This window comes from Acidipila rosea, from assembly GCF_004339725.1.
Classification (GTDB): domain Bacteria; phylum Acidobacteriota; class Terriglobia; order Terriglobales; family Acidobacteriaceae; genus Acidipila; species Acidipila rosea.
This window is the reverse complement of record NZ_SMGK01000001.1, coordinates 576,715-634,385: the sequence shown is the minus strand read 5'-3', so window position 1 is coordinate 634,385 and position 57,671 is coordinate 576,715. Positions and strand designations below refer to the sequence as shown.

General features: G+C 51.3%; 38 protein-coding genes (2 of these 38 only partly in view). 17 read left to right on the top strand and 21 right to left on the bottom strand.

From position 1 onward, the window contains the following. Positions 1–726 carry the 5' portion of a GTP 3',8-cyclase MoaA gene (gene moaA / locus C7378_RS02645; RefSeq protein WP_424221075.1) on the bottom strand. 330 nt of this gene lie to the left of the window's left edge, so the window shows 726 of its 1,056 coding nt (coding positions 1–726); the start codon lies at positions 724–726; its stop codon lies off the left edge, out of view. Positions 727–921: 195 nt separating this feature from the next. On the opposite strand from moaA, the gene C7378_RS02640 reads away from it, so the two are divergent. Next, positions 922–1,659, top strand: a complete 738-nt coding sequence (locus C7378_RS02640; protein WP_131991408.1) for an SDR family NAD(P)-dependent oxidoreductase — start codon at positions 922–924, stop codon at positions 1,657–1,659. Next, entirely contained in the window at positions 1,656–2,030 is a 375-nt protein-coding gene (locus C7378_RS02635) for a nuclear transport factor 2 family protein (RefSeq protein WP_165876615.1), read from the top strand. Before C7378_RS02640 ends, C7378_RS02635 begins: the two co-directional genes overlap by 4 nt. A gap of 5 nt (positions 2,031–2,035) precedes the next feature. On the opposite strand, the gene C7378_RS02630 is transcribed toward C7378_RS02635, so the two are convergent. Beyond that, positions 2,036–2,971, bottom strand: a complete 936-nt coding sequence (locus tag C7378_RS02630) for a phospholipase C/P1 nuclease family protein (RefSeq protein WP_131991404.1) — start codon at positions 2,969–2,971, stop codon at positions 2,036–2,038. A 110-nt stretch (positions 2,972–3,081) separates the two neighbouring features. Between C7378_RS02630 and C7378_RS02625 the strand changes: the two genes are divergently transcribed. From C7378_RS02625 to C7378_RS18135, 4 genes are all read left to right on the top strand, one after another. Then, positions 3,082–4,143, top strand: a complete 1,062-nt coding sequence (locus C7378_RS02625) for a 1,9-bis(guanidino)-5-aza-nonane synthase (protein WP_131991402.1) — start codon at positions 3,082–3,084, stop codon at positions 4,141–4,143. Positions 4,144–4,746: 603 nt separating this feature from the next. Continuing rightward, complete coding sequence (locus C7378_RS02620) at positions 4,747–7,737, top strand: ATP-binding protein (RefSeq protein WP_341539111.1); 2,991 nt, start codon at positions 4,747–4,749, stop codon at positions 7,735–7,737. 12 nt (positions 7,738–7,749) lie between these two features. Further along, entirely contained in the window at positions 7,750–8,133 is a 384-nt protein-coding gene (locus C7378_RS02615; RefSeq protein WP_131991398.1) for a response regulator, read from the top strand. Continuing rightward, entirely contained in the window at positions 8,115–8,459 is a 345-nt protein-coding gene (locus C7378_RS18135; RefSeq protein WP_131991396.1) for an Hpt domain-containing protein, read from the top strand. The genes C7378_RS02615 and C7378_RS18135 overlap by 19 nt, the downstream gene beginning before the upstream one ends. On the opposite strand, the gene C7378_RS02605 is transcribed toward C7378_RS18135, so the two are convergent. From C7378_RS02605 to C7378_RS02585, 5 genes are all read right to left on the bottom strand, one after another. After that, positions 8,445–9,341 carry a cupin-like domain-containing protein gene (locus tag C7378_RS02605; RefSeq protein ID WP_131991394.1) on the bottom strand — a complete coding sequence of 299 codons (897 nt, stop codon included), beginning with the start codon at positions 9,339–9,341 and terminating at the stop codon, positions 8,445–8,447. The genes C7378_RS18135 and C7378_RS02605 overlap by 15 nt on opposite strands. Before the next feature lie 21 nt (positions 9,342–9,362). Then, positions 9,363–11,198: a non-ribosomal peptide synthetase gene (locus tag C7378_RS02600; protein WP_165876614.1), complete on the bottom strand. Its 1,836-nt coding sequence runs from the start codon at positions 11,196–11,198 to the stop codon at positions 9,363–9,365. A 35-nt stretch (positions 11,199–11,233) separates the two neighbouring features. Next, a complete protein-coding gene (locus tag C7378_RS02595) occupies positions 11,234–12,211 on the bottom strand; it encodes an SDR family oxidoreductase (protein WP_131991390.1) in 978 nt (325 codons plus the stop codon). Between the two features lie 43 nt (positions 12,212–12,254). Then, positions 12,255–13,601, bottom strand: coding sequence for a nucleotide sugar dehydrogenase (locus tag C7378_RS02590; protein ID WP_131991388.1), 1,347 nt, complete (start codon positions 13,599–13,601; stop codon positions 12,255–12,257). 125 nt (positions 13,602–13,726) lie between these two features. Then, positions 13,727–15,097, bottom strand: coding sequence for a glycosyltransferase (locus C7378_RS02585; RefSeq protein ID WP_165876613.1), 1,371 nt, complete (start codon positions 15,095–15,097; stop codon positions 13,727–13,729). A 221-nt stretch (positions 15,098–15,318) separates the two neighbouring features. Here C7378_RS02585 and C7378_RS02580 point away from each other — a divergent pair, with 221 nt between their 5' ends. Continuing rightward, positions 15,319–16,176, top strand: coding sequence for a polysaccharide deacetylase family protein (locus C7378_RS02580; RefSeq protein ID WP_165876612.1), 858 nt, complete (start codon positions 15,319–15,321; stop codon positions 16,174–16,176). On the opposite strand, the gene C7378_RS18130 is transcribed toward C7378_RS02580, so the two are convergent. The 7 genes from C7378_RS18130 to C7378_RS02545 all read right to left on the bottom strand — a co-directional run bounded on the left by C7378_RS18130 (position 16,177) and on the right by C7378_RS02545 (position 25,584). After that, the gene (locus C7378_RS18130) at positions 16,177–17,319 is read right to left on the bottom strand and encodes a glycosyltransferase (protein ID WP_424221166.1); all 1,143 of its coding nucleotides are present in this window, start codon (positions 17,317–17,319) and stop codon (positions 16,177–16,179) included. It lies immediately after the preceding gene. Further along, a complete protein-coding gene (locus C7378_RS02570; protein WP_131991380.1) occupies positions 17,268–18,485 on the bottom strand; it encodes a glycosyltransferase family 2 protein in 1,218 nt (405 codons plus the stop codon). The genes C7378_RS18130 and C7378_RS02570 overlap by 52 nt, the downstream gene beginning before the upstream one ends. 1 nt (position 18,486) lies before the next feature. Beyond that, positions 18,487–19,878 carry a sugar transferase gene (locus tag C7378_RS02565; protein WP_131991378.1) on the bottom strand — a complete coding sequence of 464 codons (1,392 nt, stop codon included), beginning with the start codon at positions 19,876–19,878 and terminating at the stop codon, positions 18,487–18,489. Between the two features lie 10 nt (positions 19,879–19,888). Beyond that, on the bottom strand, positions 19,889–20,767 hold the full coding sequence (locus C7378_RS02560) for a CpsD/CapB family tyrosine-protein kinase (RefSeq protein WP_131991376.1): 879 nt from the start codon (positions 20,765–20,767) through the stop codon (positions 19,889–19,891). Between the two features lie 72 nt (positions 20,768–20,839). After that, positions 20,840–22,294 carry an XrtA system polysaccharide chain length determinant gene (locus tag C7378_RS02555; RefSeq protein WP_131991374.1) on the bottom strand — a complete coding sequence of 485 codons (1,455 nt, stop codon included), beginning with the start codon at positions 22,292–22,294 and terminating at the stop codon, positions 20,840–20,842. Between the two features lie 1,575 nt (positions 22,295–23,869). Continuing rightward, complete coding sequence (locus C7378_RS02550; protein WP_131991372.1) at positions 23,870–24,532, bottom strand: polysaccharide biosynthesis/export family protein; 663 nt, start codon at positions 24,530–24,532, stop codon at positions 23,870–23,872. 5 nt (positions 24,533–24,537) lie between these two features. Further along, complete coding sequence (locus C7378_RS02545) at positions 24,538–25,584, bottom strand: sigma-54 interaction domain-containing protein (protein ID WP_165876610.1); 1,047 nt, start codon at positions 25,582–25,584, stop codon at positions 24,538–24,540. Between the two features lie 792 nt (positions 25,585–26,376). On the opposite strand from C7378_RS02545, the gene C7378_RS02540 reads away from it, so the two are divergent. The 4 genes from C7378_RS02540 to C7378_RS02525 all read left to right on the top strand — a co-directional run bounded on the left by C7378_RS02540 (position 26,377) and on the right by C7378_RS02525 (position 31,900). After that, positions 26,377–27,777, top strand: a complete 1,401-nt coding sequence (locus C7378_RS02540; protein ID WP_165876609.1) for a sigma-54-dependent transcriptional regulator — start codon at positions 26,377–26,379, stop codon at positions 27,775–27,777. Positions 27,778–28,136: 359 nt separating this feature from the next. Next, positions 28,137–29,099 (top strand): XrtA system polysaccharide deacetylase, encoded by a 963-nt coding sequence (locus C7378_RS02535; RefSeq protein WP_165876608.1) that lies wholly within the window; start codon positions 28,137–28,139, stop codon positions 29,097–29,099. 44 nt (positions 29,100–29,143) lie between these two features. Further along, a complete protein-coding gene (locus C7378_RS02530; RefSeq protein ID WP_131991364.1) occupies positions 29,144–30,520 on the top strand; it encodes a phenylacetate--CoA ligase family protein in 1,377 nt (458 codons plus the stop codon). 3 nt (positions 30,521–30,523) lie between these two features. After that, positions 30,524–31,900: a phenylacetate--CoA ligase family protein gene (locus tag C7378_RS02525; RefSeq protein WP_131991362.1), complete on the top strand. Its 1,377-nt coding sequence runs from the start codon at positions 30,524–30,526 to the stop codon at positions 31,898–31,900. Between the two features lie 235 nt (positions 31,901–32,135). On the opposite strand, the gene C7378_RS02520 is transcribed toward C7378_RS02525, so the two are convergent. Continuing rightward, positions 32,136–33,500 carry an O-antigen ligase family protein gene (locus tag C7378_RS02520; protein WP_131991360.1) on the bottom strand — a complete coding sequence of 455 codons (1,365 nt, stop codon included), beginning with the start codon at positions 33,498–33,500 and terminating at the stop codon, positions 32,136–32,138. A gap of 300 nt (positions 33,501–33,800) precedes the next feature. Here C7378_RS02520 and C7378_RS02515 point away from each other — a divergent pair, with 300 nt between their 5' ends. Beyond that, on the top strand, positions 33,801–34,781 hold the full coding sequence (locus tag C7378_RS02515; protein WP_165876607.1) for a glycosyltransferase family 2 protein: 981 nt from the start codon (positions 33,801–33,803) through the stop codon (positions 34,779–34,781). Beyond that, positions 34,778–35,668, top strand: coding sequence for a glycosyltransferase family 2 protein (locus C7378_RS02510; protein ID WP_165876606.1), 891 nt, complete (start codon positions 34,778–34,780; stop codon positions 35,666–35,668). Before C7378_RS02515 ends, C7378_RS02510 begins: the two co-directional genes overlap by 4 nt. Positions 35,669–35,706: 38 nt before the next feature. Here C7378_RS02510 and C7378_RS02505 read toward each other — a convergent pair whose 3' ends face one another. Then, complete coding sequence (locus C7378_RS02505) at positions 35,707–37,269, bottom strand: flippase (protein ID WP_165876605.1); 1,563 nt, start codon at positions 37,267–37,269, stop codon at positions 35,707–35,709. A 218-nt stretch (positions 37,270–37,487) separates the two neighbouring features. On the opposite strand from C7378_RS02505, the gene C7378_RS02500 reads away from it, so the two are divergent. Beyond that, a complete protein-coding gene (locus C7378_RS02500) occupies positions 37,488–38,921 on the top strand; it encodes an alpha/beta hydrolase family protein (RefSeq protein ID WP_131991352.1) in 1,434 nt (477 codons plus the stop codon). A 40-nt stretch (positions 38,922–38,961) separates the two neighbouring features. Here C7378_RS02500 and C7378_RS02495 read toward each other — a convergent pair whose 3' ends face one another. Together C7378_RS02495 and C7378_RS02490 are read right to left on the bottom strand one after the other, a co-directional pair. Then, positions 38,962–41,310, bottom strand: a complete 2,349-nt coding sequence (locus C7378_RS02495; protein ID WP_207901304.1) for an IPT/TIG domain-containing protein — start codon at positions 41,308–41,310, stop codon at positions 38,962–38,964. A 502-nt stretch (positions 41,311–41,812) separates the two neighbouring features. Next, a complete protein-coding gene (locus tag C7378_RS02490; RefSeq protein WP_131991347.1) occupies positions 41,813–43,390 on the bottom strand; it encodes a glycosyltransferase family 39 protein in 1,578 nt (525 codons plus the stop codon). A gap of 202 nt (positions 43,391–43,592) precedes the next feature. Here C7378_RS02490 and C7378_RS02485 point away from each other — a divergent pair, with 202 nt between their 5' ends. Then, positions 43,593–44,294: a 4'-phosphopantetheinyl transferase family protein gene (locus tag C7378_RS02485; protein ID WP_131991345.1), complete on the top strand. Its 702-nt coding sequence runs from the start codon at positions 43,593–43,595 to the stop codon at positions 44,292–44,294. Positions 44,295–44,298: 4 nt separating this feature from the next. Here the strand turns inward: C7378_RS02485 and C7378_RS02480 are convergent, their stop codons facing one another. Then, positions 44,299–46,698, bottom strand: a complete 2,400-nt coding sequence (locus C7378_RS02480; protein ID WP_131991343.1) for a thioesterase domain-containing protein — start codon at positions 46,696–46,698, stop codon at positions 44,299–44,301. A 344-nt stretch (positions 46,699–47,042) separates the two neighbouring features. On the opposite strand from C7378_RS02480, the gene C7378_RS02475 reads away from it, so the two are divergent. Both C7378_RS02475 and C7378_RS02470 read left to right on the top strand, forming a co-directional pair. After that, positions 47,043–55,028, top strand: a complete 7,986-nt coding sequence (locus tag C7378_RS02475; protein WP_424221069.1) for an amino acid adenylation domain-containing protein — start codon at positions 47,043–47,045, stop codon at positions 55,026–55,028. Between the two features lie 5 nt (positions 55,029–55,033). Continuing rightward, positions 55,034–56,386 carry a condensation domain-containing protein gene (locus C7378_RS02470; RefSeq protein ID WP_165876603.1) on the top strand — a complete coding sequence of 451 codons (1,353 nt, stop codon included), beginning with the start codon at positions 55,034–55,036 and terminating at the stop codon, positions 56,384–56,386. 17 nt (positions 56,387–56,403) lie between these two features. Here the strand turns inward: C7378_RS02470 and C7378_RS02465 are convergent, their stop codons facing one another. Both C7378_RS02465 and C7378_RS02460 read right to left on the bottom strand, forming a co-directional pair. Next, a complete protein-coding gene (locus tag C7378_RS02465; RefSeq protein ID WP_131991337.1) occupies positions 56,404–56,964 on the bottom strand; it encodes an LbetaH domain-containing protein in 561 nt (186 codons plus the stop codon). Positions 56,965–57,076: 112 nt separating this feature from the next. Beyond that, positions 57,077–57,671, bottom strand: partial view of an alpha-amylase family glycosyl hydrolase gene (locus C7378_RS02460; RefSeq protein ID WP_243648010.1) — the final stretch only. It continues 2,963 nt past the right edge of the window; 595 of the gene's 3,558 nt are visible here — the last part of the coding sequence; its start codon lies off the right edge, out of view — the gene reads right to left on this strand; its stop codon occupies positions 57,077–57,079.

Genomic DNA, 57,671 nt, shown 5'->3' with positions numbered 1-57,671 from the left:
TGGGCGAAACTCGCCAAGACGCTCCACCACCTCGCGCAGCGGGACAACAGAGGCCGGGGTCCAGGAGCGATCTTCCTCAAGCGGCATAAATTCAATGAAGCGAACGATGACGCCTTCGTCGCGGGAGAAACGGGCGAAGCTGACAATCTGGTCTTCGTTAAAGCCGCGGAGCAAGACACAGTTGACCTTCACCGGCCCCAAACCTGCACGCTGTGCAGCGCGGATGCCAGCTAAAACGTGATGAAAACTGCCGGGGACGCGAGTGATCCGCTCAATTATGTCGGGATCAACAGCGTCCATGCTGACGGTGATGCGATCCAAGCCTGCGTCCTTGAGCGGCTGAGCCAAGGATTCAAGCAGATGGCCATTCGTAGTCAGAGCAAGGTCGAGGGGGACATCGGGCCGGCGCAGTTTCGCTATTTCGCTAACCAGGTCAAGCAGGCCGCGGCGCAACAATGGCTCGCCGCCTGTGAGGCGGATTTTTTCAATTCCTAAAGCCAGGAAGACTTTCACGATACGGAGATAGTCGGCGATGGGCAGCTCTGAATACTGGGCGCCGTCATTGCCTGTACGGCAGTAAACACACTTATAGTTGCAACGGTCTGTGATCGAGACGCGCAGGTCCGTAATGGCGCGGCCATGCTTGTCAATCAGCCGGGACGGAAGGTGTGCGGGTGCGGTCTGGAAAGCAGCGCCCGAGTCGGCAATGGATGCAGGAACCATCATTCAGGTCTATTTCAACTGTATTGGATGCCGAAGATGAAAGGAAGCTCCAAACCGCCCCCGACCGGGGGCAGCAGGCACAGTCAAAGAATGGTGTCCCCTTTCTCTTCAGTGGGTTGCGCGAGCATTTGATGGAGCGAAAGTGCGAGGGATATGAACTTCCGCTCGAAGGTAGAGTAGAGCAATTGAGGTAAATAGATGGCAGAGAACTATGTGATTCTAGGAGCTTATGGCGGAATCGGCAGCGAGTTGGCGCGTCAACTTGCCGCCAGGGGAAGCCGTCTGATGCTGGTGGGGCGGGATAGCGAGCGGCTCGGCGCCCTGGCGAAAGAGCTGGGCGCTGCGTCAACCCTTGCGGATGCAACCCTCAGCAACCAGGTCGAGGCAGCCATCGCGTTAGGCGCGGAGAAGCTGGGCACGCTGCACGGCATTGCGAACTGCTTCGGGTCCCTGCTGCTGAAGCCGGCGCATCTGACGACTGACGATGAACTGGAATCGACGCTGGCGATCAACCTAAAGAGTGCCTTTGCAACCGTCCGAGGGGCAGCGCGGTCGATCAAGCGGGATGCCAGCATTGTGCTTGTTTCAAGCGCGGCGGCACGGCTCGGAATGGCGAGCCACGAAGCGATTGCAGCCGCCAAAGCTGGAATTCAAGGGCTCGCGATAGCCGCTGCAGCCAGCTATGCCAATCGCAACCTTCGATTCAACTGTGTTGCGCCCGGGCTGATAAAGACTCCGCTGACGGAGAAGATCACGGGCAATGAAACGGTGGCCAAGGGTTCACTAAGCATGCATGCCCTGGGACGGTTTGGAGAGCCGGCAGATGTGGCGTCGGCCATTGCATGGCTGCTCGACCCGCGGCAGGGGTGGATGACAGGGCAGGTGATCGGGGTGGACGGTGGCCTGTCAACGGTAAGGTCCAGGAGTGCGGGATGAACACTCATGCTGACGAAGAACTGGTCCGGATGGAAAGGGTACTTTTGCGGCCGGAGATACGGCACGATGAAAGGAGAATGCGGGAACTCCTTGCCGACGAGTTCGTCGAATTCGGATCATCAGGACGGGTATTCAACAAAGCCCAAATTCTCGCAGACCTGGGAGCGGAAGCGGCGGCCGAAGTTATGGCCGACAAATTCCAGGTGCAATGGCTCGCCGAGAGTGCAGCGCTTCTCACCTACCATTCCAGCCGCCGGGAGGAGCCGTCCGGCAAAGTAGATGTTGCTCTTCGGTGCTCGATATGGGTATTGCGGGATACGAGGTGGCAAATCGTCTTCCATCAGGGAACGCGGGCTGCGATTCAGGAGTGAAGCGTTCATCCATGCCAGTCGGGGACGGGCTGTGCACTTTGCTCCCAGGCGGCGTCGATCATATCGCGCAGCATGCTGGCACCCGCAGCAAGCCGCTCTTGAGTAAACTGCCTGGCCTCGGGCGTGCCGGCGCCGTCAAATCCGTGCGCCTTATCCAACTGGTAGACCCGCTCGACAAGCGTTGCCGAGTGGCGCAGATAAGCCAAGTAGTCCGTCCACTCATCGGAAACAGCGTGCTCAGTGGTTAGCAGCGGTTTGACCTGGTTGGGCTTGATATTTGCGCCAACATAGACGCTTTCAAACTGGGAGTGGATTTTATGATCCGTGGTATAGCCGTTCGGGTTTTCCTTTTCCGCCCAGCCGTTGTAATTAACAGTAACGTGCAGGGGCTGCGCTCCGTCCGCCACATAATGGCCTAACCATCCTGAATAGAAAAGGATAGCGGCCTCGACAGGCCTGGTGTCGGCATGCTTTGCGCTGAGTTCGCGATAGTCGCGCATCGCTGATTTGAGACGCTCCCAGACTTCGCTGACGATATAGGGCTGAAAGCCGACCCGTTCCGGGCGAAGCTGGTCAGCCAGATGCGGGTGGGTCAAGCTGGCGGCATAAATCTCCGCAATATAGTCGTAGCGGCGCCGAGGGAGGGGCCCGATGAGGTCTGCCAGTTCAAGATCGATGAAGTGATCCGGAGCCTGTTCGGCGTTCAATTCAGGCTCGGCAGGCGAACGCCAGCGATCTGGCTCAGGCCCGAGATATTCAATCTCATCAATCGCAGCAGGGGTGTGCATAAACGCCGGCAGCGTTGATGCCAGAGATTCAGCAGCCAGCCGGTTGATCATGAGGTGGCCTTCCCTGCCCCAGCCAAAAGACGGTGGAGGAGCGAAGAGCGACAGCATTGCAAGCGCAGCAATCGTACGGCGGGCGGCGGAAAGGTGTCTCATCCCCGCGAGTATACCCGGAAGAGGCATCCAGATTAGTTAAAGATCGGTTATTGAAATTCACATAGATGGCACGGGGAGGCGCCAGTAAGCTTTGATATTCTGTGATAGTTATGCCTACGAAACAGGAACTTCTCAAGCAGCCCATTCAACACATCGACATCAAGCAGCATAACGTCACGGCGCTCGTCGATGCTATGCAGCATATGGCTTACAGCTCGCGGGATCTGGCGCGAGCCGCCTCTATCTATGAGCGAATGCTTCGCGACCAGGAATGCGGAGTTATTCTGTGTCTGGCCGGATCGTTGATCAGCGCTGGACTCAAGCAGGTTTTTATTGATCTGCTCCGTAACAACATGGTCGATGCCGTGGTTTCGACTGGCGCAAACATCGTGGATCAGGATTTCTTTGAAGCACTCGGGTTCAAACACTGGATCGCCGACGAGCTCTACAAGCAGGGCACCGAAGACGCGACCCTTCGCGAACTGATGATCGATCGCATCTACGACACGCTGATCGATGAAGAAGAGCTCCGCATCTGTGATGAAACGACTGAAAAGATAGCCAACGCTCTGGAACCCAGACCCTATAGCTCGCGTGAGTTCATTCGGGCAATGGGCGGCTATCTCGAACAGGAAGGCAAGACCCCGGCAAGGGGCGGGGCCGATTCGATTGTGCTCGCCGCTTATGAGAAGGACATCCCAATCTTCTGTCCTGCATTTAGCGACTGCTCAGCCGGTTTCGGGCTCGTAGCCCATCAGCATGCGCGTCAAGGCAAGCCGAAAGTTTCCATCGACTCAGCAAAAGACTTTTACGAGCTGACCCAGCTCAAGATCGCTAACCCTACTACAGGGTTGCTGATGATCGGCGGCGGTGTACCGAAGAACTTTGCGCAGGATATCGTCGTCGCTGCTGACATCCTGGGCACGGAAGCACCCATGCACAAGTACGCAATCCAGGTAACGGTGGCAGATGTGCGAGACGGAGCTCTTTCTTCAAGCACGTTGAAAGAGGCGAGTTCATGGGGTAAAGTTGACACCACATTTGAACAAATGGTGTACAGCGAAGCCACAATCGCTGTACCGCTGATTGCCGGATATGCCTGGCATAAAGGGGCTTACGCGGACCGCCGGGAGCGGCGGTGGTCACGCCTGCTGGAGCCGGTGACCGCTTGATCCCATCAAACGGCGCTGGGGCTGCCACACAGCCCCAGCCCGGGCGACAGAAGTAGAAACGCGAATTATCCTCTGCAATCAAAAATTCTGCTGGTCAGTGATCCCGGAGCAGGCGTACTATTCGATTTGCAATCTGTAAAAACTGGTTGACTCCCCCCAGCCCCGGAGAGCTGCTGTGGTCTTTTTTGTAGAAATTATCGGCCTCTTTTATCTCGGCGTATTTATATGGTTCTGGTTTGCCTACCGGTCTACACTACGGCGTAGCTCCACAGCTGCCAAACGTTCAGACATCAACTCAAACCTGATCCCTTTTGAACGCGGGGTCGCGATTCGGGTTCGCAATACGCAGCGCGCCGGCTGAGCCCATCCTCAGGAAGTTTCTTCTGCAACTGCATACGAAATCCTGACTCCGCATATCGATCGGGCATGAATCTGGCTAGCGTCTTCAACCGTACTGAAATAAAGCGGTACTAGAAGAAAGAGCTAGATAGCCAGCATCTATGTATCTATACTACCGGTAGCGGTAAGACACTAAAACTATACGCAAGCTTCGTTCTTATTTTTCTCCAGTCGTCAGCGTTGTCAGCTCTTTGGCGACGGAACGTGAACTGGCTACGACACAGGTTGGCTTCTGCAATTATCGCTGCTCTCGCGTTCGGGGGCGGCGTCTCGATTATAGTGTTGCGCCTGTTCCATGCGGGGGTACGAGCATGGCAGCTGGACGCTTTGTTGATAACTGCCGGGGCTTTGATCGCCACCGTTGTTACAGCGCGCTATGAATCCGCAGGCAGTAACATCACCCCCCAGCCAAGCGATCTTGTTCCGGTTGCACCCCAGCCTGAGGGTCATGATGACCCTACACTCAACTATCTCCCCGAGAGCCTCGATAATTCTGCAGAACTAATGGCCATCCTCAGCTTGCGCGGTAAGTATATCCGTGTCAGCTCAACATGGCAGGAGCAGTTTGGGCGAGATGTCCACTCCTTCGAAGAGCTAATCAGTTTCGAATCCGCCTTTCCTCCCGAAGCGCAGGCCGAGGCAGCAGCACTCTTCAGACGGGCAAAAAATAGCCTTGGGGTGGAATGCGGCAGCCTGCAGATGCGGAATAAAGACGGCGAGCTAACTGAATTCGAAGCGAGCCTGAGCTGCATCCGGGGCGCAGGCAACGCTAGCTTCATTCGTTGCACATTCCGCGATGTTACGACTCAGAATCGACGTGCGCGGATGCTCGCATTGCAACTGAAGGCAAGCCAGTTAGTGGTTGAATCTACAGAGGCAACTGAGGCGCTGCTTGCAGTGGCGGAGGCCATGAGCGATGGGCTGGGATGGGACTTCGCTTCGATCTGGACACTGGATGAAGCGGAAGAGACTCTAGGCTTCAGGGGCGCGTGGGTATCTCCGGATTGGCCATGTGAAGAATTTCTCAGAGAAACTGCCAATAGTTCGTTCCGCCGCGGAGACGGATTACCAGGTAAAACCTGGTCTCAAGGCAGCCCAATTTGGACAGGACCAGAAGCCGAGGAGCTTAGCCTGCAAAGGCGCCAAGCAGCCATTGCAAACAGCCTTATGAGCGGATGGGCAATCCCTATCCGGGCCGGCAATAAAGTCATAGCTGTTATGGAGTTCTTCTCGCACCGCAGGATTACCGAGAATCCCGAGATGGTCGCGACAGTAGAGACTATATGTGCATCGCTCGGACAATTTATTGCACGATCCATGCAAGAGTCACGGATTCACGAGTTATACCGTCAGCGCGAAGTGATTCTTAATTCTGTGGCGGATGGAATTCTCTGCGTGGATGGACTAGGCCGGATAGACTTTGCTAACCCAGCAGCCACGCGCATGCTGGGGACAGCAGCGTCCAGGCTGATAGGCCTCCATTTTCATTCATTAATCCACGCTCCTCTAAGCGCAAGCTGCACACGGGAAACCTGCAGCATATTCGATGTTTTAAAACCTCGAAATTCCGCGACGACGAAAGAGACTTTCTATCGGCAGGACGATACATCTTTCACCGTAGAATTCTCTCTTACTCCCCTTATGGAGCATGGCGTAATCACAGGAAGCGTTATCAGTTTTCACGATATCAGTGAGCGGACGGCTCTTGACCAGATGAAGGATGAGTTCGTAGCTACCGTCAGTCACGAGCTTCGGACGCCATTAACTTCGATTCGTGGAGCACTCGGCCTGCTCTCTGCCGGGCTGATAGGCAACGTCAACGAAAAGGCCGCGAATCTATTGCGCATCGCTGTTTTTAACTCTGACCGCCTGGTGCGACTTATCAACGATATTCTTGATCTTGAGAGATTGGAATCAGGCCGTGCTCCCCTTATTCTCCGTGCTGTCTCCTTGAAAGAACTAGTCCAGCAGGCTATCGATGCCCTCACGCCAATGGGCGAGGCGTCACGCATTTCACTTGAAGCACACGCAGCAGCGCTGGAGATCGAAGCCGACCCAGATCGCATCCTCCAAGTAATTACTAACCTAATCAGCAATGCAATTAAGTTTTCCCCTCCAGATTCCATGGTCAAGATCATTGTTGATGCTGTCGCTGGTGGCATCAGATTACGAGTGATTGACTCTGGCCGCGGAATTCCTCCCGATAAACTCGAGACCATCTTTGACAGATTTCAACAGGTAGATGCTTCAGATTCCCGCCAGAAGGGTGGCACAGGGCTCGGGTTGGCAATTAGCCGCGCGCTTATCCACCAACACCACGGACGTATATGGGCAGAATGCAACGCTGAAAAAGGCGCCACATTCACTTTCTTCCTACCTTCCAACGAGACGCATCGGCAATTGAAAGGGGAGGACACGAGGAAAGATAGTGTCCTCATCTGCTCGGCGTCAGCGTCAACAAGAAGAGCTATTGTTGCGGGACTTGAGAATAAGGGACACCAGGCCCTGGAGGCCAGAGATGAACAGCAAGCCATGGCTTTGGCTAACACGGCTAAATTAGGAGCTATCTTCCTTGATCTATCACTTCCGGGACTAAATGGCTGGCAGACCATCCATACATTGAGAAGTGAAGGTGCAACCCATACTGTCCCAATCATCATGGGAAGTCTGCTGCACTCAGTAAAACAACATCACATGGATGATCAGTGGGCGCTAGCACCAATTAATGACCTGTGGAGAACAGAAACCCTGGTACGCGCTCTCAGCAATGATAAGAAAATGGCGAACATCCTCATCGTTGAGGACGACCCAGAAATAAGCAAGATAATTGCCTCTGCACTGAACGGCAGGAATATTCAGGCTACGCTAGTTAAGACCTACCAGGAAGCGGTCAAACTCTGCAGCACTTGGCAGCCAGATCTAACCTTGATCAATATAGCGATGAGAGATGACAAGCTGACTATCTTTCGCTCTTTACCAAGGAAATGCCAATATAGACAGCCGGTTCTTCTCTATTCAACCGCTGATATTTCCGGCCCGGAGCGGGCGCAACTACATCTTCACCCTAGCGACTTTTTCGCAAAGGCCACGCTTCATCCACAGCAAGTAATCTTGTTTGCGTCTTCGCTGCTGCGACTTCAACAGGAGTCGATGCATTTATCTGAGTATCAGGAAGCAACTTCCGCAATTTTATAAGTGTGGAGATGTATGCAAAAGCACATCCTAATCATCGACGACGAAGACGATATACGTGAAGTTGCTGCACTCAGTCTAGAGATGGTGGCAGGGTGGACTGTTAGCAAAGCTAACTCCGGGCCGAGTGGGATTCTTCAGGCACAAGAGGCTCAACCAGACGCAATTTTATTGGATGTAATGATGCCCGGGATGGATGGGCCCTCTACATTTCAAGAATTAAAGAACAATCCAGCTACAGTAGGTATTCCAGTGATCTTGCTGACTGCTAAAGTTCAAGGGCATGAGCAGCGTAGATTTGCCGGGCTGGGATTTAACTCAATCTTACTGAAACCATTTGACCCTCTTAAGCTGTCGCAACAGATTATCGAAGCCCTTGGATGGCAGGATTCAGCATGAGTCACATGCAGCCAAATTTAGAATCACTCCTCGAACAGCTCTGGGCAAAACATCTGGCCAGCATCACAGGAAGGATATCTCTACTGCGACAGAGCCAGGAACAACTAAGTGACTGTCACTCCAACCCCGCGCTAAGAAATGAAGCTGCGGCAACAGCCCATAAGCTAGCTGGGGTGCTCGGGACTTTCGGACTGGAGGAGGGCACGCAGCTCGCACTCTTCATCGAACAGCAGATGGAATCTAATGAAGCACCAGATCCACTAGAGCTTAAACATGCAATCGAAGCTCTCTCACAGATGGTCGAGACTAGATCACTTAGCCATTGACGACATGGCTGCCTTAATTTTGACCAGCGGGTCCATCACCATACACTTGACCTTATCCTTCGCCGGAGATAGTCCGGGAGGGGTTGGTTTCAAACCCATCTTGCGCAAGTAATGGTTGGATTGATATATGTATTTTCTCCGCGTATCTTTGAATTGATAGCTCACGCTGAAGGAAATAGAAATATTATTTCCATTGCGTAGCCAATGTGGACAATTGACAGGGATATGGATGCCCTTTCCAGGGCTTAAGTCATAGACAGAAGCTCGGTTCTGATACTCTGGCCTATAGCGGGCGGCATTGTTATCAACAGACCAGAATGTTTCAATTTCCTCCTCTGGCAGCACTTCCCTGTCTTCTCGATCAAAGACACTTATCTGCTTATCTCCGGATACCTGCAAGAGAAAGTTACACTCCCGATCGATATGGTATGAGGTAACACGGTTAGGAGAGGTGATGAAGAGAATAGCATCCATCTGCTTCTGCTCTTTCATGATATCCCGACCAGTTTTTTCACTCACTTCATGCATAAACGCTTCCAGAAGCGCCCCGTACTCCGGGGCACGTTCGACTTGTTTGAGTACAATCCATGCACCAACCTGGTCTATCCGGTCCAAGGCATCGTCCACGGTAAGATTCTTGCGTGGCACTTCATTCCATCGCTGACCTATACCTACCTCGCCTGCATCCCAGACAATGTCGCAGTGATGATCTCGCAGATACCTTGCCAACTCACGTAACCTTGAAAGTGTGAATAATGGATGATCTGCGAGCAGAGTGTGCGAGACGAGAAAGGGTTTCCGATCGAACTTCTCCCGGAATTCACTGTTCGGAGCCATTATTGATGTTCCAGCTGAACTAGTTTGCTTCGCAATTGTTTCCATAATATGCCTCCTGACTGCCGCTTATACAGCGATATTGCCTTGGCTCAAAAACGACTGTTTGCTATCAATAAGCTCACTGATTTTAGACGGAGTAGTTGCGGTGAATAAGTCCATCATGTCCACCAGTTGTGGATATTTCTTATTAAGCGCCGCATGCATCTCGATCAACAAGAGAGAGTTCCCTCCCAAATCAAAGAAGTTAGCATCTTCATCAAGCGCATCCTGGTTCAAGAGCTTTCTCCAGAGCAGTAATACCGTCTCCAGAGTGCTAGCGGATGCAATAGATGCATCCGGCTCGATCTTAGCCGGTGCTAATCGATCTACGATAAGTTGTCGTATTTGTGTTCTGTCCAGCTTCCCGTTTGAATTCAGTGGAAGCTGGGGAAGGACAATTATCTGGAGTGGCAGGCACGATTTAGGAAGACGGGAGGCTAAATAGTCGCGGACAGCAGCGCCATCGTAGATATCAGCGTTAACAGCAACAGCTGCATAGAGTTGTTTCTCCTCATCTTCACCTGCCAATGTTAAAGTTGCCGCCTGCCGGATGGAATGGTGCTCTGCCAGCAGCGCCTCTACTTCATCCAAATCAACACGCCTACCTGCGATTTTCTGTTCACGATCAAACCGTCCCAGGAAGTGGTAAATTCCATAGAGATCTCGCCTCACGCGATCACCTGTGAGATAGAGTCGATCGTGTTTTGCACCGAAAGGGCTTGGCAGGAAGCGCTTCTCAGTCAACTCGGGCTGTGAAATATATCCGAGGGCTACTCCTTCGCCGCCAATGGCTAATTCCCCAGCCTCTCCTGCTTCTACTAATCTGTGCTGCTCATCGAGAATGTAGACGTTCGTGTGCGCAATCGGTACGCCTATTGGAAGCGGCGCAGTTGACTCGAAATGCTTCGGCACCTGATACGTTAATGCAAATGTAGTGCTTTCTGTCGGGCCGTAGCCATTCACAATCTGCAGCTGGGGGCAGGAACGCTGTACCTCCACAACACAGTCAGTTCTCACAACGTCGCCACCTACAAGTAACTGCCTGAGGGGCATAAACATGGATGGCGAGTGTTGTACGGCAAGATGAAACATAGCCGCAGTCATCCAGAGCGTTGTCACATGATATCTCTTAACCAAGTGAGCATAGTCCTCGAGACTTAGGACACGATCCGGAGCGATGACCAAGGTTGCGCCATGAAGAAGAGCGCCCCATACTTCAAGCGTGGAAGCATCAAAGCTCAATGGCGAGTGAAGTAAAAATCGCTGTTCCGAATCGAACTGAATATACTCTTGAGCAGACACTAGCCGTGTCACTGCCCGATGTGGAACGACAACTCCCTTCGGAGTTCCAGTAGAGCCAGAGGTGAACATGACATACGCCGGATCTTGTGGACCGCCATAAAAGACTGAGTTTACTTCCCCAAGTGGCTGCAGCTTTTCAAAGGACTCCGGCATTGGTAGGGTTCGCACCCCCTCCCACCATCTGGAACAGCTCTGCGTTGAGCTTTTGCTGTCCACAACTACAAGGCTGATACCACTGTCCTTTATCTGGCGTGCCAACAATAATGGCGGCGAACCTGCCACATCGAATGGAACATATGCAGCGCCACACATCAATATTCCGAGAATGGCTCCAATGGTAGTTAATGACCTCCCCGCAGCTAGGCCTACCATATCCCCAGAAACAACTGCATATTCTTTCCTAAGGAGGATAGAGAAATTCTGAGCGAAGTTGAAGAGATCTGCATAGCTAATGCAGCCCTCCTCAGCCACCAAGGCAATCTTATCCGAATGAGTTACAGCAGCTTCAACGAATAACTGATGGACCGTTGCGTTAGGTTGATAATGATGTCTTATGTCCATATGACTCCAGCTGTGCATACCATCCAATCTTGGCTCTAAATAGCAATACTCACCGCGGGACGATTAGCCGCGCCGTCATTTTGTGAATACCATGCGACTGTTTTCCGCAATCCCTCTTCAAAGGAGACCGATGGCTCATAGCCAAGATCGCGCCTGGCTTTTGAAATGTCCGCCATGGAATGCTGTATGTCCCCATTACGGGCCGCAGCAAAGATAGGTTGACACTGGTACCCAGTGATAGGCATCAGAAGATTGCAGGTCTCAAGAAGGCTATAGCGCTGACCGCAAGCAACGTTATATACCTTGCCACTCACGGAATTTGCTGCAGCAGATGCTGCCAGCATATTGGCTGCAATCACATTGTCAATGTAGGTGAAATCGCGACTTTGTGATCCATCCCCATATATGGTTGGCGCAGTCTGCGCGAGCATCCCCGTAATGAACTTGGCGAGTACTCCCGAATACGGGGAGTCCGCTGCCTGGTATGGGCCAAATACGTTGAAATAGCGCAGAGAGACCGTTTCCATGCCATATACGCGGGCAAAACTCTGCATGTAATGCTCGCCAGCCAATTTCTGAACAGCATAGGGAGAAATGGGGGATGTGGGCATCTCTTCATGCTTCGGCAGGCTGGGCGACTCCCCATACGCCGAAGAAGACGCTGCATATACAACACGTCTTACGCCTGCGTCCCTAGCGGCCAGCAGGAGTGCGAAGGTGCCTTCTATATTTGCCCCATGGCTTGCGACCGGATCCAGGATGGATTTAGGTACCGACGGCAAGGCTGCTTCATGGAAAACAACATCCACTCCTTTTAGGAGCGGGGTAACTGAGTCTCTATCTCGAACATCAAGACAATGAAACTCCATCTCATCTCGAACATCTTGTAAGTTTTCAAGACGACCTGTTATCAGATTGTCTATACCAATAACTTCATGGCCTTGACTTACAAGATATCTTGCCAACGAAGAACCAATAAATCCGGCAGATCCAGTTATACAAAAGCGTGCCATATATTCCTCTTTTCTTGTCCTGGCGTTACGAATCCTTTTTTGCTTAGCAGCGCACTATATTGTCTGCATGGATTGAGCCCGTTGCATTTCTTGTGTCAATAACGAGCTTCGATTCTCTAACAATCGCCTCATAGTCGTAGTCCGAGTGATCGGTTGCAATAAGAACACAATCGTAGCTCCCCAGATTATCCAGTGGCGTACAGGTGAGATTCAGGGCGTAATGCCGACCATGACCTACTGCGGGAAAGAATGGATCGTTATAGAACACATTTGCGCCTCGCTTTCTAAGCAGTTCAATAAGCGTCAGCGACGGTGACTCACGTAGGTCGTCGATGTCTTTCTTGTATGCGAGGCCGAGCACCAATATCCGGCTTCCCTTGATGGACAAGCAGCGATCATTCAATGCTGCTGCTACGGAGTCAATGACATGGTATGGCATTGACGTATTGATCTCGCCGGCGAGATCAATGAAGCGTGTTGAAAAATCAACTTCTTTAGCTTTCCATGACAGGTAAAATGGATCGATCGGAATACAATGTCCGCCGAGACCAGGGCCAGGATAAAAGGCTTGGAAGCCAAAGGGCTTGGTCGCAGCTGCCTGAATGATCTCCCAAATATCCAGATTCAGTCGCTGACAGAGCAGCTTAAGCTCGTTCACCAGTGCGATATTCACACACCGATAGATATTTTCAAGCAGCTTTGTCATCTCCGCCGCAGCTGGACTCGAGACCGGCACGATGCGTTTGAATATTGAACGATATAATTCCCCCGCGAGCGCACCACTGTGGGCAGAAACCGCACCTACCACCTTGGGAATATCAGGCCGATCTACCTGTGTATTGCCTGGATCTTCACGTTCAGGCGAGTACGCTACATGAAAGCAGCACGATTCGTCCATGCCATCCCGGTAGCATTTAAGTCCTTGAGCATTTCCTGCCTCCAGAAGAGGAACCAGAATTTCCTCGGTAGTCCCAGGGTAGGTTGTGCTCTCAAGAATAATTAGTTGACGGGCACGGAGATGCGGCGCAAGCGCTTTAGCTGTTGATTCAATAAAGCGCATATCCGGACCCTGGTGCTCGTCGAGTGGCGTGGGCACACAGATCATTACTGCATCCATCTTGCTGACAAGATGGTAGTCATCGGTAGCAGAGAACCCTTGCTCTCTTAGCTGTTGAATTTCTTCGGGGAGAATCCGCTGGATGTAGGAGCGCCCTGCGTTTAACGCACTCACCTTGGATTCATCAACATCAAACCCTGTGACCTGGAAGCCTGCCCGTGCATAAAGCATAGCCAAAGGCAGCCCAACGTATCCAAGACCTACAACCCCAAGCTGCGCTGTCCGATTTTTTATTGCTTGCATCTCTGGATGCTGATCAACTGCCGTATTCATGTCTATATTCGCCTTCCGCTTGCTAACTGACTTAGTTCACAGCTACGTATGCACGTTTAGTTCCGTGACAGTATCTTGTTTTCAGTTCTTTACTAGCCGCTACTTCGACGCTGTTTTCCTTGTTCTTATTCTTCCTGCTTCTTACGGCGCCTGATTTTGGGATTCTGGGCATATCGCCGAAAGTGATCCGCCATCCTTTGTTCAGCTATCCTGATGTCGAAACGCCCAACATTTTGGTAGGCATTTTGCCCCATTTCCCGCCGACGATCCGCGCTGCGAAGGGAAAGGATGGCGGATGCCAAATCCTCCGGCTTTTCCGGGGGTATCAAAATGCCCACATCCCCCACAACCTCGCGATTTCCTCCCACATCCGTGGCAATAATGGGGAGGCCAGCAGCCATGTATTCAAGAAGTGAATTCGAAAGTCCTTCAGCAGTGGAGCAGAGAACTGCTATATCCATGGCCGCAAGATATGGTCGAACATCGTGTTGCGCACCAACCAAGCTGACAACCTCTTCTAATCCTTCGCTAGTGATCATCTGCTCGAGCATTGGACGCATATCCCCTTCCCCAACAATGACGAAGCGGAGCTTAGGATCATTCTTTGCCGCAATGGAGGCAGCTTTCAGAAAAGTCGGCAGCCCTTTTACCTTCCTTAGACCCGAAATATTCCCAACCAGCAAATGCTCTTTCCCGATATGCAATTCGCTGCGCACTTGATGACCTTGATGACGGGCGACCCTCAAAGCCTGCAGATCCACACCGTTATAGACGACGTCCAGCTTCGATGGGCTGAATCTCTCAACGTCTAGTACCGACTGCATCACAGCCATAGAATTTGCTATGACGTTATCGACCATCGCGTTGCGGAATTGATATATCAACTGAGACCACGGCTTAGGGAGTTGCGCCGGATCGCTTAGACAGCGGCGCGTTCCGGTAATCACGGGAATACCACTTAGCCGACCCAAGAGTGGGCCGAAGAGGTTGGAGTCTGAGAAAAAAGTCTGGAGTACATCGAATCGCTGTGCCTTGATCCAAGACACAACTCTCGCCATCTCCCGCAAGCCAGTAATCGATTTGAGTGTATGCAGATCAAAATGCTGAACTGGACACCCAGCGATCTCTTCAGTCAGCCATTCTGTCTTTCGGAGGATTCCTATCCATGGCTTCACTCCACAACTCTTGGCAATCTGAGCTAGCTGCAGAAACTGACGTTCCGTCCCCCCCGCCGTTATCGACTCCATGCCATCAATCAGCATCAGTGCCTTTAAGGGGGGTATGGTCCGATCACCACCTGCGCTGCATGGCTCATTCGCCATCAGCTGTTTGCCCTCAAATAGGTCATAACATTTCACTTTTGCACTTCCAACAGATATTCCAAGCAATCGGAGTGCCGACTTTGCAGAGGGTATGTGCATCGATATTCGCATGAATGTCGGAGTCCGCAAGAAACGATGTTGCACCAGGCAGACCCCACTTTGCCTCTTGGCCATTGACGTGCATCTCATATGACCGAATTCCAGGAAGTCTTGAGGTCATCTGTAAATCTGTCATGCGTTTAGGAATCAAATTGAGCCTGGCCTCCGTAATCGATCGAAGCGGTCTAGTGACTGCCCTCCGCCGGTTTCGCTCGACACGAAGTGGCATTGTCCTTACCTTTCATCGTGTCCTACCACAGGCATCGATTGATACTTGCTACGAGCGTCAAATAGCCATGACGGATACCGTCTTTGAGCAGCTTTTGATACTTCTGCAGAGAGAATTTCGAGTAGTTCCCCTTCAACAGCTGGTCGAGAGCCAAGGCAGTCTAGACGGATTACAAAGAGTCGCCCTCACTTTCGATGATGGCTGGGAAGACACCTATTCGCTCGCCTACCCACTCATGTTGCGCTACGGTGTACCAGCTACCGTTTTCATCTGCCCAGGCTTGATGGGAACAAATAGGCTGCTACCGGAAGAGAGGTTCGTAAGAATCTGGCGCTCCTGCAAAAGTCGCGAGCAGTTGCATCTACTGCAAAATGATCTGCGCAAGTGGACCACATGTAATTCCTCCTCCCTTGAAATGCACTTCTGGGCACGTCGCCTGAAGCAACTGCCCATGGATGCCAAGCATATGATGTTGGCACATCTTGAGGATATCTACCGTGTAGCGGGAGATGGCGTGCGTCGCTTTATGACGTGGGACGAAGCTCGCATAATGGCTAATAATGGCATGACCTTTGGTTCACACACCATGAATCACTCTACCCTGAAAGTAGAACAGCCGGAGCATATCATGGAAGATCTTGTTAGCTCGCGACAAATGATCGCGCGTAAGCTAGGTCGAGAAATAACACAGCTCGCCTATCCAAATGGCGGATATGATCATCGCGTAATCGAGCTTGCAGCTGAGGCGGGGTATAGCTATGGCCTTACGACAGATAATGGCTATGTCACACGTTATACGCGGCCCTTATCTATCCCGCGCATCTCTATGGCAGATGCTGTAGTTACAGATGAGCGCACCTCCCTTCACTTCCCAAGAACTCGCGTCTATCTTCAACGATTCTCAGATAAATCAGCGCGTACCTAGTCACGCCAGGCTGGGTACCCTTCTTTGCTTCCTAGAAGCCACTTCGAGAAGCATACCTACTCCTAACCCACCATAAATACAAACAAATGCGAGCGGACCTCTCCAAAGGTGATCCACGCCATGACGTAGCGACAACTGAAGCGAGCACAACAGGATTAGCATAGTAAACGAGGCTACTACAGTTGCGGGGATCCATCCCACGACCGCAGGAAGATACAAAGCCGGTATAAGGCCTACCGCACATGCAACAAGCACAGCGGGCGCTAACTGGCTTAAGGATAAGTAGTCAGGATGCTTTCGCATCAGCCTAATCCTCCCTCTGCCATAACGGACCATCTGCTTCCACAAACCACGTATGCTGCCACGCGGCACATAATTTACTGCAAGTGAAGGATCTGTATAGGCTAGCATTCCGGCCTTTTTGACCCTCAGATTGAAATCGCAGTCTTCACATGCATCAAACGATTCATCGTAGTAACCTACACGGTCGAAGACGGCCCTGAGATAAGAGGCACCAGATGTAGTCGGATCTACAAAACCAGAGCGCTCCATATCGTAAATCAATGAATCACGGCCGTGTCCTAGCCATGAGGCTCTTACATTTGCAACTACAGCCCCAAAGCGAGAAGACGTCGCAGCGACCAAGGGCTGAGGGCGACTAAGGCACTGAGCCCCTGTCATAGCCATCAATGATGCGGTGTTTTGGAGTAGCAGACGTGACGGGATACTACAATGCCCATCGATAAAAACGATAATATCTCCTTTGGCCGTCTGAACCCCTACATTCCTGCCGCCTCCAGATCGTATCGCCCAATTGGTAACTAACCTTACCTGGACGCTGGCAGTAAGAGCCAATTCTTTCACGAGAACGGCAGTGCCATCATTCGACACACCATCGGCCACTACTATCTCGTATCTATCTTTTGGGTAGTGCTGCAATATCAATTCCTGCAGCAGGCTTGGAAGAGTTGCTGATTCGTTTCTGACCGGAATAACAATGGAAATGAATGGGACATATCCTTCATCCCATAAACCACGGAAGTTCACACACGTCCGATTCGTATTGGCAGGATTGTCTTGCTGTGGACTTCTCACCGTACCGTCCGCTTCCACTCTTTTCGTCCAAATCCAACTGAAGCCCATAATTGGATACACCATAAGAAGCCCCAATATAGGGGAATTCCCATGATTGTTGCCCCCGATATTTGCTCATCGGAAGATCTTTTTAAAACGCACCATAAATAGCATCCCTGAAACAGGGTGCTCAACACTAAAGTGCCAAAAGATATACCACCAAGTGTCCCATCATGATGAAGCAGCAGCAACATATATGCGCAGGCCGTTATGTACACCAATATCATTCGACTCGTACATAAAAGCATTATCGCGCCCTCAGCTAGCTTCCAGTCGCGCTTGCGTATCGCCCCTGAGATCAGTCTAGGAATTGAATGCACCATTAGCTTAATCATTCCACTTGCCCAACGGATGCGTTGAGGTCCAGCATCCCTCATGCTAGAAGTCATCCGAGACACTACAACCGCGTCATCCACATAAGCAACCGGAACCCCACCTAACGCCAAGTCTATGGCGTATTCAGCATCCTCAACTATGGAGCCTGCGACAAATGGAACACGCTGCAGCGCAGTATAAGAAAGTGCGAAACCATTCCCCTGCAAAAGGTTTACTAACTTCATAGATGTGCGGGGCAGATAAGTAAATCTATTCTCAGCTGCCTTAGAAAGGCGAGTGAGAGTATTAAAGGATTGCTGTTTCACATCGGCATTTTCAAATTCATATCTTGCCTGCAATGCCACTGCATCGATGCCACACTTCCGGAGTGCATCGTATCTCATCACCATATTTGTGACGCAATCACGATTTACAACCGAATCAGCATCAACGATAAGCGCCAGGTCATATGATACTGACTGCGCCTTATTAAATGCCCAGGCCAGAGCATAACCCTTTCCGCGCTGGGTTATGTCATTCCTGCTCCATACTTCTGCTCCGCACTCTTTCGCTATTTCACTAGTGTCATCACTACAGTTATCTGCAATAACAACCAGCCTGACTAAATGCGGCGGATATTGGAGATCATTAATGCTTCTTATACATGCCGTTATGCCTACCCCTTCATTATGTGCAGGAACGAGGATTAGGACCCTATAAGTAACATCGCCTGTCAACTCGCTTGCCACCCTACGCTTCAGCCTGATACCCATGACAGCAAAAAAGAGGATATATGCAGACACCATTAGTGCCATCCCACTAAGGGTCACCGTTAACAAATCGGGAATCAGTCGCCACACGTTATCTTGCGCCCTTTCCCGAAATCATAATTCTAATGGTCTTGACAACTATCGCCGCATCGAGACAAATAGACCTATTCTTGACATAAAACAGGTCGTACTCTAACTTCTGCTCCGACTCCTCGACAGTAGCTCCATAACCTGCGGACACTTGAGCCCATCCCGTAATCCCGGGAGGAATACAATGCCGCAGGTCATAGTAGGGTATTTGCTGCTTGAGGGCGGAGACAAAATGGGGCCGCTCGGGGCGGGGTCCTATTAGATTCATATCGCCCCGTAACACATTCCATAGTTGCGGCAATTCATCTAGCCTCAATGTTCGCAGAATTCTACCAACTCTTGTTACACGCGGGTCGTGATCGCTTGCCCAGACCGGACCTGTTAACGTCTCAGCATCCGTACGCATTGACCGAAACTTTATGGTAAGAAATACTTTCCCGTTTAGACCCACCCGCTCCTGCATATAAAAGACAGTGCCCTGGCTATCCATCTTGATAAGCAAAGAAACTGCGAGGAAAATGGGAACAGTGAGTATCAAGGCAACAGCAGCCGCTAAAGCGCTAAGCGCACGGCTTATCACTCCCCAGACATGGGACGGCGCAAAGCCCTTACCAAATGACATCTGGGCCGCACGAATAAGCTTTACCGGAATTCGCCCAGTTATCCTCTCATACAACGCAACCGCATCGTCGATATGAACACCAGACCTACGCAGGTCCAAGAGGTCCGCTGCGGGCAGAGATGCAGAGTGTAGCTCTGAGCAGACGGCAACCCTGTCCACACCATAAGAGGCGGCGATAGTAGACAGGTCAGCAAGAGTTCCGCAGATCGCAAAACTTATGTTGGAGGAAAACTCCTTAGCTTTCGACGACACAATGCCACCGAGGCGCAGATCTAAACTCTTGCGCTCCTCGAGCGCGCCGATTAAAAGCTGAATTCCAGGCCCACTACCCACGAGCAACACCCGCTGCTTAGGGAATATGTGATTATGCAACCATCCCGTCCCGTATCTATAGCAGCCAAGTAACACTATAAAGATGAGAAGGTAGATATCAATATCCACGACGCCGCGATCGCCAGCGTGTGCCCAGTACCACACAGGAATCAGAAGTAGAATACCCGTTGAGACCGCCTTCAGTGAGCGGATCAATGTTTGTTGAACACTATAGGAAACGTCTAAATCGTATAAGCCGAACAGATAAAAGCAGAAGAGATACACGCCGACAGATAGCGCAACTCCGAGCGGTAGCAGTGCTCCCTGCTGTATATTCTGGGCTTCCCATTGGCCGGCACGCAACAAAACAAAGGACGCCATAGATGCAACAACGATATCGATTCCAGCGACAAGTAAAAGCCTGGAAGGAACATATAGATTGGATACTTTGACCATCATGGCCTCTAGCCTACTTGTAATATGCGCGGTAGTACTCTTCGTACTTCATCTTCTTAACATCATTAAGGACACAGCCCAGAGCCTTGTCCCCTAGCATCTTTACCGCATCTTGCGCGCAGGCAATGGGGGAGTGATCAGCCCTGACCACCAAGAGCGCATGGTCCACCATCGGTAAGAGCACGTGTGTATCCACAGCCAGGAGAAGGGGCGCAGAATCTATAATCACCATGTCATATTCCTGGCGAGCAGCCTCTAATACTTTCTTTACTCCTTCACTATGCACCGCCTCTTCGGGGCGATCTGCAGGTGAAGACAAAACCAGGGCGTGAAGATTGGGTTTGAGTCCCCATATACATTCATGCCAATCTGGCGCGGTGATATAGGACGACGCTTTGCTCGATTCCTTGATTCCAAGCCTCGTTGCCAGCGAGGGCCTTCTCAGGTCCAGATCGATAATGAGGGTTCGTATCGATGATGCCCCACTCAAAGCGAACGCCAGATTTGCTGCGGTGATCGTCTTACCTTCCTCGGCAATAGCGCTTGTTATCAAAAACACCTTACTCTTCAGATTTCTGGCAACCTGAAGCACTCTGGTACTCAGAAGTCGATAGCGCTCGAGTGGAAAATAGACACACTTCTCCTGCTCCTGAGTGAGCGCATGTGCCAGGATAATGTCTGACTGTACATCGGCCAGATTGTGGTTATGGCGCGGCTGATAGAGCAGATCGCTAGCGCCACCTGTGGGTAGATACGATGACGCTAACTTGGTTCGACCGTTAACGCCGCCTTGAAGTGTAGTAGCTTCGCGTGGCGCATCAATTAACTGGAAGGATTCCGACTGCAGGTTTATAGCAGCTATGTTCTGCTCCTTCCTAAGGCTGATCGTCATTACATTTCCTCTCTCACAAACAGGGTACAACTGGATGACTACCGTTACGTCACGATCGCGATATGAGATTGTTTATGGCCTGTGACCCAGAGACGCGTGCATCTCATCCGTGATGCTTGGGAGTGCGATGATCATCGGGACATCTAGATAATTCGTAAACTCTTCTGCTGTGTGGATCGTAGGGTCTCGCATGTCAATAGCAATTGCGAATAGCAATCCAAAGACGATACCTGCTAATACTCCACCAGCATCTATTAGCAAGAGATTTGGCGACGAGGGTTGCGCCGGAAGATTAGCAGGATCAAGGATACGGAAACTTTCACTGTCGTTATGCTTTTCAAGCTCCGCCGCCATACCGGATATCTGTTGCTTCTCCAGTAATGACTCATAGTTTTTCTGCATGGCGCTGTAGTCGCGATTAAGGTCCTGGAATGAACCCTGTACCGCCGGAAGATTCTCTACACGGCCCTGGAGTCTGTTAAGCTGTGCTTCCAGTTCACGCTGTTTGGCTATTCTAGCCTTGATTTCCTGATCATTTGCTACTAGTTGGCTTTGCAACTGTTGCGTTATAGATGGTGTGCCAGCTCCACTGAGAGAAGGACCTTTTGTGCCTTGATGGGCGACTTGCTTTTCAAGGCTCGCAACTTCTGACTTCAATCGGATGACGTCGGGGTGAGAATCAGTATATTTTTGTTGCGCCGCTGATAATTGATCGCGTTTCGCCTGTAATTGCATCTCCATTGGAGAGGCAATCGTGACGGGAGTATTTGTATTGCTCGCACCATTCATATTCAGCATCGACCGAAGATAAGTACGTTCCTGGTTGGCCCGGTCGATAGCTTCGCTGTTAGCCTGCTCTGCGGCCTGATATTGGGAGATGAGAGATAGATTTGATCCTTCTTGCTCAGGAAGAGCGCCCATATGGGCGGCTTTGAACGCTTTGATCTGTTCTTCTTTAGCTTGTAGCTGCTCCCGCACTTTGGCGAGTTGATCATTGATGAACAGGCTTGTGCCCTGCGCGTCTCGATCTCGCACACGTAGATTTTCCTGAATAAACAGGTCAGCTATTTTCTTCGTGACCATCTGAGCTATTTGCGGAGTGGCGGCAGTATAGGAGATTTTGAATCCGTCGACAGGATTTTGCGCATTGGAACCTCTGATCACGTCCACAGTTATATCTTTCTGCATTGAACGGACGACGGCATTAAGGCCGCCGCTTTGGCGGCTCTCTTTATACAGTCCCAGGTCGTCTGCTATACGCTCGAGACGAGTGCGGCTCATCACTTCTTCTTTAATCGTTTGCAGTCTCTCAGTAACGTCACTCGTAACAGCTGTTTTGACATATTCAGTGGATATCTTCTGCGGGTCGACGAGAATTACGGTTTCAGACTGATACTGTTTCGGCAGCTTAAGGCCAATAGCCACTGAGAGCGCCGCCACGACACAAAAGGGAATGATCATCCACCAGATCCGGCGACGGAGGAGCTCTATTATTTCCTGAGGGCTTGAGGGTAATTTACGAGCCATTTTAACGACCTCCAGATCGAGTTAAGGGATTACCGAATGTGTAGGACATCCCAGTAGTGAAATCATTCCGGCCGATGTTAATTCCCTGCCCAGCTTGGCGGAAAATAGCTCCATTCACATAGAAAGTCGTATTGGGGGTTATGTTATAGCCCAGCCTTAGTGATGTCGCGAAATCGCTGTATTGCCCTCCCTGATAGTGTGGAGGCGCCAGGGCCAATATATAGCGCGTATCTAATACAAGATCCATCTTAGGCGTGATAGGACGGTCAATAGTTGCATATAGAGAGTGCGCCGGGGCAGCGGGGGCTAGGTATCCCAACTGAAAGAGTCGGGCATAACCTGCGTCAAATCTTGCGTACGATGTCTGGTACGAGACACCTAGATTCCCCGTGTAGCTATAGTCATTCTGAACAGGAAAATATGTACTGGCTGAATGACTATATAACGGACCTATGCCAGCATTTAAGGAACCGTGCTTTGTAAATGCCTGATGAAAAGTTATTTGCGCCGAAGTGAAATTGCTCGTGCCAACCGGGGAGAGACCTTTTACGTAGACGTCAGTGAGTTCTACTCCCACTGACTGATAGGGGTTTAGGGCACGCTGGTACTGTAGATCGACAGCCCCTGTCGCTTCTCGATTCAGGAAAGCGGGCTGTGTAGACGTTGCGGCGCTGAGCGGCTCCTGAGTCCAGCCAGCAGTGACCGATCCGCTGACAGTATCTTCTTCCGTGAGGCGATGGGTCACAGCCAAGGTAGAAGCTCCATTGTATAGAGGCAATAGACCACTGGCGAGGGATGACTGAGTAACGCCAGTATTTCCGATTGCTATGACTGGGGGAAGATAATCGTCAAGACTTATGATCCTTCCGCCAGCCATTGACCAGTCCCACGTAGTTAATGCTGAACTTTTATGTTGTAGGTCCTGACTATATATCTGGGAGCTGTGATTTAGACTGGAGTAAGCCGGATAGAAGGTATTAGAGTTACGGAAATAAGCATTGAAGTTTGTAGTCGCTGTCTTTTTCACGAACCCAACTGGGACAGACACGTCAAAATAGTTGCCGGCTGTAGTCTGCGTGCTGCTGAAGTTGTTGAATAGGTTTGAGGTCAGCACCCAGTCGACGTCTATTCCAAGGTTGAATGGTCCAGAGCGTCTGTCATTGTACTGAACAGAGCTGGCGTTACTGTTGAGCTCTGACACATTAGGAGTCAGCATTATCTGCTCCACTGGATAGGCGGGTTCAGCTGTAACGTCCTCACTGTGACTCTCAGGCGGCTGATAGGTTGTAGTGTGGTTAAAAATATCCACCGGATGGGAGTTAATTATGCCGCCTGTCGTGTTCACAGTCCCCGTGTTGTAGCTACCAGACGTTATAGGTTGTATCTGGCTGGTCGCAGGCTGGGAAGGGATAGCGCCCAAGGGCGACAAGCTTGGATCCTGGGTAACATTCGGGGTACTCTGAGCTGGTGTAGCAGGCGCTTGTTGCTGCGGTAATGGCTGCGCAAGCGCGAGACTGCAGCTGGCGAGCAGCAGACCGCTCGCAGATAGGCTTAGCACTGACGATAAAGGCGTCTTCATGGGACCACCACTGTATCGTTGGGCTGAAGAAGGACGTCTTGTGATCCCGACTTGCCGCGAAGGACAGACTTATAGTTAAACGGTATGCGCGCGCGGTGTCCCGACGTAGTTTCGCGAAGCACGTAGATCTTATTCTTCTTAGCAAAGTCGCGGAGCCCTCCAGCGACTGCAAGCGCATCTAGAACACCCATTGACTGAGTAAGAGCAAATGCTCCGGGGTGCTGAACCTGCCCGATGATATTGATACGCTGACTATGGATTTCGGCAACAATAACGGTTAGTTCAGGGTCTTTAACGTACCGAGATAAACTTGCTTTCAATTCATCTTCAAGCTCCGGCGTCGTTTTGCCTGCTGCCTGAACTTCACCTACAAGAGGCAACGAAATACGGCCGTCTGGCCGCACCGGTACGCTCCGCGAAAGGTCCGGCTCATGCCAGACGCTGATGCTGAGCACATCATCAACGCCTACACGATATTGACGGGACGGCACCGCGGTCGCATTGCTGGGAGCGGCTGCCGATTCCAGTGATGCGCTGGGCCCCTGGTTGATATTTAGCGAAGACGACTGCTGCTGTGCTGAGAGGCCCAGGCTAGACAGAAGAAGTACAGGGACCACAGTCGCAATATATCTAACTATTTTTCTAGTAATCGATGTCATGGTGTTTATTCCGTACCGATATCTGGCAATGTCGTTGTATTTCTGGGCTTCACCGTACGCAGAGGAGGCAAGCCGGCCTCTTTGATCTTGTAGAGGAGAGCGCGATAGCTGATGTCAAGTGACCGCGCAGTTTTGCGGCGATTCCATTTGTGGGCGCGAAGTACATCGAGAATGATTCTGCGCTCGAGCGTCTGTAAAGCCTTCCGCGTCTGAATCCGCAACGGGGTATTCAGATCGATCGCCTGAGTCGCAAAAATATTCATCTCCTGCGGATCTCGGAGACTGGGGAGAATTCCGTCTTCGCCGCCGAGAACAACATATCGCTTGGCCAGATTTTCCAGCTCGCGAAGATTTCCCGGCCAGTGATAGGCCTCCAGAAGCTTGAGGGCCGACTTGCTTATTGGCTCTGGGCGACGTCCGAATTGATTGCTAAAGAGCGCTACAAAGTGCTCGAACAGCATCGGGACGTCTCCTGCGCGGTCGCGCAGCGGAGGCATCTCAATCTTGAGCACGTTGATTCGGTAAAAGAGGTCAGATCGGAAGGTTCCGTTGGCGACTTCCTTTTCGAGGTTGCGATTGGTGCCGCATATCAGCCTGACATCGACCTGGCGCTCCTCTACAGACCCCAGTCGGACAATTCTGAAATCCTGCAGCGCGCGGAGCAGCTTGGACTGCAAAGCGAAATCCAGTTCCCCAATTTCATCGAGAAACAGGGTTCCATGGTTTGCCTGCTCAAACTTCCCGGGCTTTCCCGACTTCGCGCCTGTAAAGGCGCCAGCGTCATACCCGAAGAGCTCACTTTCGAAGAGCTGCGCAGGTATTGCCGGGCAGTTTACCTTGACCATGTTGTAGCGCCCACGACGGCTCATCTCGTGAAGGAGACGGGCGGCAAGGTCTTTACCGGTACCGCTCTCCCCCGTGATGAGGACTGGGACTTCCGTCATGGCAGCGCTTGCTAACTGCTCCCAGATCTTGCGTATGGCCGAAGATTGACCAATAAGAAGGTCTTGAGGATGTCGAAATTCTGCTAATGGATTCTGATCTGGCGTCACGTCGGGTATGTATGCACGCTACCTGCCATCGCACCTCAGAGCGTCGACTCAGCGGCGAACTCAGGACGGAAATAGAGGAGTGCACATAAAGGAGGAGCGCCAGAAAAGCGGGATAAGCGGCCGGAGGCGGAGTATGCGCATATTTTTGCACCGCCAAGCGCCACATGATTAGCGGTCTAGCGCACCCGACTACCGATATTCGAGCTTGGGCAGTAAGTCGATAAATGTGAAAAGTTTTTCCCATATCCAAGGGAATATTCTTACCTTCCTCCTTCTTGCATATTCCATTAAACTAATGATTCCAAACGAGTTATTAATAGGAAAAGTGGGACGCCCGGGATGGGAAATGACTTTCACACTGTCTAACTTCTGAACATAGAGATAATTAAGAGGGGTAACTGATTACCACTAATTTCGCCCCGGATTACGATTGTGGGATTGTAGTGCAAAAGATTGAACACATAGGATGTTTATCAGCAGTTCAATTGATTGTTCGGCAGTACGTAACAAGTTCCCCGGAATGAGATTGAAGTTCGGTTCCACTGCATCCCCCAATAGTCTGCCAGCACTTGTGCTGAGACAGATCTGCATTATGGCTTAGCCATTCCGGTAAATTGCTGTTTTGCAGTTCTAATTTGTGCCTTATTTCGAGAGCCCTTAGTTCAGTGGCCATTCAGTAAATCATCTTTACATTAAGTTTTAGCTTCGATAATGGAAGCAATCGAGTCTGACCTATGCTGGCATCAATCGCTGCATGCGCAGGTCCGGGACTCAGAAACTAGGACTGTTTATATGGAAGTGCTCTTTCGAGTTCTAATCGTTGACGATGAGCCAGAGGCAGCCCGGCGTACAAGTGGACTGCTTGACCCTACACAGTACAGCGTTCAGCTTGCGATAGGCGGCGCAGAAGCCCTTGCGCTAGTTCGCAAGAGCCTGGCGCCACTCGATATGATGCTTATCGATAGCGATATGCCGGGAATGAACGGGTTCGAGACGCTCAAACAGTTGCGTAGGCTTTATCCCGAGACACCTATAGCTATCATGACCGAATCGCTAAATGCTGAGTTCATGTTTGACGGGATTAAGGCAGGGGCGCAAGGTTTCCTGCATAAGCCTGCACAAGCGGCTGAGGTACGCGCCATAGCCGCGAAATTCTGTGGGGATAAGCAGCCAGCCCAGAGCACAGACACAACAGGCGTACATATTGAAGACCTGGGAAATGGCCAGTTTTTCCTTGCAGCTTCCCCATCGATGCGTGCCATCGTGCGACAAGTGAAGATGCTAAGCAGGGCCGATGTTCCTGTACTGATCACGGGTGAAAGCGGCGTTGGAAAAGAGATTGTCGCAACGTTGTTGCACAAGCATTCGCTTCGTGCCGCGAGACCAATGCTCAAGGTGAACTGCGCTGCGTTGCCGGCCGATCTGCTCGAAAGCGAACTCTTCGGCTACGAAGCGGGTGCCTTCACCGGCGCGATGAAGTCCAAGCCGGGCAAGTTTGATATGTGCGACAAGGGCACAATGATGCTGGACGAAATCGGTGAAATGAGCCCAGCACTGCAAGCGAAATTACTACATGTCCTGCAAGATGGCTCCTTTTCACGTCTGGGTGGACGGGTCAACTCAAAAGTAGATGTACGGGTTATTGCAGCCACAAACGTTGATATTGAACAAGCCATCATCAATAAGACATTTCGTGAAGATCTTTATTATCGACTCAACGCGTTTGTTATTAAGGTGCCGTCGCTGCGGGAGCGGAGCCAGGAAATCCCCTATTTGCTAGCTGAGTTTGCCCATACGCTAGCTATCGCAAACCGGATGGAACCTATAAATTTTTCTCCTCGATTGATCGCAGCTGCCGTACGTTATCCTTGGCCGGGAAACCTTAGGGAGCTGGGTAATTTCGTCAAGAGATACCTGATCATGAGGGATGAGGCCATGGCCTTTGTGGAACTTGAAAGCAAAGTACGCCCCCAGACAGCAACTATGCTTGCGAATTCAGCTTCAGCTCAAGCCGACGTAGATGGCCTTAAGTCCGTTGTCCGTACCATGAAGGATCAGACGGAGATTCGCGTAATCCGCGAAGTACTCGATGATGCAAAGTGGAACAGACGCATTGCGGCAGAGAAGCTGCAGATCAGCTATAAGGCCTTGCTCTATAAGATTCGTCAGTATAACCTCGAAGCTTCAGCATAGACTCTCAATTCCGACGGAATAGACGCCACGCCATTTTGGGCGTGGCGTTTTTCTGCAGCCACTTGCGCAATCAGCTATACATCTACTCCATCTAAATAGCCGTGACGAGCGGATTTTCAAAATCCTACTTTGGAAGGAGAAGTGCAGTTACTTCGCTCAGCAGAGGAACGAGAAACTGTATGTCCGCCCCAAAGACAAAACTTATTGCTGCATTGTTTTGCTGCCTAGCGTCAATCGCGATCTCAGTTCACGTGTGGCTGCTCATCGCGCACAGTGGCCTATGGATTGTTCCCGTATCTCTTGGGGCCGCGATCCTAATGTCCTGCTCCGCGCTTAGCGCAGTCCAGAAATCCCGCAAAATGCCCAGCAAAAGTGTGGTGATAACCACGGAGGAGAGGAGGTCAGAAGATCTAGCCCGCAAGGATAGAGATTCATCTCTGCCGCTGCATGCCTTCACGATCGACCTTGAAGACTACTTTCACACCGATGTAGCCTCGCAGACTGTCAACCATGACATGTGGGATCAGATGCCTTCGCGAATTGAATCGTCGGTTCGTCGCCTGCTTGACCTGCTCGATCAAAACAATACTCGTGCAACTGTTTTCACACTTGGGTGGGTTGCGCACAAATATCCTCAATTGATTCGCGAGGTATCCTCGCGTGGTCACGAGATCGGTTGCCACAGCTATCATCATCGGATTGTCTCTCGAATGACGCCCCAAGCCTTTCGTGCAGACACTCAGCTGTCCAAAGAAATACTAGAGGATGTTGTTGGGCGGCCCGTCATCGGGTATCGGGCACCAAATTTTTCGATCACTCCAGGTACGGAATGGGCATTTGAAATTCTTGAGAGCCTCGGATTCCTTTACGATTCGAGCGTGAATCCGGTCAGGCACAAACTGTATGGCAATCACGGTGCCCCGCGCTTTCCCTTTTATATTCCCAAGACAGGACTACTCGAGATTCCTATTGCCACCTGGAGAATAGGCAGGGTGAATCTGCCTATAGGTGGTGGCGCATATCTCAGGTTACTTCCTTATGCTTATACGCAGCTTGGACTCGCTGCGCACAAGTCTCGTCCAGCCACCATGTACGTGCACCCCTGGGAAATTGACCCCTACCAGCCCGGTGTTGGGAAGGGTTGGAAATCGCACATTCGTCAGACTGGTGGAACGGCAACTATGGAGTCCAAGCTTTCGCGGTTGCTAACTAGTGCCCGCTTCGTACCAATCATTGAAGCGTATGAAGATGAATTGCACCATTCGTTCAGTGCGGTGCCGGCTCAGCGCCTTCATAGCGTTAACCTGGCTCAGGTGGTCTGATGGAAGACCTCTTTGTGAAGCATGGATCAGTAGCCCCCAGCAAGGTGGGAGAGTGGATCACTGGCAAGGTTATCTATCCTCTGTGGACACGCCGCGACCATCCCCACTACCTTCGTCATGCAAAGCAGTTCTCCAAAACTCAATTTCTATCTACGACAGAGCTAGAGCAGCTGCAGATGGAACGATTGAGGGAGCAACTGATTCATGCATTCCGCAATATCTCCTTCTACCGCCGACGTTTTGAAAGCGAGGGAATCACCCCCCTGGATATTCGTACCCTCAGTGACCTTCGCTATATACCGATACTCACCAAGAAGGAAATCCAGGATCATGCGCATGAAATGGTAGCGCAGAACCAGCCCGCCACAGCCCGCATTGCAAATCAGACAGGCGGCTCGACCGGTAGCCCCTTACAATTCTGGGTTGACCGCGAACGCTTCGATTCTCGCCGGGCAAGCACCGATCGGCATAACAGCTGGGCAGGGCTGCACCCGGGACAGTGGTACGCACATCTCTGGGGCTCCCGTTTTGATACGGGCACCTCTACACGCCCAGCCATTACATGGCGACAAAGGCTTCTCTACCGTGCCCTAACTCTGAACACGTCTTTGATTTCCGAACAGGACCTGGCGGAATATGTTGCACTCCTTCGCCGCTTCCGTCCCCGCTTCATGCTGGCATACGCTCAGTCGGCGGTAATGTTTGCACGTTATTGCGAACAGGAAAACATACGGGATATCCATTTCGAGTCGATTATTACAACAGCAGAGATGCTGCTTCCAGAGCAGAGACAGTTTCTTGAACGTATCTTCAAAGGCAAGGTCTTCAATCGATATGGCTGCCGGGAATTCTCTGTCATCGCGAGCGAATGCGCCTATCACACAGGGATGCACATCAATGCAGATGCGCTCATTGTAGAGATCGAGCCCAGTCCGCATGCTCCTCAAGGCACTGGAAAAGTCATAGTGACGGATCTTCTGAATCGATCAATGCCGCTCATTCGCTATGAAATAGGCGACATGGCTTCCATGTCCACGGGAACCCCTTGCCCATGTGGCCGCTCGTTGCCACGTATAAGTGAGATATCAGGGCGGATCACCGACTTCCTCATTACGCCGGACCAGCGTCGTATCTCGGGTATCTCCCTTGCACTCCTGGCTGGGGACATGCCCGAAGTTCGACAGATGCAATTCGAACAGACCGACAGGTGGAATATTCGTCTACGTGTTGTACCTGGTAGAGGGTTCGGTCACGATACGACAGAGGAACTTCGCACCCGGCTGGAGCCTTATCTACGCGGAATGAGCAACCTGTCGATCGAGACCGTCGACACAATTGCTTCTGAGCCCTCCGGGAAATTTCGCTATGTGAAGACCTCTGCAGAAGTTCTCGGCTCGTGCATGACGGCAGGTCACGAATAGACAATGGCCTGGATACATAACAACATCATCCTCCCGGTGCTCGAGCGAGAGCGCCATCAAAGACTCGGCGCGCGCCTAAGAAGGCTTGAGCAATTTGATCGAATGTCGAAGGATGAACAGCTTGCTGAACAGGAAGTGCGCGTCAAGCGCATCCTCGACCATGCGTATCGAAGCACCCCTTACTATAGGCGCATCTTTGACGACGTTGGATTCCAAGCGGCAGACTGGAAGTCGGGGAATCCCATCCCACTTCCAGAACTTAGCAGGGACCTACTTCGCGCAAACTCTCACGATCTACTTTCGCGCGATGTACCGGAGCGGCAATTACGAAAAGCATCTACTGGGGGAACAACCTCGGCGCCCGTTGTCATCTGGCGCGACCTGGAGGGCCTGCGAGACAAGACAGCACTGCAGTACCACTTAAACAGGTGGAGTGGCTACGACCAGGGGACAAGGGCACTGCATATTTGGGGAGCTGAGCGCGACCTCGCGCTCAATCCGAGCTGGAAATGGCGACTCTATGAGGAGGGGCTTCTCCGGCGCTATATTGGAGCCGCAGGGCAACTGAACGAATCTGTCATGCAGAGCTTTCTGCATAAACTGAACCTGCACCGCCCAGAAATTCTCTATGGCTACGCTGCGACAACGGCGCGATTCGCAGAATTTCTAAAGTCGACTGGAGTTGTCTACCATAAGCCAAAGCACTTGATCGTCACTGCAGAACCGCTTTCGGCAGAAGACAGGGCAATCCTGGAAGACGCTTTTCAATGCCCAGTGACGGAGCATTACGGCAGTCGTGACATTGGGATGGTGGCTGCACAGTGTCAAGCCGGCAAGCGACTACACTTTCATCCAGCTGCATGCTATCTGGAGCTGGTGTATTCGGGAACCACGCCAGAGGGTCCGCTGTATAAGCTGATTGCTACTGACCTTTTAAACCTGGGGATGCCACTTATTCGCTATGACACCGCCGACTGCGTACTACTTGACAGCACACCGTGCGCATGTGGCTCATGGTTTCCTTCAGTGACCCAGATACTGGGTCGCGCCCTGGACAATTTTGTCCTCCCGGATGGCAGCATCATTCCAGGAATTTCCCTGACAGTTATTCTGGCTCGATCGAGTCGCGGCTTCCGACACGTGAGACAAATTCAACTCATTCAGAAGGCTGTTAATCACATGCATATCCGTTACTCGGCACAGGGAGATGTAATGGAGATTCAGCAGGAACTGGCTGAGCTAAAGAAGAATGTGGACCAGCATTTTCAGATTTCCCTGCAGTGGTCGGCTGAGCGGGTTCCCGAAATCCTTCGGGAGCGATCAGGCAAATTGCGGTTATGCATCTCAGAAATTTCCCATGGCCAGCGGCAAGTAGGCTAACGATGCTGCGGTCTCATCCTTGCGGCCGAACTGCTAAAGATTCACACACTAGGAGGCTACTCCAGCTTCGGCAGCGCTCCAACCCACCTTACAACCACTGATGGGCCGCAACCCCTGGACAACTAGTCGTAGAGCGGCGATGCAGCCCCACTTATTTGCAGTGGCATGGACTGGAGGGTAAGCTTATGTCGCTTCAACGAGGCAGGACGATTAAGCGTTGCCCATCCCTACGCGGCTAAGCGAGCGGTTGTGCTGAAATGACCACGTCATTGACGGTCTCTGCAGTTAACTCACGACGAGGCAACCATGGAGGAAGCAACTCAGTTTTGGCCATGATCTTTTCTTCGCCCGCTTCTCTTCTGACCGCCAAAAGGCTAGCTGCGCCGCTAATCGCACCCATCATGAACCAGGTCGAGCGGTAGAGGTTATGCGCCGAATACCCAGTAAATAAAAGCAAGATAATACAAAAGCTGCAAGAGCGCGGAAAGTTGGCGATGAAGGGATCTCGACCTTCATCTCGAAAGCGCTTTGACAGCCTTATATTCAAGCGGAACAGCATGAAGACGTAGGCAAAGAACGTGATCGTTCCCGAAGCCCCCAACTCTCCCAGCAGCTTGAAATAGAGCGAGTGCGCATTAAGCCAATGACGCGGGTTGCCAGGCCAGTAGAGGCTTCCGTTCGCAAAGGTATAATTCCCCGGGCCTACTCCTGTAAGAGGATTATGCTCGAACATCTTGATACCGCCCTGCCAGGAGAGAAGCCGGTTGGTATAGGACTCGTCTTCGTCGGCGTCGCGAACTGACTCATAGCGCAATTTGTACTGTTGCGGGATCACGAGCCAAAGAAGGGGCAGAGCGAGCACTACCAAAGGAATGAACTTAAGATTCTGTTTTTTTGAAAAAACAATCATAGACAGCAGGAGCAGAAATGCTGCAAAAGCTGTACGCGATCCAGTCGTGATGATGGTAACAAGCGAAATGGCCACGGCGATCAATCCAAATATTCGCAGCCGTTTCGGGTTCCCCTTTTGCATCATGAGGAATGCAAGAGGCATGGAAACGACCATGGTGATACCCAGAGTGTTAGGATCCCCGCCAGCACTCGTTAAGCCTTCGGCGCGATCTATCCCCATCGCGAACTGCCTCACACCCATGTGATACATGTACACGGCGCTCGCGCCGAGCCACAGTTCAAGCGAAAGCATCAAGACTAGATACTTCTTGATCTGCTCCTCTGTTTCCAGCAGAGTGACCGCCATCAAGACGCAGAAAACGGTCTCAAAAAATTGCAGACATGTTCCTATCGAATTGCCGACCCAGAACGCCATAGGAATTCCCAGCAGCATGGCACCATAGAATGCCAGGAATGCTTTGGTAATCGGCGGAAAGCGCAACTTCTTGCCTTGCATAAAGCAGGCGACGGTTAGAGCAAGAACTAGGACCCTCTCTATATGAAAATAGCCTAGCACCGGGTAAAGTTCCCCCGGCTGCAACTCTAACGCGGCAGTAAGAACAAATAGCCCAAGATAGGGCTTGGAAAAGCCCCTTACCATGTAATAAATAATTGTGAGCAGTATTAATACTGCGAAAACGCCGTCCATCTGTCCACCAATGGGTCGATTTTATCCACGGATTTAGTATGCAAATGGCTGCCCATATCCCAGCCACACGGGACAATATCTCCTCAATCCAGCTACACAAACCTTCTCGCCATGGTGCGCATAATCTTGCACACCATGACCACGTAAGGAGACCTCCACTCGAACGGCTGAGGCAGGCTGACAGACTTGATGCCACATCTATCCCATTATCCGGTTGGCATAATAGATGCTTGTCAAAGGTTTATATGCCGTCGTCAGATCCGCGGCTTCCAACTGAGAGGTAAATTGGGCAATCCCCACATGACGAAGGCCTTGAATACAATAAGGGGCAGTCTGTCGCTGGAGCAGAATGACGCCCTGCATCAGCCATTGGTCTCCGTCATAATCCCAACGTTTAATCGAAGCGGCCTCTTGACACAGGCAGTCGATAGCGTGTTAAGGCAGACCTATACTAATGTCGAGATAATCGTAGTGGACGATGGATCTACTGACGACACGCAGGTGGTTCTGGCACCTTACCTGGGCCGCATAAGCTACCATCTGCAAGCCAACTCAGGCGTGGCTAAAGCCAGGAATACCGGTATCACTCTTTGCCATGGAGACTATATTTGCTTCTTGGACTCGGACGATGCATGGGCACCCAATAAGCTCGATCGCCAGGTTGATTTTTTGGCTAGGTACCCAGCCTATGGCCTTCTTGCAACAGAAATAGCCGGGGTCGATCAATTGGGACAACGGGTGGATAGATCCAAGTCAGAGATGTACACAATCCACAATGGATTTGTTCTCGAGCATCTTCTTTTCGCTAATTGGATCCAAACATCAACTGTAATGATTCGTCGCGAGTGCCTGCAACGGATCGGGGGATTTGATGAGGAAGTAGGGCAATTCGGGGAAGACTGGCTTCTATGGATGCGAATTGCCTCGGAGTACCAGATATACTTTCTGCCTGAACCACTGACGTATTATCGTGTCCATCAGACCAGTTTATCTTCCTATATGCCTGAGTCTCAATATGACTCGTTAATGTCCATCCTCGACAAGCTTGAGCAACTTGAGTACTTCAAAAAGAACCCGCACCTCATCTCGAAAGCTCGCTACAGGATCTCTTTCAACCGCGGCCGCGGTGATCTGCACAGTGGAAATCTTAGACCCGCGATACGCAAACTTCGCCGCGCCTGTGCCGAAAAGCCTTGGCAATTGCATGCGAAGAGTCTTTTGCTAATTGCCGAATTCAAACATCACATTCAAAGCCGAACCATCGATGGAGCAAATGCGTGAGCAGCATCAGCGTAGTGATTCCTTCTTATAACTCTGCAGCGCTTTTGCCGCGCTGCATCGAAAGCGTTCTCAGTCAGACTGTGCCCGTGAAGGAAATCTTCATTGTCGACGATGGATCTCAAGATAATACTGGCCTAGTTGCAAGAACATTTCCTGCGCCGGTCAGGCTGATACAACAGACAAATGCAGGGGCGGCCGTCGCGCGTAATACAGGTATAGCCGCATCAACCGGTGAATGGATTGCATTTCTGGATGCAGACGACCGATGGTTACCTGAGAAGCTTGAGCGTCAGTTAGAATGCGCTGCTATCCACCCTAGCGCTGAGCTTATCTATTCCGACGCTGCAGTCATGGACGAAGACAATGTCAAGGTGGGGGATTATCTTTCAGATAAGAGACCTGCGTCCGGATTGGTGTTCGACCGGCTGCTCCACTCATTTTTCATTCTTCCTTCTACAGTTCTTGCACGTCGTAGTGCATTACTCGAAGTTGGAATGTTCAAATCCTCACTGCGTGAGATGGAAGATTATGACCTCTGGCTCAGACTCTCTCGTCTATGTCCTTTTCAACTTGTGCCTCAGTGTTTAACGCTCTACCAGCGACAGCCTAATAGTTCATCGCGAAATGTCCAACGACTTGTAAAAGGTGAAATCGAGCTGTTCCGTAATCTACTAAAAGAAGGATTACGCGCGGAGCAACAGGAAGTAGTACGAAAGCGACTTGCGTTAGACCTCTTTCACTACGCCTATGAGCTGCGTGACACAGACAAGCGCTCTTCGCTGCGAGCAATCGTGGAGAGTATTCGTATCGAACCGGGAAGACTGACGAGTTGGAAGCAGCTGATTGCCCGTTGTGCTTCATTTGCTGCTCCCTCCGCAATGCGATAAGGATGCCGTCTATCAGCAAGCACCCTTATCCCATTGCTCTATGAAGGGTTTCTCAGCCCGGCAGAAACGAGCAGCATTCGCCAGCGCGCCGTCAACTCCACCGCCCCACGCATGTTGAACTCGTAATACCACATGGGGAGAGCGAACAAGATGGCAGATAACGCTGCTGTGAGGAAGATGGTTGGGTAGGTTGGGCGCAAGAGCCAACGGGTAACTAATGCAGGTATTACTAGAAACGCAGCGGTTCGAAATGCCGTTGGCAATGTTGCCGCCCAGTAAGTCCGTACCGAAAGGCCTAACCTGCGTTGGACAAGGATTGGCTGGACAATTAAGCGTACTACGATGCTTGGAATGAGCGTGCCATATGCAACACCCATCGCTCCATAATGCGGGGCCAGAATAATGCTCAAAACCAAATTTAGTGCGGCCTCGACCACATTAACCACCGCATAATATTGCTGATTCATGGTGGCATATAAAGCGCTGACCGACGTTGCCTGAGAAACATCCAGAAAGACCGCGATGCTGAGAATTACCAGGACCGGATATGCATCTAGATAATTCGCCCCCATCCATCGTCCGATGAAGGCATGTCCCCAAGCAATTATTCCGAATAACACAAAGCCTGAACTGCATAACCCGAGCCTTGTCCCCACAAGGATACTCTGACGTAGCCCGGCTTCGTCCTTGCGGCTTTGTTGAACTGTAAGAACCGGCGCTAATACTCCGATGATGGCCAGAATGCCATCCATGTAATACATGACGAGAGTTGTTGCGATGTTGTAATGAGCGAGCGCGATAATGCCAATAAAATATGACACCGTCAGCGAATCGGTCTGGAAACGTACACGGTCAGCAAGTTGACCGAAGATGACAGGAAAGCCAAACCGCATCAATTTGCGCCCTGTGTGGCGTTCGTATTTGGGACGCAAGACTTTGAGGAAGGCGTACTTCCGCTTCACTCCATAGATGGCAAGTATGTTGATGGGAATGCCCGCAAGCACGTTCACCAGGGCGAGAGCGATCACTCCATAGTGCAAACGCAACGCGACAACTGTGCCTATGGCTCTGAGTAGAGTACCGGCGATCAGCAAACCGGATGTAATGTCAAAGTGTGCGCCAGCATTGAGCGTCCCAAAGAAGACACGCATTGGGAAGTTGCTGGCACTTAGCAGTCCCACGATCAGGATTACCCAGGCTATCATCATCGCGTGCTGATGGGCGAAGTGACCTACACAGGCTGCAATAACTACTGTGACGACCGCTAGGATGATCCCGCTTATTCCAAAGACCGCGAGGCCGGTACTGTATATCCTGCTTGCCTCCGCGTCATCTTTCTGCCCGAATGCAAACGAAATGTGAGTGAAGACTGCCGCTGACATTCCAAGATCTAAGAGGCTGTAGTAGCCAATGAATGCGTAGGCCAATGCCCAGATTCCGTACTGCTCGGCCCCGAGAGATCGAACAATATAGGGTGTGAGAAAGAATCCAATTAATGTAGACAACAGAAGATTGATCACGCGGCTACCAGAGCCACGGAGCAGCTTCGCTACAGAGAAAGGTGGAGTGGACTTTTCTTCGATTGGGATTATTGACTGCAAAAGTTCTTCTCCGCGATCAGATATATATGGTGCTGTTCGTGCATCGCGTATTTGCCAGAACCGACGCAGGCACTCTCTGATCGTAGAAATTTGCATTCAGGCTGCCACTCCAATGCGTCCTTTAGAAGAAAGAGAAATACGTAGCCCAGCACCCCCATGTGCATAGATTTGCATATCGAGGACGATAATTTAAGCTTTGTATTTTCTGAGGATTACGCATGCGTCCAGAAGAAGTGCTATTACTTGCGGCAGGACTTGCCGTTGTTATTTCTCTGCTCTATTACGGGAATACCCGAAATCGCTTGACGAGGACTCTATCTGCCCTCAGTATCGCCGTACTCGTAGTTCATTTCTGGCGGCTCCGTCTCTATTGGCAAATATCAGCCGCATACCTAGCTGTGATTCTTCTTGGAATAATGCTGATTACAGCCCGGAAATGGAGTTCCAGCAGGATTCGCAGTATCGCGGCCCTGCTGCTAATACCTCTTGGGTTTTCTACAGCTGCCCTTATCGTTCTTCCATTTTTCGAACTTCCCCCACCTACCGGGCCCTTATTCGTTGGAACTCATATCGTCCATATGGTCGATGAGGCCCGCGCGGATGATAGTTTTCCATCGGGCAAACGTGAACTGATGATCCAAATCTGGTATCCCTCGGCAGTCAATAGAGGCGTCCGAGCACCTTACAGAAGATTGCGTGAGACAACCTTGCTTTCCTCTTACGACGCAGTGTTGAAGACACACTCTCTACTGAATGCCCCAATATTAAGGGAGAGCCATCCCTATCCAGTGATTCTCTTCAATCCGGCTTGGGAAGGACAGCGAACCCAAAACACCTTTCAAATGGAAGATCTCGCAAGCCATGGATTTGTCGTGGTCGCCATTGACCACACTCACAATTCGACCCCTGTTGCCTTTCCCGATGGAAAGATCGTGCGAAGGTCAGAGCCGCGAGAGATAGACGACTTCAGCGGACCACTTGAAAAGCAAATCGCCTTCGGGGAACAGGAGACCATTACAGAAGCTAAAGACGACATTGCCGTCTTAAATCAACTGGCGGCGTGGTCAAGCTCACCTGGAAACATATGGTATGGGCTTCTTGACACGAATCATACAGGGGCATTTGGCCATTCATTCGGCGGATCCGTGGCGATAGAGGCTTGCTTCCGAGATCCTAGAATTCGAGCTGCCCTAAATATTGATGGATGGATGTTCGGGAAGATATACAGAGAACCACTCAACAAACCTCTGATGATGATGTATGACAGCGGATGGCCCTTTATCCAGAGCGACGTAGAAAAAGAAAGGCTGTCCACTTACGAGGGAAACCGCCTTGACATCAATGATCTGAATAATTTGATGCGATCGTTTCATGACTCCGGAGGTTATCTGCTGGGGATTCAAGACACGAAACACATGAACTTTGCCGACCGGTCTCTCTATTCGCCCTTCCATAAGCTTACCGATTCTGGAACGCTTAATCCTAAACTAGTTCATAGCATTATCAATCGCTATACGTTAGCCTTCTTCTCCCACACCCTGCGTGGGACAACTGAACCACTGCTGAACCAAACGAGCCCATTCCCAGAGACGTATTTTCGTGCATACCCGGATCCGCGAATTCAGCATTCTAACAATGAATCAAATAAATGAGCGTGGCCGAAGCCACGCTCATATTCGTAATCATCTACTTCTAGTTACCACAGTGTGTCGTGTAGGAGCCAATCTTCATGGTAGCCACTGAATAGGCCCCACAACTTATATTGTGATTTGACGTATTGTCCTCAATATTCAAGAACTCGGGATAGTTTGGCGTATAGACACCTCCTGCAGCCGACATATCAGCATCCACCACCATCTTTTGCGAACAGCTCCAATGTTGACCTGTCTGGATAGTGACATCTGCTCCATCCGTTGAGCCGTCATCGTCAATCTGCGCGCAGTTCGAAGCGTTAAAGGTGTTGTTAATGAAGTCGATCTGGGGGTTGTCTATCCCACTAAAGCTAATCCCATAGTCAGGCTGCTTTCCCGCGACCAAAGTGAAGTTATTGCCGCTGATCGTACCCTGAACCTGGCTGGCCAGATCGGTAAACCGAAGGCCGTGAGCCATACAATATGTTGCCTCCGCCCGTACGGTATTATTCGTTACATGCCAGCCTGTAGACGGAGTTTCATATACATAGTTTTTGATGCGAATACCGTCCGTGCCATCTAACTCACATCCGCCATACTCGCTATTGTTTGCTTCTTCGTGAACATCGATATTGTTTCCCTGCAGAGTAAACTGCGAGGATTCCGCGTCGATGCCCCGTCCGCGGCCCTTCACTACATTGTTGTATACATTAAGTCCATCCGTCAGCACTGTGATGCCATAGTCGTTGGAATAGTAGCTGCTCAGCGTGATCACGTTGTCATAGATCTGTGTATTCTGGTTGGAATCCATGATGGCGCCTTGCGGGCTACCATTAAAGGTATTGCCAGAAATGGTGTCACCTGAACCGGCACCTGCTCCGTCATCCATATGGATCACTACCCCCTGGAATTGGGACCGTGCACCCAACGGGCTTTGGCCGGGCTGCTGGATATTAGTTACATTGTCGTTGATTGTGTTGTTCTGAATCTTCCAGCCAATTCCTGGAAAATCTCCGTGGAAGAACTGTGTTCCAGTTTGCTGAATTGTCACCGTAAGATCGTGGATTGAACCACCAGTTATTCCGTTTGCCTGTCCTACCCAGATTGCATGGGTGAACGGATGGGCCTGCTTGGATTGCACAATCTTTCCGTTGAATATCTGCGGCGCAGCATGTTGTCCAGAACCACATGCATTTTGCGGAAGCTGGTTATACCAATTATCGCAAATGCTTATTGCAGGCGCTATAGTGCTCGAGTTTCCATAGGTAATCGTATGCCCATTGAGATTGAGAGAGACATTATTGGCATTGATAGCGAAACCCTGGGATGTACAAGTGACATCATTTTCGAGATAGTATTCGCCACTACTATTAATAGCCTGGCAACTAGTCAGGCCCTTACCAGATGCAGCGGGTGACGGATCAGTAGATGCCGTCGTAGCAGTAATAGCAAAACTGCGCTGAGCAATTGCTCCCTTGCTGTCACGTACTCTCGCTACAAATGAGCCGGACCCTGCCTTTGCAACCGAACCAGCCAAGCTGCCTTGTCCGTTCAATGTGAGTCCCGGCAATAGAGCACCGCCTGCAAGCGACCATGAGTATGGAGCGGTCCCCCCCGTCGCCGACAGAGCAGTACTGTATACCTTGCCAACCGTGGCGCCGGGTATGGCAGTGGTAACGATCGTTACAGCAGAGACATACCGCATAGCATTGTTCAGTGACGCCACAGAGTTGTCAGGATTCACAACTTCCACCGTATAGCTTCCAGCAGCCATACCTGGCAGGGCAGCCCTGATCTGCGTACTGGAAACAACTTGGACGTTGCCGGCATAGCTACCGGCGATGCGAACTCTCGAACCAGCCACAAAGTTTGATCCCGTCAGAAGCACATTCACCCCCGTATTTGCGGAAGCGGAATTAGGACTGATACCTGTCAAGGTAGTGTGTACGACTGGGGATGGCGTGGCGACTGGGGATGTTACTGGAGGTTTTGTAGCAGGAGCCTGGTTCACATATTGGAAAACGTAGCCCATTCGAAAGTAGTTAAACTGATTCTCAATGATACCTACCTGTACTGCCGCCTGCGGATGTGCTGGCGCAATCACATAGGCTTCGTTAGGACTGACAAACCGTACGATTCTTCCCTGCTGCGCTCCAAACCAGACATTCATCTGGGGAGTAAAACCACTACCTGTGAACTTAACCACCGTAGTTCCATTTACATTTCCGACTGTTGGGGAAAGTGAAGTAACCGTAACCGAAGCTTCAGCTCGGCTGGACGAGAGCAGAAACAATGTGCCAAGCACGAGTACGACACCTAAACTGGCTAACGTACGCTTAATTACATTATTGGCGTGTCGGCAATTTGAGCCGGCATTCTTACAAAGAGAGATGGTTCGGGGGGAGGTCATTCTCGAAATCCTTTTCTGACAGTTTGCCTGGAAATTCATCCAGGCTTTGCGCTGCGCATCACACGGAGCACAAACACATAGTCATGCTCATGCCTGCGCTTCGCACACAATTCGGACGCGCCACAAGCGTGACAATCCTGCGCCTCTATTGATCCGCCTGCACATGTGCTCCAGGCACACGCGCACACGTAAACCGGACGGGGCCGTAAGCCCGGTTTTGGTTAAATATAGTTTCAAAAAAGACCAGATCCGCGGGAGGTGAGCTGAGGTGCAGCTACCGCTGGACAGTTCCTAATCAAACTTGTTTAACCAAGGCACATCTGAAAACTGTAGTTGTTTTTCTTGACCTGAATATACACAAGAATGGGCACAGATGAACATCTTTCGCCCAATAAAATTGTGACTGGGGCCATCTTGACAGATTTCACTAGAAGGGAAATTGTTTACCGAAAATTAGAAGAGGCCCTGGATGAGAGGCCTCTTCTGGCTCTTCCGGTTTAAGCTACATGAGGCGGCTAGAGAGAGGAACATCTGCCAACTGAGCTGCAATAGGACCCGTATATCGATAGACGACTATTTGATACGGTTGATGTGCTCGCGTGATAACACTCATCCGCTCGGGCACAAATTGTGAGTTCGACCGAAGTGAGTCCAATGCAGAGCTCAGAGGGGTATTCGCAGGCACCTCTATCATCACGGTCCCAATTCTGTAGCTACGGCAGAGGTCATCGATCGTTTTGCCACCAGCAATGAGGTCATCGCCACGAATTACATGCACCCTTCGCTCAATGTCATCTTCCCTGATGAGGGATATGAAGACTTGCTTATCTTTTCCAAAGAGCAACACATTCCCCGGACTTCCACCTGAAAACATTTGATTTACAGGTGGACGCTCATCGAGAAAGTCGGTGTAGTTGCGGTGATAGGTTTTGGCCAGATCGTAGGGTAGAGGCAACAAAAGAAGCAGCGGCAAAGCAGCTGCCGCACTCTTTGGAAGCCGCGAGCTAAAGAACTGCAAGGCAGCTGCCGCAAGGGCTACCCAGGCAGGCCACCAAAAAGTTGAATGTCGCGGAAGTCGGTTGTCATAATAGCTAAACGTCACATAGGCGAGCAAAAACCATCCAAACCAGAGTGCATTCGCAACTAAAAATCTCCTCTTGGCAATCCCGAGCAGCAATGCACAAAGTGAGAGACCTACGACAACCAGATTCAGAGACGAGGGCGCAAGTCGTGGGTAGTAGGTCCAAGCAGCAAGAGACCATCGCGGAATACCGTGCCATTGGCTACCCAGAATCAACTGAGTGTTGCTACCTACTGACTGAGCGAGGTCAGCGTGTCCAAATTTAAGCGTGAACAGAAGCAGAGGAATACAGAAGAGAGCCGTCGATGCTACGAGCATCCACGTTTCCGGCTTGCGTAGATATCTGCGATGCAGCAGCAAAAAGTCGAAAAGAAATGCACCATAAATAAAATAGCCTGGTTGCTTCGTGTAGACGACAGCCGCGAATGCAGCGCCGCACAGCGCCGCCCTCACCGCCGACGATGGAGTTGCAAGCTTATCCACGAACTCCTGATAAGCAAGAATCGCAACGCAGATCATTGCCAGCGTCGGCAACTCAAGCATTACCTGGTTAAGTGACCATGAAATACCGGGAACGGCCAGTGCAGAACATGCGGCGGCAAGAGCCAGAGGAGGCGAGAAATATCTTCGTAGAGTGAGATAGAAGCAAGATCCAAACAGTGCACCAAAAAACAGCAAGCAGACCCTGGCGGTCAAAACATGAGCCCCCCCGCCAAGACAGAAAATCCCAAGGATAAACGGGAAGAGCGGTGGCCAAAAAACAAATCCGAGGGCTGGATATTGTTTGTAATAGTTGAAAACGTACTGTTCCAGATGTGTAGTGGGCCTGTCATGAAACAAGTCATAGAAAAAATATCCATCCATCAAGTGGTGCGCTGAGTCAAGGCCATCCACATCCAGCCGATGCAAACTCGGTCGCGCCACAAACCATGCGAGAAGAATTAAAAGCAGAATTGAAATCGCGTCCGCCCAAAGGCTCCGCTTGCCATCATTTATCATTTGTCTTTTTCACAATCTTTTCAGTCCTGAATTCGTGATGAATGGCCTGCATTCTCCAAAATCAACTGGTGCAATAGAAGCGCCACTTCTCATCTAGCGGCCTTACAATCGAAGTAATTATGTGTAGCTTTTTGTCCAAGTCTCATATCTTCTGGTCAGATGGAACCAAGAGACTGCAAATTGAATGGCTTGCATGTGAGCAATGAACCAGATCGAACACTTAACAGACAAGACTGTTCATGTTCACTACTGGGATCTCCAAGCATCCTTGCCTGACGAGGCATCTCATCTGGGGCTCCTTAGCCGTGAAGAATGTGATCGTGCACAACGCTTTCATTTCCTAAACCACAGAGCACATTACATACTGGCGCACGCGAATATGCGACGCATTCTTAGCCGCTACTGTGATTATCCGGCGGAACAGCTCAAGTTCGGCTCAGATGTATTTGGTAAACCTCGCCTCGCCAACCCTGCAACGGACATACACTTCAACCTTAGTCATACTGAGGGTTTGTGTGCCATCGCTATCCAATCTAAAAGGCCGTTAGGCATTGACATTGAGCGTATTCGCCCCATAGAAAACGAAGTTGCTAAAATGCATTTTTCTGCGGAAGAACTGCATAGCCTGCAACTTCTCAATGGCGAGGCTTGGCTGAATGGCTTCTATCGCTGTTGGACCTCGAAGGAAGCCATCCTCAAAGCCGAAGGAGTAGGCCTACACATACCGTTAGATTCTTTTGATGTACAGGTGCTTCCAGATGCACCTCCCTGCCTGATCAGAGCACGAGATGGTGCGCGGTTCCACCATGCCTGGCAACTGCGTCAACTCGATCTGTGCCCCGGAGTTGCCGGCACACTTGCAACAAGTGGTGAAGCGAAGGTTTCAGTCTTCAAATTCGATTAAAACACTAAACAGGTAGATTGCTGGCAATCGCCTCTGCAAGATTGCGAGCGTGCGGCTGCACTAGTATTGTGCTGTGATTACCAGGAACGACGAAGGTAGCACTACCACCATCAGCCAACGCGCTCCACCTTTGCCGCGGATCGAGCTCAGGAGACATTCCAACCGTCTCATAGCAATCTTTGGCCAGATATATATGTACTTTCCCTGGATATCTTGATGGTCGGTACGCTCTCATAATATTGTTATTCTCGCTCTGGGTCTCTTCTGGCAATTGCGATGAAGTGCTGACCCAACCCATCATCAGATTGGCTATGCGATCGAGTACATCCTGTCTGCGCTCACGAGAATAACCGAGCTTGGGGCCAAACAATCTTGTCCATATGAACTCGGCGGTTGTCCGCATCATGTAGTTGCGACGTTGGCTATACATCTTCCGCCGCTTCCGCGGTGTATCAGGAAAGCCCGGTACGCTAGCCTGAACCATCCCAAGAAATTCGACCCTATGACCGGCCCCAGTCAACTGCTGCGCAATTTCCAAAGCAACCATCCCCCCCATACAGAATCCGGCCAACAGATAGGGCCCTTCAGGTTGATGCTTGCGGATAAGATCTACATATAGGCGGGCCCGCTCCTCCACTGACAAGAACGACTCGCCAGGCTGCGGCAACTTGGATTCAATTCCATACACCGATCGACTAGAACCCATCAGGAGTGACACTTCACGAAGAGCCATCACGCTTACTGCACGACCGCCGGGAACCCAGTAGAGCGGCGGCAGAGAACCCCCAACCTGCAGCGGCACCAGGGTATGTGCAGACTGCTCAACCTGGCTTTTTAATAACAATCCAAGCTGCTTCGCAAACTGTGCAATCGTTGAATATTCCAGTATCCAGTGGAGCGGAATTTCTACATGAAAAGTCTCCTCGACGCGTGTAGCCAGGCGAACTGCCAGGAGGGAGTGGCCACCTAGATCGAAGAAATCGTCATCATCCCTAACGGAAGGTACAGCAAATATGCTGGACCAAAGCGGAATGAGCTTCTGAATTATTTCGTCCATCTGGATATCTGGTTGACGATGGCTGGCCGGCGATGGAGGAATTGCGAACGGATCTTTGCTTTGCGGATCAACCTCGTCACTGATTGCAGGTAGACTCGTCTCCAATGTAGATAACATGGAATCAAGTATGTTCTGGAGCTCTTGCTCGCGAACATTGCTGGAGGCAAGGCTCAACTCGATGGACGAATCCAATTCCCGAACGCGCAAAGTAATTCGAGCATCAGGATGCGGTGGGCAGTTTTGATCAATATCCGACTGCCGCGCCAACATAAATAATTGCCGCCTAAGCGCGGGTTCGTGAACATAGACGATATCAACAAAGGTTTGCTGAGCAGCGACATCAGATCTCAAGAGCTTCTTTCGCAAGCTCTCATACGGCATTTTCTGCCGTGCTTGTGCAGCATCCCACTCTTCCCGTAGACGCAGCAAAGCAGTGGAGAAAGTCTGGTCAGTACCAGACTTCCAACACAACAACCGAGTCGTAGATATGGGCCCCAGAACGCGATTGAGTGAGGGGTCCTGCCTGCCGTTATCAACCACTCCAAGGAGCAGCTGCTCCCGATTGGTCAGCTCACACTGCACCGCAGCGAGTGCCGCCTGAAAAAACATCCAGCCCTCGGCCTTGTCCCTCGTTGTCGCCTTATGCAAGCGCTCCACTAGCCGGGGAGATAGGGTTGATCCTACTGAGGCGATACCCTCTTCCTCATTGAGTGAAACTACGGTGCAGTCTGAAAATTTCCTCGCCAGATCCTCGAGTCCCTCGACTTCTGACGCGTCAGGGTAAGCAGCAGACTGCCAGATACTGAAATCGGCAAATTGAAGTTCAACATCTGGAGCTTCTATTCTGTTGCCCGCCGCGCCGGAGCAATAAACTTCATTCAACTCCTCTAAAAATCTTGCGAGGGTAAATTCGTCGGCGATCAACGGATGAGCCCAGATTGCACACAGATGCCTGTCTGCAGATTCACGAACTATCAGGACCTTGAACAGCAGGCCGGAAACGGAATCACTCAAAAAGCGAGCTATAACTGCATCTGCGCTGCGTCTCCGGACCTGCTCCTTCAGCCCGGAAAGATCAACTACCGCAACTGCACGGGGATCAGCGGAGAGTACAAGCTGTACCAGCCCAGCTTCAGCTTCCTCGATCACAGTTCGCAATATCTCGTTTCGCTCAATAATTGAGCGACAGCTGCGCTCCAGCAGGGAACAATCCAGCTGCCCGTCACATCTCAGAAGGAGTGTGTGGGCGTGAGCCGTGGAAGCGACAATCCGCCGTTGCGAAATCGAAGCAGGAAACTGGTGCGCAACCGCTGCGGTGTCATCGGCGCTATGGGCAATGATCGACATAATCTCAACCCATAATGCAAGCAATTGCTATGCCAACGGAGATTTACGCCTCCGAGGTCCGCTATAGGAGCAGTGAGGGGGATCACATGACAAACGTGCATCTTGCATATGCAAAGCTTTGCACACCTAGAAGAGTCGCTACACTTTAGTAAACAATACGATACCCAACACTCCAGCCACGTCTATCTGCCCATAGTCTCTGCAAAACAGGCACTCCCAATAACGCTGTCTAAATACATTCCCCCAATAAATGCTGTTTGGCAGCCTGCTTGCACACTTAATCGCAAAAGAAATACGAGTGAGGAAAGTAACTCGCAGTTAATTGCTGGTTACCTAAGTTTCCTATGATATCTGCTTCACCTGCCGGGTTAAAAAAAATGAACGAAACAAAGCAAGACGTGAGCGACCCAATCGAACCAATCGCAATCATAGGGATGAGCGCACGCATTCCTGGCGCAAGCAACGTCACTGAGTTCTGGAATAATCAGCTTCGCGGCCTGGAGTCTATCTCTCGTTTCTCAGTAGAAGAGCTCGAGATTGAGAATCGCGAAGAAATCGCTGCTCAGTCAAATTATGTACGCGCACGATCAATCCTGAAGGATATCGACCTCTTCGACGCCGAGTTTTTCGGCATCCTCCCGAAAGAGGCTGAACTAATGGACCCGCAGCAAAGGCTTTTCCTGGAGTGCTGCTGGGAAGGCTTGGAGTCGGCAGGCTACAATCCGTTCAATTATCGAAAGAGCATAGGCGTTTTTGCGGGGACCAGCTACAGCAGTTATTTCCTTTCCCGTGTCTGTTCCGCCCCGGATTTTCCGGAGAGCTTTACCAGTCAATATCAGATAGGCAACTATCCGGCGATGATGGGAAACCTGCCTGACTTCATGGCGACCCGCGTGAGCTATAAGCTCAATCTGCGAGGCCCAAGCTTCACCATGGTTTCTGCCTGTTCAACATCCCTTCTGGCGGTCTGCCAGGCGTGTGAAAGTCTACTCTCGGGACAAAGCGATATGGCACTTGCGGGTGGGGTATCCATCACCCTGCCGCAAAAGCGTGGATACCTTTACACAGAGGGAGGCATCGGTTCGGCTGACGGGCATACCCGCTCCTTTGACCAGCAGGCGCGCGGAACGGTATTCGGTAGCGGTATAGGAATCGTTCTGCTGAAGCGACTCAAGGATGCGCTTGCTGAGGGCGATACGATTCACTCTGTCATTCGCGGCTTTGCTGTCAATAATGATGGAGCGGCGAGGATTGGCTACACGGCACCGGGCATTGACGGGCAGGCTGATGTGATTGCGAGGGCTCATCGCTCCGCCGGCATTAACCCTGAAACTATCGGCTACCTTGAAGCGCATGGCACCGGCACGCCGTTGGGTGATCCAATTGAGCTATCCGCCGCAACGCGCGCCTTTCGACTTCGCACAGACAAGAAGCACTTTTGTGCAATCGGAACGGCTAAAACAAACGTCGGACACCTTGACGTGGCAGCCGGAGTGACTGGGTTGATCCACGCCACACATATCGTGCGTGAGGGCCAGTTGCCCCCAACCCTCCACTTTGAAAAGCCTACATCAAAGTTCGACTTTGGAAGCAGCCCGTTTTACGTCAACACGGAAGTCGCCGAGTGGAAAGCAGAGCAGCATCCACGCCGAGCAGGCATCAGTGCATTCGGAGTTGGAGGCACAAATGTACATGTCATCATCGAGGAGCCGCCAGCAATTCGGGCGATTAGTTCCTCGCGTGCGAAGCAACTGCTGATTCTTTCAGCACGCTCGTCAAAGGCGCTCGACATTATGTCAGACAATCTCTCAGCTCACTTAGCTGCCCACCCTGAGATGAATCTGGCCGACGTAGCGTTCACCCTATCAGCCGGTCGTAAAGCATTCCCCCACCGGAGGTATGCCATAGCGGAGTCTGCTGCAGAGGCCGCAACCGTGCTTGCCGGTGATAGACGCAAGACTTCCCACGAAGTTCGCACCAGCACGCCCAAGGTTGCATTTCTGTTTCCTGGTCAAGGCTCTCAGCGGCCCAACATGGGCCGTGCGATCTATGAGTCGGAGCCAATCTTCAGAGATGCTGTCGACCGCTGCGATGCGCATTTGAAGAGTTCTCTCGGTCAAAGTTTGATAGAAGCTCTTTATCCCAAGCATGAGGTGGATGAAGCAGATTGCAAAATCACTCAGACCCTGCTCGCCCAGCCAGCTATATTCACGATTGAGTACGCCCTGGCCCAGCTCTGGATGTCTTGGGGTGTTCTTCCTCGCTACATGATCGGGCATAGTATCGGAGAATTCGTTGCAGCCTGTCTGGCGGGAGTTTTCTCACTGGAGGACGCTCTCCATCTTGTAGCTGCACGGGGCCGAATGATGCAGTCTCTGCCAGCTGGCGCGATGCTGAGCGTGCGTCTGGACCATCATGCCCTTGTTCCTTATCTGGGCGAGGCTTCTCTTGCTGCCATCAACGGGCCTTTGCTGTCTGTGGCCGCCGGGTCTTTTGAAGCGATAGGACAACTGGAATCAGCTCTCAATCGTGACAATATTGCCCATCGTCGCCTGCATACGTCGCACGCCTTCCATTCATCGATGATGGAGCCAATCCTCGAGCCTTTTCTTGCTGAAGTGAGCAAAATCACACTCCATGCGCCCAAGCTGCCCTACATTTCAAGCGTAACGGGCGATTGGATAACCCCTGAGCTGGCAACAGATCCGCAATACTGGGCGCGACACTTCAGACAACCAGTACAGTTCTCTGCGGGCATCTCGAAACTCCGCGAGATGGCGAATTCCATCTTGCTTGAAGTTGGGCCCGGAAATGTGTTGTCTACTCTTGCGAGACAGCATGCCTCCAAGACATCCTCCCAGGTCGTTGTCTCTTCCCTGGCGGCCAGCAACACGGACGAAAAGGAAGATGCAGTGATCCATAGCGCTCTGGGCCAACTCTGGCTGGCTGGCGCCGATATCAATTGGGACGCGTATCACACTTCGGAAAATCGCCGTCGTGTCACGCTGCCCACCTATCCCTTCGAGCGAAAGAGCTTCTGGATCGAAAAATCTGAGCCTCGGTCTTCTACCCCACCCCATCCTCAGACAGACAGCGCTACCGTAACAACATCCGTCGAGCCAACACCTGCACAGGAGCCGAACCAAGTGAACCTGCCTAATTCATCTGCCCAAGCCAACCACAAGCATAAACTTTGCGCCGAGGTGGGTGCTCTAATTGAGGAGATGTCCGGTCTCACCATTGCTCCGCAGGATTACGGCGCGACCTTCCTGGATCTCGGCCTCGACTCTCTCTTCCTCACACAAGCCACGCAGTCGCTGCAGAAGAAATTTGGCGTGAAAGTCACCTTCCGCCAATTGCTCAGCGATATACCTACCATCGATGCTCTTGGTGACTTTCTCGCAGCGAATGTTCCTGCGCCTCAGGAATCTGTTCAGCCACAGCAGCCAATTGCAGCGATGGTTTCCGCTCCTATGACGCAGGTGGCCCCTGCCAGCACCACACCAGGAGCGCCCGCCGAACTCCTGCAGCAGATGATGTTGCAGCAGATGGCTGCAATGAATCAGATGTTTGCGCAACAACTGGCAGCCCTGCAAGGAACCACGAGTACTGGACCCATTCAGGCGCCCGCGCCAGCTTCACAGATCGCGGTACAGCCATCGACTAACTCGCCCGCCACTACGGACAAGAGCGACAAGGAACTCAAAGGATATACGCCTTTCAAGCCGGTACAGAGAAACCTGCAAAGTGATCTCAGCCCGAAGCAGGAGGACGGGATCAGAAAGATCGTAGGCCTCTACTGCAAACGAACGGCAAAATCGAAGGAGTTGACCCAGCACTACCGGAAAGTGCACGCAGATCCACGCGTCGTTGCCGGCTTCCGCGCACCATGGAAGGAGATGATCTACCCACTCATCACAAATCGCTCACAGGGTGCCTACCTTTGGGATGCGGACGGAAATCAGTACATTGATGTGCTCAACGGATTCGGACCTATTATGCTTGGGCATCGTCCCGATTTCATCGTTAAAGCACTTGAGCAGCAGCTAGAGCAAGGATTTGAGATCGGGCCACAGACGCTCCTCGCTGGCGAGGTTGCGCAGATGATCTCCGAGATGACCGGCAATGAGCGCGTGACATTCTGTAACACAGGCTCTGAGGCCGTGATCGCTGCCATGCGTGTGTCCCGTACAGTCACTGGTCGCAGCAAGGTAGTTATCTTCGCAGGCGATTATCACGGCATGTTTGATGAAGTACTTATGAAGGGCTTCAAAAGGGGGGGCGAGCCACAGTCTGTGCCCGCAGCGCCTGGAATCCCTCGCGAAAAAGCCGCAAACATAGTTGTGCTCGAATATGGGGCACAGGATTCACTCGACTGGATCAGGAAGAATGCATCCGAGCTAGCAGCAGTGATAGTCGAGCCCGTACAGAGTCGTCACCCTGATCTTCAGCCAATAGATTTTCTTCGCGAACTCAGAGCCATCACAGAAGCGTCCGGAACATGCTTCGTATTTGACGAAGTTGTAACTGGCTTCCGTGCCCATCCGGGCGGTTGTCAGGCCCTCTTCAATATTCGCGCAGACCTGGCAACCTATGGCAAGGTGCTCGCCGGAGGAATGCCCATTGGCGTACTCGCAGGCAAGTCGCAGTATATGGACGCTCTGGACGGCGGCATGTGGCAGTACGGCGACAATTCTTACCCTGAGATCGGAGTAACTTTCTTCGCCGGAACATTTGTTCGCCATCCATTGACGATGGCCGCCACAAAAGCAATGTTGCAATATCTGAAGGCTGAAGGTCCGCAGCTCCAGGAAGGACTGACCGCTCGTACTGCCTCGCTTGTAAATAGGCTGAAGCAGCTACTTGAGAGCAATGAGGTGCCGGCACACATTGAGAACTTTGCAAGTGTCTTCTACTTCAGCTTCTCCCCTGATGCGCGCTTTGGAAGTCTCTTTTATTACCTCTTGCGCGCAAAAGGTATTCATCTGCTTGAGGGCTTCCCCTGCTTTTTGACTACAGCGCACACAGACGCCGATCTTGACCGCATTGTAGCGGCCTTTGCTGAGACCATTGCAGAGATGCAAGCAAGCGATCTACTACCTGCGCCGCCAGTAGACGGACCCCGCATACCTACGCGAAAGTTACAGAATGATGCCACTCCCTTTATTGCAGAGGCTCCGCTTACGGAATCGCAACGAGAAATCTGGCTCTCTGCACAGTTGAGCGACGAAGCGTCCTGCGCTTTTAATGAGTCGTTTACGCTCTATCTTGATGGCGAATTCGATCGCGCACGGATGGAACTGGCCCTGCAAAAACTGATCGAACGCCATGATGCTCTGCGAGCCAGCATTTCTAACTCCGGCGAGAAGATGATTTTTTCGCAAAAGGTTACTCTGGCTCTACCCTACGAAGACATTTCGAGCCTAGAGCCAGCCCTTCGCGATCAACAACTGAAGGCTGCGATCGCGCTTGAAGCACGCACGCCATTCAACCTTGCGCACGCTCCACTTTTGCGCGTACGCATCTTTAAGACAGATACACTGCAGCATGCGTTGATTTTTACAGGACATCACATCGTGTGCGATGGATGGAGCATCAATGTGATGCTCGAAGAGCTGAGCAGCCTTTACACTGGCAGGGTTCTTGATCCGCAGGCCTCATTCGGAGCATATGCTCTCACGAAGTCCAAAGAACAGGAAGATGCCGCCAATTCCGAATACTGGGCAGCCCAGTTCCCCGACGTTCCAGTCCTTGATCTTCCTACGGATCGTCCTCGACCCGCAGTTAAGGCCTATCCCGGTGATACATGCCGGATGATGATGGACGCTGCGGTGACTAAGTTAATTCGCAATGCAGGCGCGAAACAGGGTTGCACACTCTTTGTGACACTGCTCTCAGGCTTTGCTTCTCTGCTGCACCGGCTTTCAGCGCAAAGCGACATAGTGATCGGCATACCCACCGCGGGGCAATCACTGCTGGAAAACAGCATGATGGTGGGTCACGACGTAAACTTTCTCCCCATTCGCACGCAACTTGCTGATGACCTCACGGCGGCATCACTGCTCACCCAGACAAAGAAGACTCTACTCAACGCATATGAGCACCAGAACTACACCTACGGGACGCTGATTCGCAAACTGAAGCTGCATAAGGATGTCAGTCGACTGCCGCTTATCGAAGTACAGTTCAATCTGGAAAAAGTAGGCAGTAATCTCAATTTCGGGGAGCTACAAGCCAAGGTTGACTCTAATCCAAAAGCAGCTGTGAACTTTGACCTCTTCCTCAATATTGTCGAGACGCCAAATGGATTGGTTCTGGATTGCGACTTCAATACGGACCTTTTTGATCGGGAGACAGTTATCCGCTGGCTGGGTTGCTACGAAACCCTTCTGCAAGGAATTGCACAGGATTCAACCTGCTTGGTAGACGAGTTACCCATACTCCCCGTCGAGGAAGAACACCGACTAGTCCATGAGTGGAACACGACGGCATCCGACTACCCGCGCGGCTGCAATGTTCATGAACTCTTTGAACATCAAGTGGAGCGCACTCCTGATGCCGTAGCGGTCCGATTCGATAATACTTATCTTACCTATGCTCAACTCGATCGCCGCGCCAATCAACTTGCAAGCTATCTCACGGAATTAGGAATTCACCCAGGAGACCTAGTCGGCCTCCAGATGGACCGTTCCCTGGATTTGCCTGTTGCGCTACTCGGAATCTGGAAGTCAGGGGCAGCCTATGTTCCGCTCGATCCCACTTATCCGAAGGAGCGATTAGATTACATTGTGAAAGAGACATCGGTTCCTGTCCTTATCACACAGCAACGCTTCGCTGACACAATGAGCGACGCTGAGACTCAACTGGTTTTGATTGACAGTGAGTGGACTACGATCGAGCGACAGCCTGCCGAGGGGAACCACGTAAGGAGCGATGCTGAGCGCAATGCTTATGTAATGTTTACCTCTGGATCGACCGGCAAGCCGAAGGGTGTTGAGGTTACGCATCAGAACCTTGTTAATTTCCTTCTCTCGATGCAGAAAACTCCGGGGATGACATCACAGGACCGACTGCTCGCCGTCACCAGTATTTCGTTCGACATTTCAGGCTTGGAGCTGTATCTACCGCTGATCACGGGAGCAGAAGTCATCATCTCCAGCCGAGAGATGGCCGCTGACGCACGTCTGATAATTCGTGCTCTCGAGAAATCGGCTATTACAATCATGCAGGCCACGCCTGCAACCTGGCGGATGATGATCGAGAGTGGGTGGAATGGCACAAAGGGAATCAAAGCCCTCTGCGGCGGCGAAGCGTTGCCACATGATCTTGCCACACAGCTCATCAGTCGAGGCGTGGAACTATGGAATATGTATGGCCCTACGGAGACAACCATCTGGTCTGCCGTGGCTCATATCGATAAAACTGACTCCGCAATAACACTCGGAACTCCTATAGCCAACACGCAACTCTATGTACTGAGTGCCGCGGGGCAGTTGCAGCCGATAGGCGTTCCTGGAGAACTCTATATTGGCGGTGACGGCGTGGCGCGCGGATACTTCAAGCGCCCCGATCTTACAAAAGAGCGTTTCGTGAAGCACAGCTTCCATGATGAAGAACAACGTCTTTATCGCACTGGCGATCTGGTTCGCTACCGGACTGACGGACGCCTGGAATTCCTGGGAAGACTTGATCACCAAGTTAAAGTTCGCGGCTTCCGTATTGAGCTTGGCGAAATAGAGAGCTCTCTCCTACAGCATCCCAGGGTGCAACAAGCGGTGGTTATAGCGCGGGAAGATATTCCAGGGGACAAGAGACTAGCTGCCTATGTCGTGTTGACAGCAGGCGAGCAGCTGGCTGCTACTGACATGCGTCTCTGGGTCAGCCGCACCTTGCCTGACTACATGGTACCTTCACACTTCGCTTTTCTACCTGAATTGCCGCAGACACCTAATGGCAAGGTAGACCGTAAGCGGTTGCCTGCCCCCCAGATAAACTCCGCCGCAGGGCAACACGTCCACGTGGCACCTCGTACCCCGGCTGAAGAAAAGCTTTCTCGCATTGCAGCCGAGGTGCTCAACATTAAACAAGTCAGCGTCGATCAAAGCCTCTTCGACCTGGGGGCGGATTCTATCCATCTTTTCCAGATCGTTGCGCGCGCACGATCGCAAGAAATGAATATCACCCCACAGCAGATATTAAAGCTCCGCGCTGTTGCAGCGATTGCAGCGGAGGTCACGCAGCAGACTCCCCTATCATCAGATATGTCTAAAGCTGGAGAGCTAAAGCGTATCAATCGTGAACAGTATCGAGTGCATCTGGCGAGGAACTGAAGATTGTGAAAAACATAGAGACAGAACTCCAGAGCTCTGAGTTCGGCGAAGTTTCGTTTCGCTTTCCTGCTACTCATACCCAGCAGGCCTTCTGGTATCTCGACAGACTTGAGCGCGGCAACCCGGCGTGGAACATCGCAGTCAGATTTGAGCTCAAGGGTAACCTTGATCCTCATCGCCTTGAAGCTGCCATCAACGTTGTCGTTAACCGTCACGAATCTTTGCGCACCACGTTCGATTTAAACAATGGCGAGCCCGTTCAGGCGGTTCACGATAGTGCGATCATTCCCCTGCCGGTGGATGACATCTCTTCCCTGCCGGAGCAGCATCGCGATGTGATCGAAGAAGAACTGACAATCGCAGAAGGTGAACAACGTTTTGATCTTGCAGTAGGTCCGCTTATCCGCGCAAGGCTCTTGAAGTTGGAAGAGGCACGTCACACTTTACTCATAACCGTACATCACATCATTGCCGATGGATGGTCAATCGGTATATTGAGTGATGAGATTACAACCTGCTATCAGAATACTGAGTCACTCCATGAACTTCCGCTACAGTTTGCGGATTACGCGATCTGGCATCGAGACTATGTCGAATCTGAAACAGCGGGATCGATCAACTATTGGCGCCAACAGCTTGCAGAACTACCATTGTGTGAGATTACTCCTGATCTGCCTCGCTCTACAGTCAAAGCAAACAATGGCTACATACTATCGACATTGCTGCCAGAACAACTGATCACATCAATAAGCAAAATAGCGCTCGATAACCAGACGACACTTTATGTGGCAATCCTGTCGGCGCTTAAGCTGTTGATCGCTCGCTATAACGGCCAGCAGGATATTTGCATTGGTACACAATTCGCAGGCAGAAATAGGACCGAGTTCGAACGTATCATCGGTGTTTTTGTAAACACCGCTATTCTGCGAACAGAATTGTCCCCTCGTATGACTTTCACGCAACTACTGACAGCAGTTAGCCACACTTTTGAAGGTGCGCTGCAACATGCAGAAGTTCCCTACGCAAATGTCATAGCTTCCCTCCACAGCAAGTTCGATCGCAGCCGGCATACTGGATACAGCATTAACTTCATCTATCAGAGGGATTTTGTCCAACCAAGAGAGTTTGACGGGATCACCATGACACCTCTTCCATCGAAGTCCCCTGGTGCCATCTATGATCTCAATTTCTTTATGGTTAGGAGAGCTAGCGGTTGGAGACTTTCCTGCGAATATGATTCGCAGCTCTATCTGCCCACTACAATCACGACAATACTGGACCAATTGCAGAGCATACTAAGCCAAGTTATCGAAAATCCGTGTCGTCTATTAAATGAATTCTGCTTCGACCGGCAATAATTCGCGTCCCTCCTGACTCATTGCTCTTGACGGAAATCGACACACAGATCAACTCTTGAATTATTAATGAGCTCCCTGCTCTCTTCTGCTACAACGATAGATCCGGACGCGACATGTTTCCTGACGAGCGCGTGTGGACCAATTTTCGCGCCATCACCAACTTGAACGTCACCGATGATTATTGCGCCATTGCCAATATAGACGTCATCCCCTATGACAGGATTCCGGTCCTTTAATTCCCCGATGCAGGTTCCCGGATGGATGAGGCAATTCTGGCCGACTCGCGCCTTTGAATTGACAACAATCGTGCCATAGTGTGAGATCGTCAGCCCTGGACCAAATACATTGAGGGGTATCTCGAGATTTAATTCCAAGCTACGTCGCATGAAGCGCCAGCGCAAAAAAAGCACCCACGGCATCCAGGCCAAGGAAGTGTGCACATTCGCAGCATATTCTGTCTTTCGCAACAGGCGTTGCCAATAGACGAGGGGGTATTGAAAGCGGTGCCACCACTTCCAACACCCCGATTGGCTCGGGAATGAACCATTTGCTATATAGCCCCGGAGATCTTGCTCCATCCATAATTTGAGCTCAGCTTTACTCTGAGGCGGCACTCTTCTATACCTCTTGATCAATCTGCATGCGCTACTTCTATGTGCAGAAGACGCACGCAATCCTCCAAAGTCTACATCACTTGATTTTTATATCAACTGAATTCCCAGCAGACTTATCCAGCGTCTCTCTGTCCCGTTTGGACTTCGGCTCGACATAGCAGAACTTAGCTTCTACTGCTTCAGCAATACCTTTACTAACTAAGTTGGTAACCATTTTAAGATTACTGCTCTTCGACTTCGAGTTACGAGAAGTGCTAGTTAGGATTGGTAGCTGAAGCCACCAAAGTATCTGTTCATGAAGTTCGCGATTGAAGTACTGCAGTCCTTCAAATTCATGCATACCTAGAAGCCATTTAAGATCTGGCTCTCTCCACAGGTTTACGGGAATTCCTAGATAGAGATCCCCGCCTGCGGTTGCTTGAGCCGCGACGACCAGAAGGCGAACACGAGCAGCCGCACGCCAGCTATCCTCTCCATGAAGGCCTAAAACATCAAATGATTTGGCAAGCGCATGACGTAGCCTCAGCCTTTCGAATGCCTCGATGGGCGTCGTTTCCGATGCACGACTCTGGAGCTCGGCCTCAAGAGCAGAGATGGCAATGAATGCCGCGGCGCAAGCCCATGAGGCCAGATTGGAATTGTGAGGATTGATAACCGGCAGCACTTTTTGC

What these genes read in the sequence shown, in the direction of transcription:
- C7378_RS02585 (WP_165876613.1), bottom strand. Translation starts at nt 15,097, where the DNA reads ATGGCCAAGAGGCAAAGTGGGGTCTGCCTGGTGCAACATCGTTTCTTG.
- C7378_RS02640 (WP_131991408.1), top strand. Translation starts at nt 922, where the DNA reads ATGGCAGAGAACTATGTGATTCTAGGAGCTTATGGCGGAATCGGCAGC.
- C7378_RS02500 (WP_131991352.1), top strand. Translation starts at nt 37,488, where the DNA reads ATGCGTCCAGAAGAAGTGCTATTACTTGCGGCAGGACTTGCCGTTGTT.
- C7378_RS02485 (WP_131991345.1), top strand. Translation starts at nt 43,593, where the DNA reads ATGAACCAGATCGAACACTTAACAGACAAGACTGTTCATGTTCACTAC.
- C7378_RS02630 (WP_131991404.1), bottom strand. Translation starts at nt 2,971, where the DNA reads ATGAGACACCTTTCCGCCGCCCGCCGTACGATTGCTGCGCTTGCAATG.
- C7378_RS02590 (WP_131991388.1), bottom strand. Translation starts at nt 13,601, where the DNA reads ATGAATACGGCAGTTGATCAGCATCCAGAGATGCAAGCAATAAAAAAT.
- C7378_RS18130 (WP_424221166.1), bottom strand. Translation starts at nt 17,319, where the DNA reads ATGGGCTTCAGTTGGATTTGGACGAAAAGAGTGGAAGCGGACGGTACG.
- C7378_RS02635 (WP_165876615.1), top strand. Translation starts at nt 1,656, where the DNA reads ATGAACACTCATGCTGACGAAGAACTGGTCCGGATGGAAAGGGTACTT.
- C7378_RS02475 (WP_424221069.1), top strand. Translation starts at nt 47,043, where the DNA reads ATGATATCTGCTTCACCTGCCGGGTTAAAAAAAATGAACGAAACAAAG.
- C7378_RS02625 (WP_131991402.1), top strand. Translation starts at nt 3,082, where the DNA reads ATGCCTACGAAACAGGAACTTCTCAAGCAGCCCATTCAACACATCGAC.
- C7378_RS02465 (WP_131991337.1), bottom strand. Translation starts at nt 56,964, where the DNA reads ATGGAGCAAGATCTCCGGGGCTATATAGCAAATGGTTCATTCCCGAGC.
- C7378_RS02565 (WP_131991378.1), bottom strand. Translation starts at nt 19,878, where the DNA reads ATGATGGTCAAAGTATCCAATCTATATGTTCCTTCCAGGCTTTTACTT.
- C7378_RS02490 (WP_131991347.1), bottom strand. Translation starts at nt 43,390, where the DNA reads ATGATAAATGATGGCAAGCGGAGCCTTTGGGCGGACGCGATTTCAATT.
- C7378_RS02595 (WP_131991390.1), bottom strand. Translation starts at nt 12,211, where the DNA reads ATGGCACGCTTTTGTATAACTGGATCTGCCGGATTTATTGGTTCTTCG.
- C7378_RS02615 (WP_131991398.1), top strand. Translation starts at nt 7,750, where the DNA reads ATGCAAAAGCACATCCTAATCATCGACGACGAAGACGATATACGTGAA.
- C7378_RS02550 (WP_131991372.1), bottom strand. Translation starts at nt 24,532, where the DNA reads ATGACATCGATTACTAGAAAAATAGTTAGATATATTGCGACTGTGGTC.
- C7378_RS02560 (WP_131991376.1), bottom strand. Translation starts at nt 20,767, where the DNA reads ATGACGATCAGCCTTAGGAAGGAGCAGAACATAGCTGCTATAAACCTG.
- C7378_RS02525 (WP_131991362.1), top strand. Translation starts at nt 30,524, where the DNA reads ATGGCCTGGATACATAACAACATCATCCTCCCGGTGCTCGAGCGAGAG.
- C7378_RS02580 (WP_165876612.1), top strand. Translation starts at nt 15,319, where the DNA reads ATGACGGATACCGTCTTTGAGCAGCTTTTGATACTTCTGCAGAGAGAA.
- C7378_RS02515 (WP_165876607.1), top strand. Translation starts at nt 33,801, where the DNA reads ATGACGAAGGCCTTGAATACAATAAGGGGCAGTCTGTCGCTGGAGCAG.
- C7378_RS18135 (WP_131991396.1), top strand. Translation starts at nt 8,115, where the DNA reads ATGGCAGGATTCAGCATGAGTCACATGCAGCCAAATTTAGAATCACTC.
- C7378_RS02555 (WP_131991374.1), bottom strand. Translation starts at nt 22,294, where the DNA reads ATGGCTCGTAAATTACCCTCAAGCCCTCAGGAAATAATAGAGCTCCTC.
- C7378_RS02535 (WP_165876608.1), top strand. Translation starts at nt 28,137, where the DNA reads ATGCCCAGCAAAAGTGTGGTGATAACCACGGAGGAGAGGAGGTCAGAA.
- C7378_RS02600 (WP_165876614.1), bottom strand. Translation starts at nt 11,198, where the DNA reads ATGGACATAAGACATCATTATCAACCTAACGCAACGGTCCATCAGTTA.
- C7378_RS02480 (WP_131991343.1), bottom strand. Translation starts at nt 46,698, where the DNA reads ATGTCGATCATTGCCCATAGCGCCGATGACACCGCAGCGGTTGCGCAC.
- C7378_RS02540 (WP_165876609.1), top strand. Translation starts at nt 26,377, where the DNA reads ATGGAAGTGCTCTTTCGAGTTCTAATCGTTGACGATGAGCCAGAGGCA.
- C7378_RS02495 (WP_207901304.1), bottom strand. Translation starts at nt 41,310, where the DNA reads ATGACCTCCCCCCGAACCATCTCTCTTTGTAAGAATGCCGGCTCAAAT.
- C7378_RS02605 (WP_131991394.1), bottom strand. Translation starts at nt 9,341, where the DNA reads ATGGAAACAATTGCGAAGCAAACTAGTTCAGCTGGAACATCAATAATG.
- C7378_RS02520 (WP_131991360.1), bottom strand. Translation starts at nt 33,500, where the DNA reads ATGGACGGCGTTTTCGCAGTATTAATACTGCTCACAATTATTTATTAC.